At 66.9% G+C, this 46,303-nt stretch carries 41 protein-coding genes, 2 tRNA genes and 2 pseudogenes (1 of these 45 cut by a window edge); 28 read left to right on the top strand and 17 right to left on the bottom strand.

What is annotated here, in order from left to right; genetic code table 11:
- The 3 genes and pseudogenes from tuf to C6W92_RS03280 form a co-directional block, all read left to right on the top strand.
- Nucleotides 1-126 (top strand): annotated as a pseudogene (gene tuf, locus C6W92_RS03290) (elongation factor Tu); the annotation flags it as partial.
- A gap of 290 nt (nt 127-416) precedes the next feature.
- Nucleotides 417-1,277, top strand: coding sequence for a MaoC family dehydratase N-terminal domain-containing protein (locus C6W92_RS03285; RefSeq protein WP_129431631.1), 861 nt, complete (start codon nt 417-419; stop codon nt 1,275-1,277).
- On the top strand, nt 1,274-2,512 hold the full coding sequence (locus tag C6W92_RS03280) for a CoA transferase (RefSeq protein WP_129431630.1): 1,239 nt from the start codon (nt 1,274-1,276) through the stop codon (nt 2,510-2,512). Before C6W92_RS03285 ends, C6W92_RS03280 begins: the two co-directional genes overlap by 4 nt.
- Nucleotides 2,513-2,826: 314 nt before the next feature.
- Here the strand turns inward: C6W92_RS03280 and C6W92_RS03275 are convergent, their stop codons facing one another.
- The 8 genes from C6W92_RS03275 to C6W92_RS03240 all read right to left on the bottom strand — a co-directional run bounded on the left by C6W92_RS03275 (nt 2,827) and on the right by C6W92_RS03240 (nt 11,930).
- Nucleotides 2,827-3,888 carry a betaine/proline/choline family ABC transporter ATP-binding protein gene (locus C6W92_RS03275; RefSeq protein WP_129431629.1) on the bottom strand — a complete coding sequence of 354 codons (1,062 nt, stop codon included), beginning with the start codon at nt 3,886-3,888 and terminating at the stop codon, nt 2,827-2,829.
- Nucleotides 3,889-3,902: 14 nt separating this feature from the next.
- Entirely contained in the window at nt 3,903-4,943 is a 1,041-nt protein-coding gene (locus C6W92_RS03270) for an ABC transporter permease subunit (protein ID WP_129431628.1), read from the bottom strand.
- A gap of 97 nt (nt 4,944-5,040) precedes the next feature.
- The gene (locus C6W92_RS03265) at nt 5,041-6,003 is read right to left on the bottom strand and encodes an ABC transporter substrate-binding protein (protein WP_129431627.1); all 963 of its coding nucleotides are present in this window, start codon (nt 6,001-6,003) and stop codon (nt 5,041-5,043) included.
- 53 nt (nt 6,004-6,056) lie between these two features.
- The gene (locus C6W92_RS03260) at nt 6,057-6,770 is read right to left on the bottom strand and encodes a DUF3726 domain-containing protein (RefSeq protein WP_129431626.1); all 714 of its coding nucleotides are present in this window, start codon (nt 6,768-6,770) and stop codon (nt 6,057-6,059) included.
- Entirely contained in the window at nt 6,770-8,425 is a 1,656-nt protein-coding gene (locus C6W92_RS03255; protein ID WP_129431639.1) for a hypothetical protein, read from the bottom strand. Before C6W92_RS03255 ends, C6W92_RS03260 begins: the two co-directional genes overlap by 1 nt.
- A 20-nt stretch (nt 8,426-8,445) precedes the next feature.
- Nucleotides 8,446-9,453: a membrane dipeptidase gene (locus tag C6W92_RS03250; RefSeq protein WP_129431625.1), complete on the bottom strand. Its 1,008-nt coding sequence runs from the start codon at nt 9,451-9,453 to the stop codon at nt 8,446-8,448.
- The gene (locus tag C6W92_RS03245; RefSeq protein ID WP_129431624.1) at nt 9,450-10,901 is read right to left on the bottom strand and encodes an aldehyde dehydrogenase family protein; all 1,452 of its coding nucleotides are present in this window, start codon (nt 10,899-10,901) and stop codon (nt 9,450-9,452) included. The genes C6W92_RS03250 and C6W92_RS03245 overlap by 4 nt, the downstream gene beginning before the upstream one ends.
- A 27-nt stretch (nt 10,902-10,928) precedes the next feature.
- Nucleotides 10,929-11,930, bottom strand: coding sequence for an Ldh family oxidoreductase (locus tag C6W92_RS03240; protein WP_129431623.1), 1,002 nt, complete (start codon nt 11,928-11,930; stop codon nt 10,929-10,931).
- Nucleotides 11,931-12,030: 100 nt separating this feature from the next.
- Here C6W92_RS03240 and C6W92_RS03235 point away from each other — a divergent pair, with 100 nt between their 5' ends.
- The 12 genes from C6W92_RS03235 to rpoC all read left to right on the top strand — a co-directional run bounded on the left by C6W92_RS03235 (nt 12,031) and on the right by rpoC (nt 26,792).
- Nucleotides 12,031-12,945, top strand: a complete 915-nt coding sequence (locus tag C6W92_RS03235) for a LysR family transcriptional regulator (protein ID WP_129431622.1) — start codon at nt 12,031-12,033, stop codon at nt 12,943-12,945.
- Nucleotides 12,946-12,960: 15 nt separating this feature from the next.
- Nucleotides 12,961-13,036: transfer RNA gene (locus C6W92_RS03230), tRNA-Trp, on the top strand.
- 100 nt (nt 13,037-13,136) lie between these two features.
- Nucleotides 13,137-13,844, top strand: coding sequence for an FkbM family methyltransferase (locus C6W92_RS03225; protein WP_129431621.1), 708 nt, complete (start codon nt 13,137-13,139; stop codon nt 13,842-13,844).
- 138 nt (nt 13,845-13,982) lie between these two features.
- Nucleotides 13,983-14,603 (top strand): hypothetical protein, encoded by a 621-nt coding sequence (locus C6W92_RS03220; RefSeq protein WP_129431620.1) that lies wholly within the window; start codon nt 13,983-13,985, stop codon nt 14,601-14,603.
- 76 nt (nt 14,604-14,679) lie between these two features.
- Complete coding sequence (secE, locus tag C6W92_RS03215) at nt 14,680-14,877, top strand: preprotein translocase subunit SecE (protein ID WP_129431638.1); 198 nt, start codon at nt 14,680-14,682, stop codon at nt 14,875-14,877.
- 204 nt (nt 14,878-15,081) lie between these two features.
- The gene (gene nusG, locus C6W92_RS03210; RefSeq protein WP_104017438.1) at nt 15,082-15,615 is read left to right on the top strand and encodes a transcription termination/antitermination protein NusG; all 534 of its coding nucleotides are present in this window, start codon (nt 15,082-15,084) and stop codon (nt 15,613-15,615) included.
- Nucleotides 15,616-15,723: 108 nt separating this feature from the next.
- Nucleotides 15,724-16,149, top strand: coding sequence for a 50S ribosomal protein L11 (gene rplK, locus C6W92_RS03205; protein ID WP_129431619.1), 426 nt, complete (start codon nt 15,724-15,726; stop codon nt 16,147-16,149).
- The gene (gene rplA / locus C6W92_RS03200) at nt 16,149-16,847 is read left to right on the top strand and encodes a 50S ribosomal protein L1 (protein ID WP_129431618.1); all 699 of its coding nucleotides are present in this window, start codon (nt 16,149-16,151) and stop codon (nt 16,845-16,847) included. The genes rplK and rplA overlap by 1 nt, the downstream gene beginning before the upstream one ends.
- Before the next feature lie 255 nt (nt 16,848-17,102).
- Nucleotides 17,103-17,621 carry a 50S ribosomal protein L10 gene (rplJ, locus tag C6W92_RS03195; protein ID WP_129431617.1) on the top strand — a complete coding sequence of 173 codons (519 nt, stop codon included), beginning with the start codon at nt 17,103-17,105 and terminating at the stop codon, nt 17,619-17,621.
- Between the two features lie 72 nt (nt 17,622-17,693).
- Nucleotides 17,694-18,074, top strand: a complete 381-nt coding sequence (rplL, locus tag C6W92_RS03190) for a 50S ribosomal protein L7/L12 (protein WP_104017442.1) — start codon at nt 17,694-17,696, stop codon at nt 18,072-18,074.
- Between the two features lie 235 nt (nt 18,075-18,309).
- A complete protein-coding gene (rpoB, locus tag C6W92_RS03185; protein ID WP_129431616.1) occupies nt 18,310-22,446 on the top strand; it encodes a DNA-directed RNA polymerase subunit beta in 4,137 nt (1,378 codons plus the stop codon).
- A 98-nt stretch (nt 22,447-22,544) separates the two neighbouring features.
- Nucleotides 22,545-26,792 (top strand): DNA-directed RNA polymerase subunit beta', encoded by a 4,248-nt coding sequence (gene rpoC, locus C6W92_RS03180; RefSeq protein ID WP_129431615.1) that lies wholly within the window; start codon nt 22,545-22,547, stop codon nt 26,790-26,792.
- Between the two features lie 98 nt (nt 26,793-26,890).
- Here rpoC and C6W92_RS03175 read toward each other — a convergent pair whose 3' ends face one another.
- The 5 genes from C6W92_RS03175 to cobU all read right to left on the bottom strand — a co-directional run bounded on the left by C6W92_RS03175 (nt 26,891) and on the right by cobU (nt 32,065).
- Nucleotides 26,891-28,924: an ABC transporter ATP-binding protein gene (locus C6W92_RS03175; RefSeq protein ID WP_129431614.1), complete on the bottom strand. Its 2,034-nt coding sequence runs from the start codon at nt 28,922-28,924 to the stop codon at nt 26,891-26,893.
- A 1-nt stretch (nt 28,925) separates the two neighbouring features.
- Nucleotides 28,926-29,801, bottom strand: coding sequence for an ABC transporter permease (locus tag C6W92_RS03170; RefSeq protein WP_104017446.1), 876 nt, complete (start codon nt 29,799-29,801; stop codon nt 28,926-28,928).
- Nucleotides 29,798-30,757 (bottom strand): ABC transporter permease, encoded by a 960-nt coding sequence (locus tag C6W92_RS03165; RefSeq protein WP_104017447.1) that lies wholly within the window; start codon nt 30,755-30,757, stop codon nt 29,798-29,800. The genes C6W92_RS03170 and C6W92_RS03165 overlap by 4 nt, the downstream gene beginning before the upstream one ends.
- Before the next feature lie 217 nt (nt 30,758-30,974).
- Nucleotides 30,975-31,547: a histidine phosphatase family protein gene (locus tag C6W92_RS03160; protein WP_129431613.1), complete on the bottom strand. Its 573-nt coding sequence runs from the start codon at nt 31,545-31,547 to the stop codon at nt 30,975-30,977.
- Nucleotides 31,544-32,065, bottom strand: a complete 522-nt coding sequence (cobU, locus tag C6W92_RS03155; protein ID WP_129431612.1) for a bifunctional adenosylcobinamide kinase/adenosylcobinamide-phosphate guanylyltransferase — start codon at nt 32,063-32,065, stop codon at nt 31,544-31,546. The genes C6W92_RS03160 and cobU overlap by 4 nt, the downstream gene beginning before the upstream one ends.
- Nucleotides 32,066-32,173: 108 nt before the next feature.
- On the opposite strand from cobU, the gene C6W92_RS03150 reads away from it, so the two are divergent.
- From C6W92_RS03150 to C6W92_RS03125, 6 genes are all read left to right on the top strand, one after another.
- Complete coding sequence (locus C6W92_RS03150) at nt 32,174-33,052, top strand: RNA polymerase factor sigma-32 (RefSeq protein WP_129431611.1); 879 nt, start codon at nt 32,174-32,176, stop codon at nt 33,050-33,052.
- Nucleotides 33,049-33,819 carry a ChaN family lipoprotein gene (locus tag C6W92_RS03145; protein WP_129431610.1) on the top strand — a complete coding sequence of 257 codons (771 nt, stop codon included), beginning with the start codon at nt 33,049-33,051 and terminating at the stop codon, nt 33,817-33,819. Before C6W92_RS03150 ends, C6W92_RS03145 begins: the two co-directional genes overlap by 4 nt.
- A gap of 68 nt (nt 33,820-33,887) precedes the next feature.
- Nucleotides 33,888-35,081, top strand: coding sequence for a bifunctional phosphopantothenoylcysteine decarboxylase/phosphopantothenate--cysteine ligase CoaBC (coaBC, locus tag C6W92_RS03140; protein ID WP_129431609.1), 1,194 nt, complete (start codon nt 33,888-33,890; stop codon nt 35,079-35,081).
- Nucleotides 35,082-35,118: 37 nt separating this feature from the next.
- Nucleotides 35,119-35,574, top strand: a complete 456-nt coding sequence (dut, locus tag C6W92_RS03135; protein WP_129431608.1) for a dUTP diphosphatase — start codon at nt 35,119-35,121, stop codon at nt 35,572-35,574.
- Nucleotides 35,574-36,650: a HesA/MoeB/ThiF family protein gene (locus C6W92_RS03130; protein WP_129431607.1), complete on the top strand. Its 1,077-nt coding sequence runs from the start codon at nt 35,574-35,576 to the stop codon at nt 36,648-36,650. Before dut ends, C6W92_RS03130 begins: the two co-directional genes overlap by 1 nt.
- Entirely contained in the window at nt 36,628-38,640 is a 2,013-nt protein-coding gene (locus C6W92_RS03125; protein WP_129431606.1) for a M3 family metallopeptidase, read from the top strand. Before C6W92_RS03130 ends, C6W92_RS03125 begins: the two co-directional genes overlap by 23 nt.
- A 153-nt stretch (nt 38,641-38,793) precedes the next feature.
- Here the strand turns inward: C6W92_RS03125 and C6W92_RS03120 are convergent, their stop codons facing one another.
- Nucleotides 38,794-39,246, bottom strand: coding sequence for an Lrp/AsnC family transcriptional regulator (locus tag C6W92_RS03120; RefSeq protein ID WP_129431605.1), 453 nt, complete (start codon nt 39,244-39,246; stop codon nt 38,794-38,796).
- 73 nt (nt 39,247-39,319) lie between these two features.
- Between C6W92_RS03120 and C6W92_RS03115 the strand changes: the two genes are divergently transcribed.
- On the top strand, nt 39,320-39,925 hold the full coding sequence (locus tag C6W92_RS03115) for a LysE family translocator (RefSeq protein WP_129431604.1): 606 nt from the start codon (nt 39,320-39,322) through the stop codon (nt 39,923-39,925).
- 197 nt (nt 39,926-40,122) lie between these two features.
- Nucleotides 40,123-41,085 (top strand): acetyl-CoA carboxylase carboxyltransferase subunit alpha, encoded by a 963-nt coding sequence (locus C6W92_RS03110; protein WP_129431637.1) that lies wholly within the window; start codon nt 40,123-40,125, stop codon nt 41,083-41,085.
- A 6-nt stretch (nt 41,086-41,091) separates the two neighbouring features.
- Here C6W92_RS03110 and C6W92_RS03105 read toward each other — a convergent pair whose 3' ends face one another.
- From C6W92_RS03105 to C6W92_RS03095, 3 genes are read right to left on the bottom strand one after another with little or no spacing between them, the layout of a single operon-like run.
- Complete coding sequence (locus tag C6W92_RS03105; protein ID WP_129431603.1) at nt 41,092-42,258, bottom strand: cation:proton antiporter; 1,167 nt, start codon at nt 42,256-42,258, stop codon at nt 41,092-41,094.
- Between the two features lie 3 nt (nt 42,259-42,261).
- The gene (locus C6W92_RS03100) at nt 42,262-42,909 is read right to left on the bottom strand and encodes a GntR family transcriptional regulator (RefSeq protein ID WP_104017460.1); all 648 of its coding nucleotides are present in this window, start codon (nt 42,907-42,909) and stop codon (nt 42,262-42,264) included.
- Between the two features lie 30 nt (nt 42,910-42,939).
- Nucleotides 42,940-43,632, bottom strand: a complete 693-nt coding sequence (locus tag C6W92_RS03095; RefSeq protein WP_129431602.1) for a SprT family zinc-dependent metalloprotease — start codon at nt 43,630-43,632, stop codon at nt 42,940-42,942.
- A gap of 114 nt (nt 43,633-43,746) precedes the next feature.
- On the opposite strand from C6W92_RS03095, the gene C6W92_RS03090 reads away from it, so the two are divergent.
- The 5 genes and pseudogenes from C6W92_RS03090 to C6W92_RS03070 form a co-directional block, all read left to right on the top strand.
- On the top strand, nt 43,747-44,070 hold the full coding sequence (locus tag C6W92_RS03090; protein WP_104017462.1) for a TIGR02300 family protein: 324 nt from the start codon (nt 43,747-43,749) through the stop codon (nt 44,068-44,070).
- An 83-nt stretch (nt 44,071-44,153) separates the two neighbouring features.
- Nucleotides 44,154-44,229 (top strand) — tRNA-Ala (locus C6W92_RS03085).
- Nucleotides 44,230-44,406: 177 nt separating this feature from the next.
- Nucleotides 44,407-44,541: pseudogene (locus C6W92_RS03080) on the top strand (transposase); the annotation flags it as partial.
- 256 nt (nt 44,542-44,797) lie between these two features.
- The gene (locus C6W92_RS03075; protein ID WP_129431601.1) at nt 44,798-45,010 is read left to right on the top strand and encodes a DUF2905 domain-containing protein; all 213 of its coding nucleotides are present in this window, start codon (nt 44,798-44,800) and stop codon (nt 45,008-45,010) included.
- 64 nt (nt 45,011-45,074) lie between these two features.
- A protein-coding gene (locus tag C6W92_RS03070; protein ID WP_129431600.1) for a lipoprotein-releasing ABC transporter permease subunit crosses the window boundary here: on the top strand, nt 45,075-46,303 show its 5' portion. It continues 61 nt past the right edge of the window; the window shows 1,229 of its 1,290 coding nt (coding positions 1-1,229); the start codon lies at nt 45,075-45,077; its stop codon lies beyond the right edge, outside the window.

Below are 46,303 nucleotides of genomic sequence, written 5' to 3'. Positions count from 1 at the left end.
GGTGACAACCTGAAATTCGCTGTCGAGCTGATCGCCCCCATCGCCATGGAAGACGGCCTGCGCTTCGCCATCCGCGAAGGCGGCCGCACCGTCGGCGCCGGCGTCGTCAGCAAGATCATCGAGTAATTCGCCAAGCCTGGCGAAAGGATTGAAAAGGGCGCCCCCGGGGCGCCCTTTTTGCGTGGCTGGGGCAACATGCCGCGCCCGCTGGCACGCGCGGCAGGCGCGGGCCGCCCGCCGTTATTGGGGCTGTTCTGGCCCGCGTCGGGCCGGGATTGGCCAATGATTTCAACGCCTGTGTGGGATTTCTGCGTGTGCGAAGCCGCTGCTGCATACCGCGGTATCCAGTTAACCATTTGAAATATTGACTTTTTTCCGGGATCGGGCGGGCTTTGCGCCCGGGAGGATCGTCACAGATGAGCGCAGGCGAACATGCTGTCTTTCAAGGGCGCACCGAGAAGAAGTCGGGCAGCATCACGCCGGTGCAGGCCGCGCAGTTGCACGCGACGCTGGGGGATGCCGACCGCCCCGCGCCGGGGCCGGGAGAAGACATGCCGCCGCTGTGGCATTGGTGCGCGTTCGTGCCGACCGTGCCGTTGGAGGAGCTGGGGCGCGACGGTCATCCGAAGCTGGGCGGCTTCCTGCCTGCCGTCCCCCTGCAACGGCGCATGTGGGCAAGTGCCGACCTGCGATTCCTGCGGCCCTTGCATGTCGGCGAGACGATGACCCGGCACACGGTCATTCGCAGCGTCGAGGAGAAGGCTGGCGCTGCGGGTCCGATGGTGCTGGTTACCGTGGCGCACGAGGTGCATGGCAACGATGGACTCGCGATCGAGGAGGAGCAGACCATCGTCTATCTCGACATCCCCGACCGCTATAGTCCGCCGCGCAAGCGCCCGATGCCCGATGCCCCGCTCCTGCACGAGACGCGTGGGCTGAGCGAGGTGCTGCTATTTCGCTATTCGGCGGTGACCTTCAACGCGCATCGCATTCATATCGATCTGCCCTATGCGCAAGAGGTGGAGCGCTATCCCGGTCTCGTGGTGCACGGGCCGTTGCAGGCCACATGGCTGATCCAGGCGGCGAAACGGGTGCGCGGCACCTGGCCTGCCGGTTTTTCGTTTCGCGGGGTGCATCCGATGCTGCTGGTGCGCGGCGAAAGTCCGCGGGTGGATATCATGGCCGAGCCGCGTGAGGCGGGCGGGCTCGCGCTCTATGCCGGGCAGGACGGCCATCAATGCACGCAGGCCACGGCGCGCTGGGAGGAGACGGCATGAGCGGGGTACTGAACGCAATGCGCGTGGTCGAGGGATCGGCCTTTGTCGCGGTGCCGCTGGCGGGTATGACGCTGGCGCAGATGGGGGCCGAGGTGATCCGCTTCGACCGGATCGGCGGCGGTCTCGATGCCGGGCGGTGGCCGCTGGCGCCAAGCGGGCAGAGCCTGTTCTGGGCCGGGCTCAACAAGGGCAAGAAGTCCATCGCCGTGGACATGCAGCGGCCCGAGGGGCGCGAGCTTGTGACAAGGATCATCACGGCGCCGGGCGGGGATGCGGGGATGTTCCTGACCAACCTGCGGGTGCGCGGATGGATGGATTACGAGACGCTGTCGCAGTACCGTGCCGACCTCGTCATGGTGACGCTGATGGGCGATCGGCGCGGGCGGCCGCAGGTGGATTACACGGTCAATCCGTCGCTCGGCGTGCCGGACATGACCGGCCCGGTCGGCTGGACCGACCCGGTGGCCCACGCGATGCCCGCCTGGGATGTGGCGGCGGGGCATCTGGTGGTGTCGTCGCTTCTGGCGGCAGAGCGCGAGCGGCTGCGGCGCGGGCGCGGGCAAGAGGTGGAACTGTCGCTCAAGGACGTGGCGGCGGCAACCATCGGGCATCTCGGGCTGATCGGCGACGCGGCTGTGAACGGGTGTGACCGACCCAAGGCGGGTAACGCGCTCTACGGGGCTTACGGGCAGGATTTTGTCTGCGGTTGCGGGCGGCGGGTGATGGTGATCGGGCTGACGTCGCGGCAGTGGCGCGGGCTGGTCAAGGCCACGGGCAGCGAGGCGGCGATGGCGGCACTGGCCGAGCGGACGGGGCGCGACCTGTCTGACGAGGGCGCACGGTGGGAGACGCGCGCCGAGATCACCGCGATCCTTCGCCCGTGGTTCGCCGCGCGAAGGGTGGACGATTTTGCCGACGATTTCGATGCGGCTGGGCTGACTTGGTCGGTGTTCCGCACGGTGCGCGAGGCGCTCGACGAGGATGCGGACCTCGGGCCGGAGAACCCGATGTTCTCGGTGCTCGATCAGCCGGGTTTGGGGCGGTTCCCGGTGCCGAGGCACCCGGCGGCGTTTTCCGCGCACGCGCGCGCCGCGCCTGCGCCTGCGCCCGCGCTCGGGGCCGATACCGAGGCGGTGCTGGGCGACGTGGTGGGGATGTGCGAGACCGAGATCGCGCAACTCTTCGACAATGGCGTGGTGCAGAGCCCGCGTTACTCGGCGGCGGCGGCGGGGTGAGGGCAGGGGTTGGCCTGGAACTGCCATACGCATCGTGCACCCGCGCAGGACAAGGCGCGTTTACGCGCCGCCGCGCAGCGCCCGACCGCCCCGTCGCACCGGAGGTGCGCCGATATCGGCGGCACGCCTCTGGCGTGACGGGCGGGCGCTTCTGCAACGGTGCAAATAGCGGTGATTTCCGAAGTATATTGCACCATAAATCGCACAGCACGAGCCAAACTGCGCCCACCCGGCGGTCGGGCGCAGCGCAGCTCATCGTGAAATGCCCAACGACGGTTCCAGGCTATTCTCGCCCGTCGCCCGTACACCCCCCGTCACACCGCTCGGGCGCGCATGCCGTCATCGGCGGCGCTGGTGGGGACAAGCGCGCGCACGAGGTCCTGCATGTCGAGAACGCCGACCTGCCGACCCTCGCGCATGACCCGGTAGCTGAGGCCGGTATCCCCGCCCGAGACCGCGATCACCGATTCCAGGGTGTCGTCGGGGTCCACCTCTCCGGCGAACGGCCCCTCGTCCGTCGCGTCCTTGGTCATGACCGAGCGCACGCGCAGCACGCGCGCGCGGTTGATGTCGCTGATGAAGTCCACGATGTAGGGGTCGTTGGGGTGTAGCAGTATCTCCTGCGGTTCGCCCTGCTGGACCACGCGGCCATCCTTGAGGATGACGAGGTGATCGGCGAGTTTCAGCGCCTCGTCGAGATCGTGGCTGATGAATACCACGGTTTTTTGCAACTCTGCCTGCAACTCGAGCAGGAGATCCTGCATGTCGGTGCGGATAAGCGGGTCGAGCGCCGAGAACGCCTCGTCCATCAGCATGATGGGCGAGTCGGAGGCCAGCGCACGGGCGATACCAACGCGCTGTTGCATCCCCCCCGAGAGCTGGTGCGGATACTGCCCGCCCTGGCCGCCAAGGCCCACGCGATCGAGCCACTTGAGCGCGTCGTCCTGGTAGTCGGCCCGGCTCTCGCCGCGCACGGCGCGGGCCATGCCGGTGTTTTCCAGCACGGTGCGGTGCGGCAGGAGTGCGAAATGCTGGAACACCATCGACATCTGCTGACGCCGCAGCCGTCGCATGTTGCGCTCGTCATAGGCGAGCACGTCCTCGCCATCCAGGAGGATCTGGCCCGCGGTCGGCTCGATCAGCCTGTTGAGGTGGCGGATGAGGGTCGATTTGCCCGAGCCCGACAGCCCCATGATGACGGTGATCTCGCCGTCCTGCATGTCGACATTGATGTCCTGAAGGCCCAGAACGTGGCCGTGCTTTTCCCACAGCTCCGGCTTGCCCACGCCCGCGTGGACATGCTCGAGCGCGCGCGCCGGATCGGGGCCGAAGATCTTGTAGAGATTGCGGATCGAGAGCTTGACGTGTTTTTCCATCGGTGCGGCCCCGTTCATGAGTTTCTCTGCACGGCACTTGCGGCATTGACGCGGGCCAGCGCCGCCTTGGTCACCCGGTCAAGGATCACTGCCAGAAGCACGATGCCCAGACCGGCGATGAGGCCCACCCCCAGCTCAAGGTTGCGGATGCCGCGCAGGACCAGCACACCGAGCCCCGGTGCCGATACGAGCGAGGCGATGACCACCATGGCGAGGCTCATCATGATGGTCTGGTTTACCCCTGCCATGATGTTGGGCAGCGCGAGCGGGATCTGCACCCCGTAAAGCTTTTGCCGTTTGGTCATGCCAAAGGCGTCGGCGGCCTCGATCACTTCCTTGTCCACAAGCCGGATGCCGAGATCGGTCAGGCGGATGACCGGCACGATGGCGTAGAGGATGATCGCGATGCCGTAGAGCTTGGGTTCGGTGACCGAGAAGAGGAAGATCAGGGGAATGAGATAGACGAAGGGCGGCAGCGTCTGGAGCATGTCCAGAACCGGGATCGTCAGGCGCTGCATCGTGTCGCTGCGCGACATGGCGATGCCTATGGGCACGCCGAATAGCACGCAAAGGAAGGCGCAGACGAATATGATCGCCAGCGTCTGCATGGCGAAATTGTAGTGGTCGATGAACGCGAGGAAGAGGATCGAGAAGGCCACGAAACCGACGAGTTTCAGCGATTTCGAGGCGAAATAGACGACCGCGAGCAAGAGCGGGATCATGATGAACCACGGTGTGTTCTGGAACGTGTAGAGTGCGCCCTCCAGGAACCAGCTCAGTGGTTGGGTGATCGGGTCGAGCACGACCTTGAGCGAATCCTTGATGTCGAGAAAGCCGGTCTCGACGCCCTTGGTCACGTCGCGGGTGCGGGCGATGGCCGGGCAGGCCTTGTTGAGCGCGTCGAGAGAGGGGAAGGGTAGTTTCCAGATGGAGGTACCCGCGCCCCCGCCCCCCTGCGCCAGCAGTTCGGCCATGCTCATCGGGGCGTCGGAGGCGTCCTTGTCGCACCATTCCCGCAGGCCAAGCCCGTCGAAGATGAAATCATATGTCGCCATTGTCCGGCTCTCCCTGCGCAGGCCCTTGGCGGGCCTTGTCCTGTTTGTTGGGCGGGCGGGGCCGCGCGCGTGGCACGGCCCCGCCCGGGGGTATCGATCACTTGATGATGCCGCTCAGCTTCTCGCCGGCCTCGTCGTTCACCCAGCCCATCCAGGTGTCCTTGTTCTGGGTCAGGTAGTAGACGGCGGCCTCTTCGGCGGAGGCGCTGTTATCCGCCTGCCATGCCAGCAGGTTGCTCAGCTCCTGGGTGCCGAAGGAGATGTTGCTGACCAGGTCGAAGATCTCGGGGTTGCGCTCGGCGAAATCCGAGGTGACGACGGTCAGAACCGGTGCCGCCGGGTAGGCCGACTTGCCCGGATTGTCGCAATCCTGCGTCTGGTTGCAGGCGTGCACTTCGGGGATATGCGGCCCCATGTCCACGGCCACCATGTTGTAGCGGCCCAGCACGGCGGTCGGACCCCAGTAATAGCCGAACCACGGTTCCTTGTTCTCGTAGGCCGAGGCCATCGCGGCGGGCAGCGTGTCGCCAGAGCCGTGGTTGAACACCTCGATGCCGTGGCCCTCGAAGTCGAACGCCTTGACGAGGTTGTCATTGGCGATCCGGCAGCCCCAGCCGTCGGGGCAGTTGTGGAAACGCCCACCGACCAGTTCGGGGTTGGCCAGAATGCCTTCGATGGTGGCGAGTTCCGGGTGCTCCTCCACGAGGTAGTCGGGCACCCACCAGTTCTCGCTGCCGCCTTCGGAGAAGACATCGGCGGCCTTGAGCACCTTGCCCTCTTCGTTGAGCTTGAAGTAGGCTGGGGCCGAGTTGACCCACAGTTCGGGCACCACGTCGGGCTCGTTGTTCTCGGCCAGCGAGGTGATGGCGGTGGTGGTGGCCGAGGGCACGAGCGTCACGTCGCAGCCATAGCCCTGGACCATCAGGAACTCGGTGATCTTGGTGATGATCGAGCCGGAGGCCCAGTTCATTTCCGCCACGGAGACCTCGCCGCATTCGGCATGGGCCGCGACCGGCGCGGTCAGCGCGCCAAAGGCCAGTGCAAGTGTCAGTTTTCTCATGGTCTTACTCCCTGTTGAGTGGGTTGGTTGATGGTCGATCGTCGGAATGCGGGTCAATCATTGTCATCCCCCGCGGCACCTGCCCCGGCACGCGATTGCGGCGAGGGCGGAACGGTGATGCGCAGCGCCAGGGCGTCGAGCGCCTGCCAGTCCCCGAGGGCGACGGCCGTGACGGTCGCGGCCTCGTGGCGCGTGGCGCCCGGCGTGGCCGGATCATGTTTGGGCGCGATGGTGATGACTGTCGCCTCGCGGTGGTCTCGCTCCGGCATGGCGAAAGCCGACATGCGGCCCGCTGCGTCGAGCAGTACCTCGACATCAGCCCAACCGATCGAGAGCCCGAGGTCAAGCCGCCCGGCCGCCTGCGCCACGAAGGGCAGGGTGACGAGCGGGTGCGCCACACGCTCCACGATCAGGGCCCCGTCCCCCGGTCCCTCGGGCAACCCGGCGAAATCGGCGAGGGCTGCGCCGGTGCGCAGGGGGCAGTGGGCGTGCGCCCGCGCGGCCCAGCGATCGGGGGACGGGGCCGGGCGGGCCAGCGTGGCCGCGTCTGCGAGCCATCCGAGGATGATCTTCGGCCCGGCAAGCCCTGCGCGCGACAGCCACGCGGCGGCCCATCCGGCCTCCTCTGCCTCGCCCCAGCCGAGCCCCGCGCCGCGCGCCGCCTTGAAGCACAGCGCGTTGATCTCCGACAGCGACAGGCGCACCGTCGCGGCCTGATGCCCGTCCGGGGCGGAGGCGCTGCGCGTGGGATCGTTGGGCGGCAGCATCACGGTGCGTCCTCCCGGTGCAGATCGCCGGGGTAGGGCGCGTCCTGGAACAGGCTGATGCGCACCCAGCGGTCCGAGCGCGGATCGAACCGCGTCGCGCCGAAGAACGCCAGCTTGCAGCGCAGAAGGTCAATGGGCAGCATGTCCGCCGCGATCAGGTTGTCGCGGATCTCGGCGAAGGGGTGGCGCGCGGCGATCTGTGCGCGGCGCGTGATGAGGCGGTGTTCGGGGTGGACGAGCAGCAGGCGTGCGACGGGCGTGTCATCGGCCTCGTCGCGCAGGGCGTGCCAGAGCGCGGCGGCCTGCCGCCCGGTGTCGAGCGGCAACTCGCGGTTTGCGCCATCCTCGGTGCGCCGTTCGCCAAGGCGCGGTTCCAGCTTTTCCTCAGAGATGTACCAGAAGCGGGCGCAGTGCGCTGGATCGCTGTAATCGGTGTGGATAGCCCAGTCGTAATGCTCTTGCAGGATGGCGCGCAGATCGGAGACGGGCATGGTGCCGTCGATGCCGAAATGCGCCTCCTCGTCGGCCTGCATACACCCGCCCAGCCCGTCGATCAGGTCGCCATGCGGCTCCAGCATCGCCGCGAGCAGCGCCTCCTGTGCCTCCATCGGCAGGTGCGCTTGCGCCCAGCGCCAGAGCGTGTCCCAGGGGTGGGCGGCGGCAGTGTCCCATTCGGTTGCGACGAATGTCTCCAGCCGCGCCAAGCCGCCCTGCAGATCGCCGAGCTTGGTTTGCTGAATGGGGTGCGCGCTCTGCCAGTCGGTGGCGTTTTGCACCGCCGCCGCGAGCGCCGTGTGAAAGCCGGCAAGTGTCGCCGCGTCCGCAGTCTCTTGCGCGCGCACGCGGGCCAGCGCCTCCTCGCGGGCCATCATCCAGTTATTGAGCAGCACCGGGTGCCGCACGAGGAAGGGGGCCATGCCGAGGCCGGTGGAATTGCCCACCCCCAGCCCCCGGCGCAGGTCGGGGCGCAGGCGCACTGCGCGGTCGCCGCCGCGGGCGCGGGCCAGGTGCTCGACCAGGTCGATGGTAAAGGCGCGGGTCAGCCAGACCGACAGCATCTCGGCCTGGAACGGGGCCGAGAGCGCGGGGCGCCCGGCGATCATCGCGCGGTCGGCAGCGCCGAACTTGCCCGAGCCGTAGACGGCGGTGGTGCGCATCAGATAGCCGGTCTCGCGCAGCATCCGCTCGTCGGGCTGCTGGCCCGTGGCCAGCCGCTCGACCACATGGTTGAAGAGCCGAACCGACCGGTTCGCGCGGCTGAGCGACAGCTCGCGGGGCGTGACGCGCCCGGCCTCCTGCAGCGGCACGTTGGCCGCGAGCCGGTCGAGATCAGCCGCATCCGGTGTGCCGTCGAACAGCGCGAAGGTCGCGTCCCAAGCGGTGGCGATCACACGGTCGGAGCGTTGGTCGGCGGGCAGGTCGTGGCCAAAGGCCACGAGGCTGAGGCTGCCGCCCGGAGTGCGCATCCGGTAGACGGCGCGACCCACGCCGCGCGCGTCCATGTCCCATACGGGGCGGTCGAACATCCAGCCCTCGGCCTCGATCCGGCGCAGCAATTGGCGCAGGAACGACAGCCGCGTGGGGTGGCTGCATCCCATCCGGTCGAGGCGCATGACCTGCGCGGGGGAGCGCCGGAACGCCGCCGCCTGCGGCATGGGGTTGCGGCGCTCGCAACTCACTGCGCGGCCTCCCTGTGGCGGGGGGCGAGGCTGCCGAAGCTCTCGGCGAAGAAGCGTGCCCAGTTGCCGCCCATGATGCCCGTCACCTCCGTCTCGCTCATGCCGGTGGCGCGCAGCCCTTGGGCGATTTGCCCGAAATCGCGATTGTCGCGGAACCAGGCAGGCATCGGCGGAAAGCCGGGATTGTCGGCGCTGCCCTCGCCGAAGTCGCGGCGTTTCGTCCAGCGGCCCGCGCGCATCCAGTCCACCACGCTGTCGGGTTGATCCTGGCACAGGTCCGACCCGATGCCGACGCGGTCGGTGCCCATCCGCTCGGCGGTGCGCGCGACCATCTCGCAAAACTCCGCGAGCGTGCAGTCGCCGCCGCCCTTGAGGTGATGGGGGTAGAGCGAAAAGCCTAGCATCCCGCCGCTTTGCGCCAGCGCGTCGAGCACGCGGTCGGGTTTGTTGCGCAGGGCGGGATGCCAGCTTGCGGGGTTGGCGTGGGTGATGGCGATGGGGCGGGTGGAGTGCTCGATGGCCTCAATCGTGGAGCGGTCGCCGGAATGGCTCATGTCCACGACAAGCCCGACGCGGTTCATCTCGGTCACCACCTCGCGGCCCATGCGGGTGAGGCCGGTATCCTCGGCCTCGTAGCATCCCGTCGCCAGAAGCGACTGGTTGTTATAGGTCAGTTGCATGAAGCGCAGGCCCAGCCGGTGCAGCACCTCGACAAGGCCGATATCGTCCTCCATGCAGGAGGGATTCTGCGAGCCGAAGAAAATCGCGGTGCGATTGGTCGCTTGGGCCAGCGCGATGTCATCGGCGGTGAAGCCCTGGAAGATCAGGTCGGGGTAGCGCTCGAACCAGCGGTTCCACGCCTCGATGTTGAGCACCGTTTCGCGGAAATTCTCGTGGTACGTGATGGTGACATGCACCGCATCGACATTGCCCGCGCGCATCTGGCGAAAGATTGTCTCTGACCAGTTGGCATATTGCAGGGCGTCGATGCGGGGCGGTGTCATGCGGGCACCCCCGAATGGATGTAGGACGTCTTGACCGTGGTGTAGAATTCCTCGGCGTAGCGGCCCTGTTCGCGGGGGCCATAGCTCGACGCGCCGCGCCCGCCGAAGGGGACGTGGTAATCGGTGCCGGCGGTCGGCAGGTTGACCATCACGCAGCCCGCGCGCGCGTTGCGGCGGAAATGCGTGGCGCGGGCGAGCGAGCGGGTCATGATCCCCGCGGTCAGGCCGAATTCGGTGTCGTTGGCCATTTGCAGGGCCTCGTCATAGCTGCCTGCCTTGAGGATGCAGGTGACGGGCGCGAACATTTCCTCGCGGTTGATACGCATGGCGTTGTCGGTGCCCGCGAACACGGCGGGGGCCATGTAATAGCCGTCGGTCGGGCGCTCCAGCCGCGTACCGCCGCAGAGAAGCTCTGCGCCCTCGGATTGGCCCAGCTTGATGTAATCGAGATTGCCGCTGAGTTGCCCCTCGCTGACGACCGGGCCGATCTGCGTGCCCTCCTCGAGCGCGTGACCGACCTTGAGCGCCTGCGTGGCGGCGGTGAGTTTCTCGACGAAGGCGTCATGGATGCCGTCCTGCACGATCAGCCGCGATGCGGCGGTGCATTTCTGCCCGGTGCCGCCAAAGGCCGCGTTCGCCGCATGCGCCACCGCCAGATCGAGATCGCAATCATCGCAGATCACCATCGGGTTCTTGGAGCCCATTTCCATCTGGATTTTCGTCATGTTGACCATCGCCGCCGCGGCGATACCGCGCCCCACCGGGACCGATCCGGTAAAGCTGATGGCGTCGACGCCTCGGCTCTCGACCAAGCGCTGCCCCACCTCGCGCCCCGGCCCCATCACGAGGTTGAACAGCCCCCCGGGCAGGTCCTGCCGCGCGATGATCTCTGTCAGTGCCACGGCGCTGGCGGGTGTCTGGTTGGCGGGTTTCCAGATCACGGCGTTGCCGAAGGCCAAGGCGGGTGCGATCTTCCACGCGGGGGTGGCGATGGGGAAATTCCACGGGCTGATGATCGCCACCACGCCCACCGGCTCGCGGCGCACGTCGATCTCGATATCCGGGCGCACGCTATCGGCGGTGTCGCCCAGTTGGCGGAGCGCCTCGGCGGCGAAATAGGTGAAGAACTGCCCGGCGCGATAGGTCTCGCCCTTGCCCTCGGCCAGCGGCTTGCCCTCTTCGCGGGCGATCATGGCCCCGATTTCCCCGGCGCGGGCCATCAGCTCGGTGCCGATGGCCATGAGCACGTCGTGGCGTTTCTGCGGGCCGGTGGCGCCCCATTGGGCCTGTGCCTTGCGGGCCGCAGCAAGTGCGGCGTCGAGCTGCGCCGCGTCGGCCTGCGCGTAGTGGCCGATCATGTCCGAAAGGTCGGACGGGTTGCGATTCTCGACGGTGCCTGCGCCGTCCTGCCAGTCGCCTGCGATGAAATTGCGGGTCTCGTTGGTCATGCTCGTCCTTTTGGTTGTCGCGGGGCCTCAGGCCGCCGCGATCCGGTCCAGTAGCTCTTGGGGTACGGCGACGCCCTCGGTCTCGATGCGGGCGCGGTTGGCGGCGCGGCGGGCGCCGGGCAGGCGGGCGCCATCTTGTTCGGCGATGCTTTGGGCCAGCCGCGCCATGGCGGGGCCGAAGGCGTCGCCGGAGAATGCCGCCGGGTCCACCGCGATGAAGAATTGCCCGGTGCCGGGCGGCCCGCCCTTGGGGCCGGAGAAGGGGCTGGCGTCGAGGCCGAGATTGCCGCCGGAGAGGGCGGCGGCGAAGATCTCGACCATCAGCCCCGCGCCGAAGCCTTTTTGCCCGCCCGCGGGGCGCATCGATCCCGCGAGCGCGGCCTCGGCGTCCTCGGTCGGGTTGCCGCTCGAGTCGAGCGCCCAGCCCGGCTCGATCGGCTCGCCCTGGCGCGCGCGCAGCACGATCTCGGATTTCGCGATGGCGCTGGCGGACTGGTCGATGACCAGCCGTGCGCCGCCCGCATCGTCGGGCACGGCGAGCGCGAAGGGGTTGGTGCCGATCACCGGGCGGTGGCCGCCGGTGGGGGCCATCGAGGCGGGGGCGTTAGTGAAACAGAGGCCCACCAGCCCGTCCCCGGCCAGCCGCTCGGCATGGTGGCCCAGCACGCCGCAATTGTAGGAGCGGTGCACGGACATCGCCGCGATGCCCTGATCGCGGGCGGCAGCGGTGCAGGCGGGCCAGCCCGCGTCGATGGCGGCATGGGCAAAGCCGTGCGCGGCATCGACCCGCACCGCGCCGGGGCGGGGCTGTGTGAGCTGTGGCTCGGCGTCGCCCAGAACCTTGCCGCAGCGCAGATGCTCGGCATAGACGGGTACGTACATGAGGCCGTGGCTGCGGATGCCGTCGCGTTCGGCGAGCCGGGTGGAGCGCGCGACCGGGGCCGCCTGCGCGGGTGAGGCTCCGGCGCGCAGAAGTGCGTCGCGCGCCAGGGTTTCGATGGTGTCGAGATCCAGATGCTGTGCCGTCACGCGGGCCCCCCTTTGCAACGACCCGAGAGTGTGGAGGAGGAGAGATAAGGTCAATCGAATTTAACTTGAATGAACTTCAGTTAATCTGAAATATGGGCGTATGATCGGCATCACCTCCCTGCGCGTTTTCGTGCATGTCGCGGATTGCGGCAATATCCGCGACGCGGCGGCGCGGCTTTATCGCACGCCCTCGGCGGTCTCGATGACGCTCAAGAGCCTTGAGCAGGACCTCGGCGCGCCGCTGTTCGAGAGCGACCGCAAGAATCGGCTGACCGCGCTGGGCGCGGAGGTGCGGGGGATCGCGGCCGAGATGCTGCGCGAGCACGACCGCGCGCTGGAGCGGATCGAGGCGGTGGCAACGGGACGGCAGGGGCGGCTGCAACTGGCGTCGGTGCCCTCGGTTGCCGCCGAACTGCTGCCGGGGCTTCTGGCGGAGTTTCTCGATGCGCGGCCCGGCGTGACGATCGAACTGGTCGATACCGACAGCCGCAGCGTGCACGCGATGGTCGCGGATGGCACGGTCGAGCTGGGCATCGCGGGTGTGGCGGCCCCCGCTGCGGGGCTGAGCTTTGCGCCGCTGTTTCGCGATCCGTTCCGGCTGGTTTGCCGGCGGGGTCACAAGCTGGCGGCGCGGGCGCACCCGTTGGGCTGGACCGAGCTTGCGGGGGAGCGGATCATCGGCAACAACGCCGCGGCGGCGATCGTGGCGGACGAGTACCGGGCGCTGGTCGCCGCTTCGACGCTGCGGGCGCGCAACGTCATTTCGCTCTTGGCGCTGGTGCGGGCGGGGGCGGGGGTGACGCTCTTGCCGCAGCTGGCCACGGTGTCGCTGACGCCGGACCTGGTGGCGCTGCCGCTGGCGGATTCGGCGGCCGAGCGCGAGGTGGGCGTGGTGCTGCGGGAGGGGCGCAGCCCGAGCCCGGTCTGCCGCGCCTTTCTCGGCGGTCTGACCGAGGCCTGCCGCGCCCCGATTTCCGCCGCGCGCCCGCTTGACGGAGCGGACGAAAGACAATAACACCGCCGCCACGATAGGGGTATAGCTCAGCTGGTAGAGCGACGGTCTCCAAAACCGTAGGTCGCGGGTTCGAACCCTGCTGCCCCTGCCATTTCCTCCCGCTCTCGCATTTCGCCGCGCTACGGCTGCGCTGGCTTGTGCGCGCGGGGCCGATTGGCTAAACGGCCCGTATTCTCATCCCGGGGCCGCCCATGAAACAACTGTTGAAGCGCGCCATTCCCCATTCTTTGCGGCGGCGTGTCCACGAGGGCAAGCGCACCCACATGCGCGCGGCGATGAAGCGGATCGCGGGGCGCGGCGGGCTCGACATCGGGACGGTGATCGACGTGGGGGCCTCTGACGGGCGCTGGTCGGCGCAGGCGATGGAGTATTTGCCTCCCTGCGATTACGTGCTGGTCGAAGCCAACCCGCACCATCGTCCGGCGCTGGAGTCGTTCTGCGCCACCCATCCGCGCACCCGTTTTGTTATGGCGGCGGCAAGCGACCGGGCGGGCATGGTGCGCTTCAACGCCGACGACCCGTTCGGCGGCAAGGCCGAACCCGGCGAGGGGCAGGCGGCGCTCGAGGTCGAGGCGGTGCGGCTTGACGACGTGGTGAGCGCGGGTGACGGGCCGTTTGCGATCAAGCTCGACACGCATGGCTACGAGGTGCCGATCCTCGAGGGGGCCGAGCGGTGCCTGAAAGAGGCCGCGCTGGTCATCATCGAGACCTACGGCTTTCGCATCGCGCCCGAGGCGCTGCTGTTTCACGAGATGGTCGCCCTGATGCGCGAGCGCGGCTTCGGTGTGGCCGACATGTCTGATCCGCTGTGGCGGCCCGGCGACCGGATGTTCTGGCAGGTGGACCTGTATTTCCTGCCGCTGACGCGCCCGGAATTCGCGCGCGCGACCTATGCCTGAGACCGCCGCGGACCGGCCCACGATCATGGAGAATACGTCTAAACTGTGGTGAAAATGCGAATCTCCACAGTTTTGACCCGAGTTTGCCACGTTTGTGCCACATTTGCGCCCCATCCACGCCACCAATCGGCATGGGCCTTGCGCTATATGCCGATCCGCGTGGGGGCGTGGAACGGGATGAAGAGTGCTGCCGTCATGACATATCGCATGGAATCGGGGACCGCCCCTGCCGACCATTTCGCTGCCGGTCTCGAGGAATACGAGGGCCGGACGCCCGAGGACGCGGCGACCACGGAGATCGCCGTGCGCAACGCCATGCACACCATCGAAAAGCTGATGCGCGAGGACCGCAAGCGCCGCGTGCGTGCGGGGCTGCCCGAACTCGTGCTGCCCGACGAGATCGCGGCGGAGCAGCAGGCGCACGGGCACGGGAGGCGCGGAACGGGCGGCGCGCGCGGTGCGTTGGCGCGGCTGTGGTCGTGGCGGCCTGGCGCGGTGCACGCGGCGTGGGGCACGGCCTTTGTGGTGGTGCTCGCGTGGCCGAAGGGGGTGCTCGTCGCGCTGTTCGCGGCGTTCGTGATCGGCCTGGCCTGCGTGGCGCTGTTCGGCCCCGAGATCCTCGAACGAACGCGGAAACGCGCGGCGCGGCTCTTTGCGCGGCGCGACGATGGACGTGGCGCGCGCGGGGACACCGATGAAGAAGAGATGCCCGAGGCGCGTCCCGATCCGTTCGACCGGCTGCACGACCTGCGCGGCTGAGGCGGTGCTCTGCCCTTGAACTCGGCGCGTGGCCCGCGTATGTCCCGCCATGACGATTTCAGGAAAGACCGTGCAGATGGCTCAAACCAACCCGCTCCAGTTCATTCAGCAGGTCCGCTCGGAAGTGGCCAAGGTGGTCTGGCCCACCCGGCGCGAGGTGCTTCTGACCACTGTGATGGTGTTCATCATGGCGACGCTGACGGCGATTTTCTTCGCGCTGGTCGATCTGGCGATCCGCGGCGGGTTGCAGGGCATTCTGGGGATATTCGGGTGAGCGATCGTCGCGAGGGGCGTGTCGGCGGCGAGAAAGGCCTTGAAATCAGCACGAAACGGGGATAGTTCGCCCCACACTCCGGATGTTGGCGCGCGGCGATTCGTGTTGCGCGCCGCTTTTCATTGTGGGGATGGCGGCTGCAGCCGCTTGAAAGTTCAAGGAAACACGGCGCGAAGCCGGTGAATACAAGGGCATGGATCGGCGATGGCAAAGCGGTGGTACTCGGTGAGCGTTCTCTCGAATTTCGAGAAGAAGATCGCCGAGCAGATCAGGCAATCGGTCGCCGATACCGGTCTCGAGGACGAGATCGACGAGGTTCTGGTACCCACAGAGGAAGTGATCGAGATCCGCCGCGGCAAGAAGGTCACCGCCGAGCGGCGATTCATGCCCGGCTACGTGCTGGTGCACATGGAGATGTCGGACCGGGGCTATCACCTGATCAACTCGATCAACCGGGTTACGGGCTTTCTGGGGCCGCAAGGGCGCCCGATGCCGATGCGCGATGCCGAGGTGAACGCGATCCTCAACCGCGTTCAGGAAGGCGAGGAGAGCCCGCGCACGCTGATCCATTTCGAGATCGGCGAGAGGGTCAAGGTCAACGACGGCCCGTTCGAGGATTTCGACGGGATGGTCGAGGCCGTGGACGACGACAACCAGCGTCTGAAGGTGTCGGTGTCGATCTTTGGCCGGGAGACGCCGGTCGAACTGGAATTCACGCAGGTCACCAAGCAGACCTGACGATGTGAGCCGTGGGAGGCGAGGCGGCCGCGGCCGCCGGACCGGACCACACAACGCAAGAGCCGGAGGGGCGCGCCCCGACGGTGTTGGAAGCGAAGGAGAGGCCATATGGCCAAGAAACTGATCGGGAAGCTCAAGCTGCAGGTGAAAGCCGGGCAAGCCAATCCCAGCCCGCCCGTCGGCCCGGCACTGGGCCAGCGCGGCATCAATATCATGGAATTCTGCAAGGCGTTCAACGCGCGTACCGCGGAAATGGAGCCCGGCGCACCATGCCCGACGGTGATTTCCTATTACCAGGACAAGTCGTTCGACATGGAGATCAAGACGCCGCCGGCGTCGCATTATCTCAAGCAGGCGGCGAAGCTGAAATCCGGCGGCAAGACCCCGGGCCGTGCCACCGCGGGCACCGTGAGCACCAAGCAGGTGCGCGAGATCGCCGAAGCCAAGATGCAGGATCTCAACGCAAATTCTGTCGAGGCGGCCATGCAGATCATTCTGGGCAGCGCGCGCTCCATGGGCATCGAGGTGAAGTGATGGCAAAGCTTGGAAAACGGACCCGCGCGCTGCGCGAAGCTGCCGCTGGCAAGGACAATCTCAGCGTCGAGGACGCGGTCGCTCTCATCAAGGGCAACGCCACCGCGAAATTCGACGAAACGGTTGAAATCTCGCTGAACCTGGGCGTCGACCCGCGCCACGCGGACCAGATGGTTCGCGGCGTTGTGGGCTTGCCCAACGGCACCGGCAAGACGGTGCGCGTGGCGGTCTTTGCCCGTGGGGCCAAGGCCGAGGAAGCACAGGCCGCGGGCGCCGACATCGTGGGTGCCGAGGACCTGATGGAAACCATCCAGGGTGGCACGATCGAGTTTGACCGCTGCATCGCCACGCCTGACATGATGCCCGTCGTGGGCCGTCTGGGCAAGGTGCTGGGCCCGCGCAACCTGATGCCGAACCCCAAGGTCGGCACGGTGACGATGGACGTGGCGCAGGCCGTCAAGGACGCCAAGGGCGGACAGGTGCAGTTCAAGGCCGAGAAGGCCGGTGTGGTGCACGCGGGCGTCGGCAAGGCGTCGTTCGACGCCGAGAAGCTGGCCGAGAACGTGCGCGCCTTTGTCTCTGCCGTGCAGAAGGCCAAGCCGGCGGGGGCCAAGGGCACCTACGTGAAGAAGATCTCGCTGTCGTCCACGATGGGCGCGGGCGTGTCGATCGACATCAACAGCGCCGCTGTTGAGTAAGAATTCGCGCCCGGATCGGTGATCCGGGCCGAATGGCGGGGCCGTATCCCGGCCCTGTCCTGTCCGAGACGGAGGGTTCATCGCAGCCGCGGTGAATAAATCCTTCCCGAGATGGGGAACGAGATGAGATTTCCGGCGGCGGCATTCGCTCTCGGGTGATCTTGGCCTCGGGACCCTGACATTGGACCCGAACGCCGCCCCACGGAGGGTGGCACAACTGAGCCGGGGGGAAACCCCCAGATTTGGAGTGAAACTGTGGATAGAGCCCAGAAAGAGAAAGTGGTCGATGAACTCGGCCAGATCTTCGAAAGCTCTGGCGTCGTGGTGGTTGCCCACTACACGGGTCTGACAGTTGCCGAGATGCAGGATCTTCGTGCCCGTGCCCGTGCGGCCGAGGCATCGGTCCGCGTCGCCAAGAACAGGCTCGCCAAGATCGCCCTTGAGGGCAAGCCGTGCGCAAGCATTGCTGACTACCTCTCGGGCATGACCGTGCTGACCTTTTCCGAGGACCCCGTGGCAGCAGCCAAGGTGGCCGAGGATTTCGCCAAGGATAACAAGAAATTCGAGATCCTTGGCGGGGCAATGGGCAGCACGGCTCTGGACCGTGCCGGTGTCGAGGCCACGTCGAAACTGCCGTCGCGCGATGAGCTCATCGCGACGATTGCAGGCATGATCGGCGCACCTGCCTCGAACATCGCGGGGGCCATTGGCGCACCTGCCTCGAACATCGCGAGCATCCTCTCGACGATCGAGGAACGGGCCGAAGCGGCCTGAGGCAAACTGTCAAACGCGTGTGGGGCGGTGCCCCGACGTTGGAACACATCTAGATACGGAAAGAGCTGAACAATGGCTGATCTGAAAAAACTCGCGGAAGAGATCGTCGGTCTGACGCTTCTCGAAGCACAAGAACTGAAAACCATCCTCAAGGACGAGTACGGCATCGAGCCCGCCGCCGGCGGCGCGGTCATGATGGCCGGCCCCGCAGGCGACGCCGGTGGCGAAGCCGCCGAGGAGCAGACCGAATTCGACGTGATCCTGAAATCGGCCGGTGCGTCGAAGATCAACGTCATCAAGGAGGTCCGCGCGATCACGGGCCTTGGTCTCAAGGAAGCCAAGGACCTCGTCGAGGCCGGTGGAAAGGCCGTCAAGGAGCAGGTCTCCAAGGACGAAGCCGAAGAGATCAAGGGCAAGCTGGAAGCAGCCGGCGCCGAGGTCGAACTCAAGTGATCGCCGCACAACGTGTGGCATGACCATAGGCTGGGCCCGGAAAATCCGGGCCCGGCCGAACCTGTCTCAGAGAGGCCCTGGCCGTGCCGGGGGTTCTTTCAGGCGAGGTTCGTGCGATCGGGAGGCCTCTGGTGGGACAGAGGCCGGGAATGGATCGCCCCGCCCTCTCGGAAGACCGCGGCGCTGTAGCCCGACAGCGTAGGCGGCCGGTGAGAAACGAAAGGTGAGATCAATCATGGCTCAGACCTACCTCGGCCAGAAGCGTTTGCGCAGGTATTACGGCAAGATTCGTGAAGTTCTGGAGATGCCGAACCTCATCGAGGTTCAGAAATCCTCGTATGACCTGTTCCTTAATTCCGGCGACCAGCCGGAGCCGCAGGACGGCGAGGGGATCAAGGGCGTCTTTCAATCGGCCTTTCCGATCAAGGATTTCAACGAGACCAGCGTGCTCGAATTCGTCAGCTACGAGCTGGAGAAGCCGAAATACGACGTCGAGGAGTGCATGCAGCGCGACATGACCTATGCCGCGCCGCTCAAGGTCAAGCTGCGGCTGATCGTGTTCGATGTGGACGAGGATACCGGCGCGAAATCCGTCAAGGATATCAAGGAGCAGGACGTGTTCATGGGCGACATGCCGCTCATGACGCATAACGGCACCTTTATCGTCAACGGCACCGAGCGCGTGGTCGTCAGCCAGATGCACCGTAGCCCTGGCGTGTTCTTCGACCATGACAAGGGCAAGACGCACAGCTCGGGCAAGCTGTTGTTCACCTGCCGCATCATCCCCTATCGCGGCTCGTGGCTCGATTTCGAGTTCGACGCCAAGGACATCGTGTATGCCCGCATCGACCGGCGCCGCAAGCTGCCGGTGACGACGCTGCTCTATGCGCTCGGTCTCGATCAGGAAGGCATCATGAATGCCTATTACGACACCGTCGACTACAAGCTGAAGAAGAAGAAGGGCTGGGTCACCAAGTTCTTCCCCGAGCGGGTGCGCGGCACGCGCCCGACCTATGACCTGGTGGACGCCAAGACCGGCGAGGTCATCTGCGAAGCGGGCAAGAAGGTCACGCCGCGCGCCGTCAAGCAGCTCATCGACGAGGGCAAGGTTGCCAACCTGCTGGTGCCCTTCGACCAGATCGTGGGCAAGTTCGTTGCGCGCGACATCATCGACGAGGAAACCGGCGCGATCCATGTCGAGGCGGGCGATGAGCTGACGCTGGAGTACGACAAGGACGGCACCGTGACCGGCGGCACGCTTCAGGCGCTGCTCGACGCCGGGATCACCGATATCCCGGTGCTCGACATCGACGGGATCAACGTGGGCCCCTACATCCGCAACACGATGGCGGTGGACAAGAACATGAGCCGCGAGAGCGCGCTGATGGACATCTATCGCGTGATGCGCCCCGGCGAGCCGCCCACCGAGGAGGCCTCGACGGCACTCTTTGACACGCTGTTCGCGGATTCCGACCGCTACGATCTTTCGGCGGTGGGCCGCGTCAAGATGAACATGCGCCTCAACCTCGACAAGCCCGACACGCAGCGCACGCTGGACCGCGACGATATCGTGGCCTGTGTCAAGGCGCTGGTGGAGCTGCGCGACGGCAAGGGTGACGTCGATGATATCGACCACCTCGGCAACCGCCGGGTGCGTTCGGTGGGCGAGCTGATGGAGAACCAGTATCGCGTGGGTCTTCTGCGGATGGAGCGCGCGATCAAGGAGCGGATGAGCTCGGTCGAGATCGACACCGTGATGCCGCAGGATCTCATCAACGCCAAGCCCGCGGCGGCGGCTGTGCGTGAATTTTTCGGCTCTTCGCAGCTGTCGCAGTTCATGGACCAGACCAACCCGCTGTCGGAGGTCACCCACAAGCGGCGCCTCTCGGCGCTCGGGCCGGGGGGTCTGACGCGCGAGCGGGCGGGGTTCGAGGTGCGCGACGTGCACCCGACCCATTACGGCCGCATGTGCCCCATCGAGACGCCGGAAGGGCCGAATATCGGCCTCATCAACAGCCTCGCCACATTCGCGCGGGTCAACAAGTACGGCTTTATCGAGACCCCGTATCGCCGCGTCGAGAACGGGCAGGTCACCGACGAGGTGGTCTACATGTCCGCCACCGAGGAGATGCGCCACACCGTGGCGCAGGCCAACGCGACGCTCGATGAGGATGGCAGGTTCGTCAACGAGATGGTCAACACGCGGCGGTCGGGCGAATACATGCTCGCCCCCGTGGAGCACGTGGACCTGATCGACGTGAGCCCCAAGCAGCTCGTCTCCGTGGCTGCCTCGCTGATCCCGTTCCTGGAAAACGACGACGCCAACCGCGCGCTCATGGGCTCGAACATGCAGCGGCAATCGGTGCCGACCCTGCGCTCGGAGGCGCCGCTCGTGGGGACCGGCATCGAGGGCAAGGTGGCCGAGGATTCCGGCGCAGCCATCATGGCGCGGCGCGCGGGCGTGATCGACCAGGTGGATGCGCAACGCATCGTGGTGCGCGCCACCGAGGATCTCGAGATCGGCGATCCCGGTGTCGATATCTACCGGCTGCGCAAGTTCCAGCGCTCGAACCAGAACAGCTGCATCAACCAGCGTCCGCTGGTCAAGGTGGGTGACACGGTCGAAAAGAACGAGGTCATCGCCGACGGCCCCTGCACCGACATGGGTGAGCTGGCGCTGGGCAAGAACGTGATCGTCGCGTTCATGCCTTGGAACGGCTACAACTACGAAGACTCGATCCTGATCTCGGAACGGATCGTGCGCGACGACGTGTTCACCTCTGTCCATATCGAGGAATTCGAGGTTGCCGCCCGCGACACCAAGCTGGGACCGGAAGAGATCACCCGCGACATTCCCAACGTGGGCGAGGAGGCGCTGCGCAACCTCGACGAGGCGGGGATCGTCTATATCGGGGCCGACGTGCAGCCCGGCGACATCCTGGTGGGCAAGATCACCCCCAAGGGCGAAAGCCCGATGACGCCCGAGGAAAAACTGCTGCGCGCGATCTTTGGCGAGAAGGCGAGCGACGTGCGCGACACCTCGCTGCGCGTCAAGCCGGGCGATTTCGGCACCGTGGTCGAGGTGCGCGTGTTCAACCGCCACGGCGTGGAAAAGGACGAGCGTGCGCTGCAGATCGAGCGCGAGGAGGTCGAGCGTCTGGCGCGTGACCGCGATGACGAGATGGCGATCCTCGAGCGCAACATCTACGCGCGTCTTCAGCAGCTTATCCTCGGCAAGGTGGCGGTCAAGGGGCCCAAGGGCGTCAAGGCCAATTCCGAGATCACCGAGGAATTGCTCAGCACGCTGACCCGCGGCCAGTGGTGGCAGCTCGCGCTCAAGGACGAGGCGGATGCACAGGTGGTCGAGGCGCTGCACGAGCAGTTCGAGGTGCAGAAGCGCACGCTTGAGGCCCGCTTCGAGGACAAGGTCGAGAAGGTGCGCCGCGGCGATGACCTGCCGCCGGGCGTGATGAAGATGGTCAAGGTCTTCATCGCCATCAAGCGCAAGCTGCAACCCGGCGACAAGATGGCCGGGCGCCACGGCAACAAGGGCGTGATCTCCAAGGTGATCCCGATGGAGGACATGCCGTTCCTCGCCGATGGTACGCCGGTCGATGTCTGCCTCAACCCGCTGGGCGTGCCCAGCCGGATGAACGTGGGCCAGATCCTCGAGACGCATATGGGCTGGGCCGCGCGCGGCCTTGGGCTGCAGATCGACGAGGCGCTCAAGGACTATCGCCGCAGCGGCGATCTGACCCCGGTGCGCGAGGCGATGCGTATCGCCTATGGCGATGAGGTCTACGAGGAGGGCATCGCCGGCATGGACGAGGGTGCTCTTGTCGAGGCGGCGAGCAACGTGACTGGCGGTGTGCCGATCGCGACGCCGGTCTTTGACGGCGCCAAGGAGCCCGATGTCAACGACGCGCTCAAGCGTGCGGGCTTTGACGAGAGCGGCCAGTCGCAGCTCTTTGACGGGCGCACGGGCGAGCAGTTCTCGCGACCGGTGACCGTGGGCGTCAAGTACCTGCTCAAGCTGCACCACCTGGTGGACGACAAGATCCATGCGCGCTCGACCGGGCCGTACAGCCTGGTGACCCAGCAACCGCTGGGCGGCAAGGCGCAGTTCGGCGGCCAGCGCTTCGGCGAGATGGAGGTCTGGGCGCTGGAAGCCTATGGCGCCGCCTACACGCTGCAGGAGATGCTCACCGTCAAGTCCGACGACGTGGCGGGCCGCACCAAGGTCTACGAGAGCATCGTGAAAGGCGAGGACAATTTCGAGGCCGGCGTGCCGGAATCGTTCAACGTGCTCGTGAAAGAGGTGCGGGGTCTCGGCCTCAACATGGAACTCCTGGATGCGGAGGAGGATGAGTAAGCGCCGCGCGCCGGACCCTTTGAAAGGGTCCGGCGCGTTTTCTTTGCAAGAAGACGGCGCTGTTCCTCTCTCTACCGCCAGCCTCTAAGGATTTTAAAATGAACCAGGAACTCACGAATAACCCGTTCAACCCCGCGGCCCCGGCCAAGGTGTTCGACGAAATCAAGGTCAGCCTTGCCAGCCCCGAGCGTATCCTCAGCTGGTCCTATGGCGAGATCAAGAAGCCCGAGACCATCAACTACCGGACGTTCAAGCCCGAGCGTGACGGCCTGTTCTGTGCGCGCATCTTTGGCCCGATCAAGGATTACGAATGCCTGTGCGGCAAGTACAAGCGCATGAAGTACCGCGGCGTCGTGTGCGAGAAATGTGGTGTCGAGGTGACGCTGCAAAAGGTCCGGCGCGAGCGCATGGGCCATATCGAACTGGCCGCGCCCTGCGCGCATATCTGGTTCCTGAAATCGCTGCCGTCGCGCATCGGTCTGATGCTCGACATGACGCTGCGCGATCTGGAACGGGTGCTGTATTTCGAGAACTACGTGGTGATCGAGCCCGGCCTGACCGATCTGACCTATGGCCAGATGCTGTCGGAAGAAGAATTCATGGACGCGCAGGACGCCTATGGCATGGACGCCTTCACCGCCAATATCGGCGCCGAGGCGATCCGCGAGATGCTGGCCAATATCGACCTCGAGAACGAGGCCGAGACGCTGCGCGCCGATCTCAAGGAAGCGACCGGAGAGCTCAAGCCCAAGAAGATCATCAAGCGGCTCAAGGTGGTGGAATCCTTCCTCGAATCCGGCAACCGCCCGGAATGGATGATCATGACGGTGCTGCCGGTCATCCCGCCGGAACTGCGCCCGCTTGTGCCGCTGGACGGTGGCCGTTTTGCCACTTCGGACCTCAACGATCTCTATCGCCGGGTCATCAACCGCAACAACCGCCTCAAGCGGCTGATCGAGCTGCGCGCGCCCGACATCATCGTGCGCAACGAAAAGCGGATGCTGCAGGAGGCGGTGGACGCGCTGTTTGACAACGGCCGCCGCGGTCGGGTCATCACTGGCGCCAACAAGCGCCCGCTCAAGTCGCTGTCGGACATGCTCAAGGGCAAGCAGGGCCGTTTCCGCCAGAACCTGCTGGGCAAGCGGGTCGATTTCTCGGGTCGCTCGGTGATCGTGACCGGCCCGGAGCTCAAGCTGCATCAGTGCGGCCTGCCCAAGAAGATGGCGCTGGAGCTGTTCAAGCCGTTCATCTACTCGCGGCTGGAGGCAAAGGGCCTCAGCAGCACGGTGAAACAGGCCAAGAAGCTCGTGGAAAAAGAGCGCCCCGAGGTGTGGGACATCCTCGACGAGGTGATCCGCGAACACCCGGTGATGCTCAACCGCGCACCGACGCTGCACCGGCTGGGCATCCAGGCGTTCGAGCCGATGCTCATCGAGGGCAAGGCGATCCAGCTTCACCCGCTGGTCTGTGCCGCGTTCAACGCCGATTTCGACGGCGACCAGATGGCCGTGCACGTGCCGCTGAGCCTCGAAGCCCAGCTCGAGGCGCGGGTGTTGATGATGTCCACCAACAACGTGCTCAGCCCCGCCAACGGCGCACCGATCATCGTGCCGTCGCAGGACATGATCCTCGGGCTTTACTACGTGACGCTCGAGCGCGAGGGGATGAAGGGCGAGGGCATGGTGTTCTCGTCGCTCGATGAGGTGCAGCATGCGCTCGACGCGGGCGAGGTGCACCTGCACGCGCGCGTGACCGTCCGTGCCCCGCAGATCGACGAGGAGGGCAACGAGACCTTTGCCCGCGTCGAGACCACCCCGGGCCGTGCCAAGCTCGGCGCGCTGCTGCCGCCCAACGCCAAGGCGCCGTTCAGCCTGGTGAACCGGCTGTTGCGCAAGAAGGAGGTGCAGCAGATCATCGATACCGTCTACCGCTATTGCGGGCAGAAGGAATCGGTCATCTTCTGCGACCAGATCATGACCATGGGTTTCCGCGAGGCGTTCAAGGCCGGGATTTCCTTTGGCAAGGACGACATGGTGATCCCCGAGCAGAAATGGCCAATCGTCGAGGAGACCCGCACGCTCGTGAAGGGATTCGAGCAGCAGTACATGGACGGTCTCATCACGCAGGGCGAGAAGTACAACAAGGTCGTCGATGCCTGGTCGAAGTGCAACGACAAGGTGACCGAGGCGATGATGAACGCCATTTCCGCCGAGAAGCGCGACGAAGACGGCGGCGTGATGGAACCCAACAGCGTCTATATGATGGCCCACTCCGGTGCCCGTGGTTCGGTCACGCAGATGAAGCAGCTGGGGGGCATGCGCGGCCTGATGGCCAAGCCCTCGGGCGACATCATCGAGACGCCGATCATCTCGAACTTCAAGGAAGGCCTGACCGTTCTCGAATACTTCAACTCGACCCACGGCGCGCGTAAGGGCCTGTCCGATACCGCGCTCAAGACGGCGAACTCGGGCTACCTGACCCGTCGTCTGGTGGACGTGTCGCAGGACTGCATCGTGCGCCAGCACGATTGCGGAACCGAACGCGCGATCACCGTGGAGGCAGCGGTCAATGACGGCGAGGTAATCGCCTCGCTCGCCGAGCGCAGCCTCGGTCGTGTCGCCGCCGATGACATCGTCGATCCGATATCGGGCCGGGTTCTGGTCTCTGCCGGTCAGCTCATCGACGAGCGCATGGCCGACATACTCGACGAAACGGCGGTGCAGACCGTGCGCCTGCGCTCGCCGCTGACCTGCGAGGTCGATGACGGTGTCTGCGCCATGTGCTACGGGCGCGATCTGGCACGCGGCACGCTGGTGAATATCGGCGAGGCCGTGGGCATCATCGCCGCGCAGTCGATCGGCGAGCCGGGCACGCAGCTTACCATGCGGACCTTCCACATCGGCGGTGTCGCGCAGGGCGGGCAGCAATCGTTCCAGGAATCGAGCCAGGAGGGCGTGATCGCGTTCGAGAACGCGCAAACGCTGGTCAATTCGCGTGGCGAGACACTGGTGATGGGCCGCAACATGAAGCTGCGCATCATGTCCGATGCCGGCGTGGAGCTTGCCGGGCACAAGCTGGGCTATGGCACCAAGCTGTTCGTCGAGGAAGGCGAGCGCATCACTCGTGGCCAGAAGCTGTTTGAGTGGGACCCCTACACCCTGCCGATCCTCGCCGAGAAGCCCGGCAAGGCCAAGTTCGTCGATCTCGTCACCGGCGTCGCCGTGCGCGATGTCACCGACGAGGCCACCGGCATGACCCAGAAGATCGTGACCGACTGGCGTGCGGCACCGCGCGGCAACGAGCTCAAACCCGAAATCTTCATCATCGGAGCGGATGGCGAGCCGGTGCGCAACGACGTGGGCAACCCGGTGATCTACCCGATGTCCGTCGATGCGATCCTGTCGGTCGAGGACGGCGAGACCGTCGAGGCGGGCGACGTGGTGGCGCGCATCCCGCGCGAGGGCGGCAAGACCAAGGACATCACCGGCGGTCTGCCGCGGGTGGCGGAACTGTTCGAGGCGCGCCGGCCCAAGGATCACGCCATCATCGCCGAGATCGACGGTTATGTGCGCTTTGGCAAGGACTACAAGAACAAGCGCCGCATCAGTATCCAGCCCTCCAACGACAGCCGCGAGCCGGTGGAATACATGGTGCCCAAGGGCAAGCACATCCCGGTGCAGGAGGGGGATTATGTCCAGAAAGGCGACTATATCATGGACGGCAACCCGGCGCCGCATGATATCCTGGCGATCCTGGGCGTCGAGGCGCTGGCCAACTACATGATCGACGAGGTGCAGGAGGTCTATCGTCTGCAGGGCGTCAAGATCAACGACAAGCACATCGAGGTCATCGTGCGCCAGATGCTCCAGAAATGGGAGATCGACGAGTCGGGCGACACGACGCTGCTCAAGGGCGAGCATCTCGACAAGGTCGAGTTCGAAGAGGCCAATGCCAAGGCCGAGGCCCGTGGCGGACGTCCTGCCACCGGCGCGCCGATCCTGTTGGGCATCACCAAGGCGTCGTTGCAGACGCGCTCGTTCATCTCGGCGGCGTCGTTCCAGGAGACGACGCGCGTGCTGACCGAGGCTTCGGTGCAGGGCAAGCGTGACCGGCTCGTGGGGCTCAAGGAGAACGTGATCGTCGGGCGCCTGATCCCGGCGGGCACGGGCCGGGCCACGGCAGAGGTGCGCCGCGTCGCCCAGAGCCGCGACAACGTCGTGATCGAGGCCCGCCGCGAGGAGGCCGAAGCCGCCGCCGCGTTGGCCGCGCCGGTCGTGGATGACGATGTGAGCGCCGACGACGTGTTCGACAACTTCGTGGAAACGCCGGAGGGCCGCGAGGACTGATCACCTCGGTCAGACGAGACAGGAAAGCCCGGCCATCTGGCCGGGCTTTTCGCGTTTCGGGCCCTGCTTTCATTCAATGAAAGCGGATCGAGATCCTTTCAGGATTTCGCCTGCGCCGCATCATGCGCGTGCAGTTCGTCGAGCGGGATATGGCAATGGATGACGTGGCCGTCCGCCGTCTGCCGTGCGGGCGGCGTGTCGGTCTCGCAGATGGCGCCGCGTTTCACCGGGCAGCGCCGCTGGAACGGGCAGCCCCGTGCGGGCGGCGCAAGCTCGACTGCGTCCTCGGCCAGAAGCCGCGGTGCGTGGTCGGGATCGGGGGCGAGCACCGCGCCGAGCAGGACATCGGTATAGGGGTGGTGGGGCGGGGCAAAGACCGCCTCGGTCGGCCCCGCCTCGCAGATCCGCCCCTGGTAGAGCACCGCCACCCGGTCCGATAGCGCGCGCACAACCGTCAGGTCGTGGCTGACGAAGATGAAACCGGTGCCGTGGCGCGCCTTGAGATCGCCCAGCAATTCGAGCACGGCGGCCTGCACCGAGACGTCGAGCGCCGAGGTGATCTCGTCGCACAGCACGGCCTCGGGCCCGGCGGCAAAGGCGCGCGCCACCGCCACGCGCTGTTTCTCGCCCCCCGAGAGCTGCCCCGGCAGGCGGTCGAGGTAGTGCGCGCCGAGGCGCACGGTCTCGAGCAATTCGGCGGCGCGGTCGTGGCAGGGCTGTCCGCGCAACCCGAAATAGAGGCGCAGGGGCTGGGCGAGGATGTCGCCCACGGATTGCCGCGGGTTGAGGCTCTCGTCGGGGTTCTGGAATATCATCTGGATGCGGCGCAGGGTTTCGGGGCGGCGGCGTTCTGCCGAGGTGGCCAGATCGGTTCCGTCCTCCAGCGCGATCCGCCCGCTGGCGGGCGGCAGTAGCCCGGCGATCGCGCGCAGGATGGTGGATTTTCCGCTACCCGATTCGCCCACGAGGCCGAGCGTCTCGCCGTGCCGGAGCGTGAGGTCTATGCCTTCGACCGTGGCCGGGGGGCGGGGGATACCACGGAGCCGTGCCAGAAGGCCGGGGTTGTCATAGCGCACCGAGAGCGCGCGTGTGGAGAGAAGCGGCGGGCCGTCGGTTGCTGCGCCGGGCGCGGTGCTTTCCGATGGGGTGGGCGGGGCCACCTTTTCGGGATAGAGGCAGCGCGCGCGCTGGCCGTCGCGTGTCTCGGCCATCGGCGGGGGCGCGGCGCGGCAGTCATCGGTCGCGAGGGCGCAGCGCGGGGCAAAGGCACAGCCCGTTCGCGGTATGTCGGGCGTGGGCGGTCGCCCATCGAGTGCGCGGGGCAGGGTGCGCGCGCCGAGCCGGGGGATCGCCGCCAGCAGCGCCGCCGCGTAGGGATGCGAGGGTGCGGTCAGCACCGACCTCGCCGGACCCGCGAGCACCGTTTCGCCCGCGTAGAGCACATGCACCCGGTCGCAAACCTGCGCGATCACACCGAGATCGTGGCTGACATAGACCATCGCCATGTCGCGCTCGCGCGCCAGCCCGCGCAGCAGCGCGAGGATATGGGCCTGCGTGGTCACGTCGAGCCCGGTGGTGGGCTCGTCGAGCAGCAGGGCCTCGGGCTCGCCCGCCAGTGCCATCGCGATGGCCACGCGCTGTTGCTGCCCGCCCGAGAGCTCGTGCGGGTAGCGGGTGAGGATCGTGTCGGGATCGGGCAGACGCACCTGCGCAAGCAGGTCGCGCGCGCGTGTGCGGTGGGTGGCCGGATCGTGGTCGCAATGGAGGCGCAGCGCCTCGGCGATCTGCGTGCCGATGCGCTGCGTGGGTGTCAGCGCCTGCCCGGAGTTCTGCGGGATCAGGCCCAGCTTGCCGCCGCGGATGCGCGCGAGGGCAGGGGGCGCGAGGGCGAACATGTCCTGCCCGTCGAACCGCGCCGCGCCACCCAGCCGCGCCAGCCCGTGGCGCAGGTAGCCCATCGCCGCCAGTGCCAGCGTGCTCTTGCCCGAGCCGCTCTCGCCCACGATGCCCACGCTCTCGCCCCGGCAGACCGCCAGATCGACCTCGTGCAGCACCGGCAGCATTGCCCCTGACCGCCCGCGAAAGCCCACGCTGAGCCCGGAAATGTCGATGAGGGGGGGCTGTGCGCTCATCTCAGATCACTGCCTTGCGGCTGCGGTCCAGCCCCAGCGTCTTGGCCAGCGCGTCGGCGGTGAGGTTGATGCCGATGATGAGCGTCGAAAGTGCGACCACCGGCGCGATCACGCCCAGCGGCGCCAGCGACATGTAGACCCGTGCATCCGACACCATCAGCCCCCAATCGGGGCGCGGCGGGGCCACGCCAAAACCGAGGAACGACAGCGCCGAGAAGCCCAGGAGCATCCACGACCAGCGCATCGCGCCCTCCACCAGCAGCGTGTCCGTGACGTTGGGCAGGATCTCGCGGCGCACGATATCGAACGGGCGATGCCCGCGCGCCCGCGCCGCCGAGACAAAATCGCGCGCCACCACCTCGTGCGCGGCGGCGCGCGCCACCCGGATCACCGGGATGCCGAAGAAGAAGGCAAGCGTGGGCAGGAGCACCTCGCCGCCGGTGCCGAAGACGGTGATGAGCACCAGCAGCGGCAGGATGCCGGGCAGGGCGAGGAATGCGTCCACCACCCGCATCGCCACCTCGTCCGGCCAGCCGCCGCGCAGCCCGAGCCACACGCCGGTGAGCCCGCCCCAGATCATCGCCACCGGCGTGGCGATGCCGGTGATGACCAGTGCCTCGCGCCCGCCCAGCATGACGCGGGTCAGCACGTCGCGCCCGAGGTGATCGGTGCCCAGCCAATGCGCCGCCGAGGGCCCTGTAAGAGTACCGGTGGCGTCCATCGACTTGTAATCGTAGGGCACGATCCACGGGCTCGCGAGCGCCAGCGCAAGGTGAAGTGTCACCAGCGTCAGCCCGATCGCCCCCGAGGGTCGCGCCATCATGTCGCGCAGCACGCCGCGCGCGCGCCCGGCGGTAGAGAGCGCCGCGCCGCTCATCGCTGCCTCGCGCGGTGGCTGCGCAGGCGCGGGTTGAGCGCCAGGCTGAGGATGTCGGCCACGAGGTTCACGCCGACATAGGTCGCCGCGACGATCATCGTGATCGCCTGCACGACCGGCAGGTCGCGGTCGGAAATGGCATCGACCAGCAGGCGACCGAGGCCGGGATAGTTGAACACCACCTCCACCACCACCACGCCCCCCAGGAGCCACGCCACGGTGAGCGCGATCACGTTGATCGCGGGCAGCAGCGCGTTGGGCAGCGCGTGTCGGAACACGATTCGCCAGTAGGGCACGCCCTTGAGCGTGGCCATCTGCACGTAGTCCGAGGCCATCGCCTCGATCACGGAGGCGCGGATCATCCGCATCACGTGGGCGATCATCAGCATGGTCAGCACCGTCGAGGCGAGGATGAACTCGGGAAAGAACTCCAGCGGCGGCGCGTCGGCGGGGGTGAGCACGATGGCGGGCACCCATCCCAGCCAGATGGCGAATACGAGGATCAGCACCGTCGCGGCGACGAATTCAGGGATCGTCATGGCGAGGATCACGCCGGTGGAAAACAAGAGATCCGGCCAGCGGTCGCGGGTGAGCCCCGCCACCACCCCCAGCGTGATCGCCAGCGGGATGCCGACAGCCAGCGCACCCGCTGCCAACAGCAGCGAGTTGCGCACCCGGTAGCCGACCATCTGGGCGATGCTTTCCTGTCCGCCCGCCGACATGCCGAAATCGCCCTGCACGACACCCGCCGCCCACTCGGCATAGCGGGCGAGGGCGGGGGTATCGAGCCCCATCGCCTTGCGGCAGGCAGCGAGCGCCTCGCCATGGGCGTCACGTTCGAGGATGGCGGTGCAGGCATCGCCTGGCAGCGCCTCGACCCCGAGAAAGATGATGACGGACACCAGCCACACGGTCACCAGACCGAGCGCGAAACGCCGTGCGATCAGCCCGTACATGCCGTCGTGTCTCCCCAAGCCGGCCTTTGAACGGGCCGTTTGCGTCTTAAGCCTAGACCAGCCCCGTGGTTCGCGTCGATAGGGGACTGTCCTGCGACCATACTTTGCGATCAAACGCGCGTGTGGCAACGGAAAATATTCTCTTGTTGTTGAGAATCAGGTGCGTTTGGCTTGATGAGGGTGCAAATTTTGCGCGTATTCACTGCGTGGCGCCGTTTCACGGGCAGTGGTTCACGCTCCCGACCCGCCAGCCCTGCCCGTGCCACTGCAGGTCTGTCACCGACAGCGGGTCGATGCGGTGGCCGAACGCCTCGTAGGCCGTGATCCCGAGCGCCGCCTGCACCTGTGTCAGGATGGTGCCCATATGCGCCACGGCGACGATATCGCGCCCGGGATGCGCCGCGCGCAGGCGCGCGACCGCACCCCCGACACGGGCGGATACCTCGTGCCAGCTTTCGCCGCCGGGCGGGCGCACATCGCCCGGCGCGTCCCAGAAGGCGCGCAGGCGGGGCTGGTCGGGGATGGTGTCGAAGGGCTGCAATTCCCAGTCGCCGAAGTGGATCTCGCGCAGGTCCGGGTCGTCGTTGAGCCGCGGGCGCGGACCCGCGATGGCGTCGGCGGTGGCCCGCGCGCGGGCGAGATCGGAGGAGATCACCAGCGCGTCCCCCGGCAGGTGTGCCGAGAGCCGTGCGAGCCGGGTGGTATCGCCCAGATCGGCGGGCAGGTCGGACCAGCCGACCATGCCGGTCGCATGGGTGGGCCCATGCCGGACCCAGAAGACGCGGCTCATGGCAGGTGTCCCTTGAGCACCTGCGGCAGGCCAGCGATGACGTTGACCACCAGCCCCGCGCGCGCTGCGAGCTGTTGGTTGAGTGCGCCCTGCGCGTTCTGAAACCGCCGCGCCAGCGCGTTTTCGGGCACCACCGACAGGCCGACCTCGTTGGAGACCACCACCACCGGCGCCGCGCAGGCGTCGAGTGCGTCGAACAGCGCGGCCTCGGCCTCGGCCATATCGCTGTCGGCCAGCAGGTGATTGGACAGCCACATGGTCGCGCAGTCGAGCAGCACCACCTCGTTCGTCCGCGCCGCGCCGAGCGCCGGGGCGAGCTCGCGAGGCGCCTCGAGCGTGCGCCACGCGGGGCCGCGCCGCGCGCGGTGGCGGTCGAGCTTGGCGCGCATCTCGGCGTCATGCGCCTCGGCCGTGGCGAGATAGAGCCTCGCACCGCCCGCTGCGGCGACAAGCCCCTCTGCGAAAACGGATTTTCCAGAGGCCGCGCCGCCGAGAACGAGGCTGAGCCGAGATAACATGAGTCACAAACTCTCCATATTGTGATCCGATCACCTCTTGTCTGCGTAGCACTGAGTGAATTGCTCGGAAAGAGCGCATCCGCACCAGACGCATGACAGGGGGATCACATGCCGCTCGATGCACCGCAGACAAGTTCCATGTCCCGCACCGCGATGAAGGCGGAGATGCTGGACGCAGAAACCGAACTCGCGCTTGCCTATGCGTGGCGCGACCATCGCGACGAGCAGGCGCTGCATCGGCTCATCAACGCCTATATGCGGCTGGCGATCTCGATGGCATCGAAATTCCGCCGCTACGGGGCGCCGATGAACGACCTGATCCAGGAGGCAGGGCTGGGCCTGATGAAGGCTGCCGACAAGTTCGACCCCGACCGCGGCGTGCGGTTCTCGACCTATGCCGTGTGGTGGATCAAGGCCAGCATCCAGGATTACGTGATGCGCAACTGGTCGATGGTGCGCACCGGTTCCACCTCCAGCCAGAAATCGCTGTTCTTCAACATGCGCCGCGTGCAGGCGCGGCTGGAGCGCGAGGCGATGGCCAATGGCGAGGAATTGGACGGCTACCAGCTGCGCGAGATGATCGCGCACGAGGTGGGCGTGCCGCTTCGGGACGTGGAGATGATGGAAGGGCGGTTGTCGGGCTCCGACTTCTCGCTCAACGCCACGCAATCCACCGAGGAGGACGGGCGCGAGTGGATCGACACGATCGAGGACGAGGGCGCGCGCGGCGATGTGGGTGTCGAGCACGATCTCGACATGGGCGCGCTGCGTGGCTGGCTCGCCGAGGCGATGACCCACCTGAGCGAGCGCGAAAGTTTCATCGTGCGCGAGCGCAAGCTGCGCGAGGCGCCCCGCACGCTCGAAAGCCTGGGCGAGGAGCTCAACCTCAGCAAGGAGCGGGTGCGACAGATCGAGGCGGCGGCGTTCCAGAAAATGCGCCGCTATCTTGAAAGACACGCCGGCGAGGTGCAGAACCTGCTCGCATGAGCCTGCGCCTTGCCCTCGCGTTTGTCCTGAGCCTGGTTGCCCTACCGGTGGCGGCGCAGGACGTTGTGGTCCTCGGCGAGGTGCATGACAACCCCGCCCACCACGCCGAACAGGCGCGTCGCGTGGCCGCGCTCGCGCCCCGCGCGCTCGTCTTCGAGATGCTGACGCCGGAGCAGGCGGCGCGCGTGACGCCCGCGTTGATCGCCGACGCGGATGCGATGGAAGAGGCGCTTGACTGGGCCGAGAGCGGGTGGCCGGATTTCTCCATGTATCACCCGATCTTTGCCGCCGCCCCCGAGGCCACCGTTTACGGCGCGCAGGTGCCGCGCGAAGCGGCGCGGGACGTGTTCGAGGTCGGCGCGGCAGAGGCGTTTGGGCCAGGGGCCGCGGCCTATGGTCTGACCAAGCCGCTGTCTGATGCGGAGCAGGCGGAGCGCGAGGCGATGCAGAAGGAAGCCCATTGCAACGCCCTGCCCGAGGAGGCGCTGCCTGGCATGGTGGCGGTGCAGCGGCTGCGCGACGCGGTGCTGGCGCGCGCCGTGGTCCGGGCGATGGAAGAGACCGGTGGACCGGTGGCGGTCATCACCGGCAACGGCCATGCGCGGCGCGACCACGGCATGCCCGCCTATCTTGCCCGCGTCGCTCCCGATCTGACGGTATACGTGCTGGGCCAGACCGAGGACGGCGCGCCGCTTGCGAGCGGATTTGACGAGGTGATCTCGGCCCCGGCGGCGGAGCGCCCCGATCCCTGCGCCGCCTTCCGTTGAGCCGCGCGACCTTGCACCGCCCCGCGCCGCGCCATACTGTCGGCCCCGAATTGGCGGGAGACACGGCCATGCTGGCCTCACGGCGCATTCTTCTGATCGTCGGCGGCGGGATCGCCGCCTACAAGGCGCTCGATCTCATCCGGCGGCTGCGCGAGCGCGGGGCCGAGGTGGTGCCGGTCCTGACGCGGGGCGGGGCGGAATTCGTCACGCCGCTGTCGGTTTCGGCGCTGGCCGGGCGCAAGGTGTTCTCTGATCTGTTCGACCTGACCGACGAGGCCGAGATGGGGCATATCGAGCTCAGCCGGTCCGCCGACCTGATCGTGGTGGCCCCCGCCACGGCCGACCTGATGGCGAAGATGGCGCACGGCCATGCCGATGATTTGGCCTCGACGCTGCTGCTGGCCACCGACACGCCCGTGCTGCTGGCGCCCGCGATGAACGTTCGCATGTGGCAGCATCCCGCGACGCAGCGCAATATCGCGACGCTCAAGGCCGACGGGATCGGGTTTGTCGGCCCGGACGTGGGCGACATGGCGTGTGGAGAGCACGGGCCGGGCCGCATGGCCGAGGTGCCGCAGATCGTGGACGCGATCGGGGCGGCGCTGGCCGATGGGCCGCTCGCGGGCCGCCGCGTGCTGGTGACCTCGGGGCCGACGCACGAGCCCATCGACCCGGTGCGCTATATCGCCAACCGATCCTCCGGCGCGCAAGGTGCTGCGATTGCGCGGGAATTGGCCGCGCTCGGGGCCGAGGTGGTGTTTGTCACGGGCCCCGCCACCGTGCCGCCGCCCGGTGGGGTGGACGTGATTCGGGTGGAGACCGCACAGGAGATGCTGGCGGCGGTGGAGGGCGCGCTGCCCGCCGATGCCGCGATCTTTGCGGCCGCGGTGGCCGACTGGCGCGTGGTGGGGGCAAGCACCCGCAAGATCAAGAAGGGGGCAGGGGGTACCCCGGCGCTGGAGTTTGCCGAGAATCCCGACATCCTCGCGACGGTGAGCGCGATGGCGGATGGGCGCCCGCGTCTCGTCGTGGGCTTTGCCGCCGAGACCTGCGACGTGATCGGCCACGCCACCGCCAAGCGTGCGCGCAAGGGCTGTGACTGGATCGTTGCCAACGATGTGAGCCACGCTACCGGGATCATGGGCGGAACCGAGAATGCCGTTACGCTCATCACCGGGGACGGCGAGGAAGAGTGGCCGCGCATGGGCAAGCGCGAGGTGGCACGCAAGCTGGCCGAGCGGGTCGCGCGGGCACTGGCCTGAGGAACCTGGATATTTCTGGCAAGATGAAGAGGGACGCATGCTGACCGTCGCGTTTCAATGGGAGGAGGGGGCGGACCGCGCGCTGGGCCTGCCCGCCTATGAGACGGCGGGGGCGGCGGGGGCCGATCTGCGCGCGAATTTCCCCGACCGCGGTGCGGTGACACTGGCACCGGGCGCGCGGGCGCTGGTGCCCACGGGGCTGCGGTTGGCGGTGCCCGCGGGATACGAGGTGCAGTTGCGGCCGCGCTCGGGGCTGGCGCTGAAACACGGGATCACACTGCCCAACAGCCCCGGCACGATCGACAGCGATTATCGCGGGCCGCTGGGGGTGATCGTGATGAATGCCGGGACCGAGCCGTTCGAGATCACCCACGGTGCGCGGATCGCGCAGATGGTGGTGGCCCCGGTGGCGCGCGCGCGATTCGAGATGGTGGAGCGCCTTGACGACACCGCGCGCGGCGCGGGCGGCTTTGGCTCGACGGGCGTGGGCTGATGCTTCTGGTTCTGGTCATGGCCGCCGCCCTGTGGGGGATCGGCGCGGCGATGGGCACACCCCGGCGGCTACGTTGGTGGATGATCGCGGGGCTGTGGGCCGCCGTAACACTGGCGCATCTGGTCTTGGCCGAAGGTCATCCCATTCGGGCCGCGACCGGCGAGAGCGCGGCGCTGTGGCTGATGATCGGCGGCGCGGCGGCGTTGGTGCTGGTCTATCGGCTGGGGCTGAGGGCCTTGCGCGCACGGGCCGGGGCGCGCGCGGCCAAGGCGGCGGAGACGGGCCCCGCGCCGCTCTTCTCCGAGGCCGAACTCGACCGCTATGCCCGCCACATCGTGCTGCGCGAACTGGGTGGGCCGGGGCAGAAGGCGCTCAAGCAGGCGCGCGTTCTGGTGATCGGCGCGGGGGGGCTTGGATCGCCCGCGCTCTTGTACCTGGCCGCCGCCGGGGTTGGCACGATCGGCGTGATCGACGATGACGAAGTGGACAATTCCAATCTGCAACGACAGGTTATCCACCGGGATGCCGATATCGGTTTACCAAAAGTGCAATCGGCCATGCGGGCGATGCAGGAGCAGAACCCCAATGTCGTGGTGCGCCCCTACCAGCGGCGGCTGAGCCCCGAGATCGCCGCCGATCTCTTTGCCGATTACGATCTGATCCTCGACGGCACCGACAATTTTGACACCCGCTACCTCGCAAATGCCACTGCAACTTTGCATGAAAAGCCGTTGATTTCCGGGGCCCTGTCCCAATGGGAGGGGCAATTGAGCGTGTTTGATCCCGCCCATGGTACGCCCTGCTACGAGTGCATCTTTCCCGAGGCGCCGGCGCCGGGGCTTGCGCCCTCCTGCGCCGAGGCGGGCGTGCTCGGGCCGCTGCCCGGTGTGGTGGGGGCAATGATGGCCGTCGAGGCGGTGAAGATCATCACCGGCGCGGGCGCGCCGCTCAGGGGCGAGATGCTGATCTACGACGCGCTCTATGGCGAAAGCCGCAAGATCGCGCTCAATCGCCGCGCCGATTGCCCGGTCTGTGGCAACCAAGGAGACGAAGATGACCAACCCGCTGCTGGCTGAGTGGGCCACGCCCTTTGCCCTCGCGCCGTTCGACGAGATCGCGGACGCGGATTTCGCGCCTGCCTTCGAGGCTGCGCTGACCGAGGCGCGGGCCGAGGTCGCGGCGATCGCCGGCAATCCAGAGCCACCCAGTTTTTCCAACACGATTCAAGCGCTGGAATTTTCCGGCCGTACGCTTGACCGGGTGCTGTCGGTATTTTTTACGGTGGCCGGAGCCGACAGCTATCCGGCGCGGCAGGGCCTGCAGCGGGAGTTCGCGCCGAGGCTGGCGGCATGGTCTTCGGAGCTATACGGTAACAAGGCGCTTTTTGAGCGGATCGAGGCGCTGTGGCAGGCGCGCGATACGCTCGGGCTCGCCCCAGAGGAGGCGCGGCTGTTGTTGCTGACGCGCAGGGCCTTCGTGCGGGCCGGGGCGGCGCTCACCGGCGAGGCGGAGGCGCGGATGCGCGATATCATGGCGCGGCTCGCCGAATTGGGCACGGCGTTCACGCAGAACCTGCTCGCCGACGAGGCGAGCTGGCGAATGGAGCTGGGCGGGGGCGATCTTGACGGGCTACCGGATTTCGTCGTCGCGAATGCGCGGGCGGCGGGGCGTGAGGCGGGGCTCTCGGGACCGGTGATTACCCTGTCACGCTCTCTCATCGTGCCGTTCCTGCAATTCTCGAACCGCCGTGACCTGCGCCGCCGGGCGTTTGATGCCTGGGCCGCGCGTGGCGCCGGGGGCGGCGACACCGACAACCGCGCGATCGCCGCCGAAATCCTCGCCCTGCGCCGCGAACGCGCGGCGCTCTTGGGCTACGACAGCTTCGCTTCCTACAAGCTCGAGACGCAGATGGCCGGGACACCGGAGGCCGTTCGCGACCTGCTGATGGCGGTGTGGGAGCCCGCGCGCGCGCAGGCCGCCCGCGATGCAGATGTGCTCACCGCGATGATGCGCGAAGACGGGATCAACGGTGATCTGGAACCGTGGGACTGGCGCTACTACGCCGAGAAGCGGCGGCAGGCCGAGCACGATCTCGATGAGGCGGCGGTCAAGCCGTACCTGTCGCTCGACGCGATGATTGCGGCGGCGTTCGACTGCGCGCACCGGCTTTTCGGTCTCGAATTCCGCCCGTTCGACGTGGCGCTCTACCACCCCGATTGCCGGGCGTGGGAGGTGACGCGGCAAGGCCGCCACGTCGCCGTCTTTATCGGCGATTATTTCGCCCGTGCGTCCAAGCGGTCGGGGGCGTGGTGTTCGGCCATGCGCGGGCAGGCGAAACGGCCGCAAGTGCAAGGGCCGGTGGTCATCAACGTGTGCAATTTCGCCAAGGGCGATCCGGCGCTTCTGTCCTACGATGACGCGCGGACGCTGTTTCACGAGTTCGGCCACGCGCTGCACCAGATGCTGTCGGACGTTACCTATGAGAGCCTGTCGGGCACCAACGTTGCGCGCGATTTCGTGGAATTGCCCAGCCAGCTTTTCGAGCATTGGCTGGAGGTGCCCGAGGTGCTCGACACCCACGCCCACCATGTCGAGACCGGTGCGCCGATGCCGCGTGAGTTGCGCGACAAGGTGTTGGCGGCGGCCAATTTCGACATGGGGTTCCAGACCGTGGAATACGTGGCCTCGGCGCTGGTGGACCTCGCTTTTCACGAGGGCGCGCCGCCCGAGGACGTGATGGCGCGGCAGGCGGAGGTGCTGGCCGGGATCGGCATGCCGCGCGCCATTGCCATGCGCCACGCGACCCCGCATTTCGCGCATGTGTTCAGCGGTGACGGCTATTCCAGCGGCTATTACAGCTACATGTGGTCAGAGGTGATGGATGCCGACGCCTTTGCCGCGTTCGAGGAGGCGGGCGGCGCGTTCGATGCCGGGCAGGCGCAGGCGCTGGAACGTCATATCCTGTCGCGGGGCGGCTCGGAGGAGGCGGGCGCGCTCTACGAGGCGTTTCGCGGGCGGATGCCCGGGGTGGCGGCGCTTCTGCGGGGGCGGGGCCTCGCGGCGTGAAAAATCCGGCGAGGCGAATCACTCTCTGTTGACTGATTCGCAGGGTTTGCCCTATATCTGGGGGCGAGAGGTCGCGATGCGACCCACCGGGTAACGACGGCAGGTATGGACGAGGGGCCGATTCAACGGCCCCCGTTCATTTTGGACAGGGCGTCACGCGCGACCGTCCTTTGGCGAGCCCATCACGACATAGGATGTGATTGCATTGACCTGCGGCAGTGTGCCGAGCACCTCGGTGTGAAAGCTCTTGTAGGCGGGCAGGTCGGCCACCTCAACGCGCAACAGGTATTCCACCGCGCCAGTGATATTGTGGCATTCCACCACCTCCGGCGCGCGGTCCATCGCCCGCTCGAACGCCTCCTGGCTGGCCTTGGTGTGGCTGCTCAGGCCCACGGTGACATAGGCGCTGAACCCCACCCCGAGCGCGGCCCGATCAAGCACCGCGCGATAGCCCGCGATCACGCCGCGCCGTTCGAGTTCCTGCACCCGGCGCAGGCAGGCCGAGGGAGAGAGACCTACCCGGTCGGCCAGTTCGAGGTTGCTGACCCGCCCGTCGCGAGTCAGTTCGTGCAATATACGTTCATTTATCTGATCCATGAAAAGCATAGATTGCACATACCAATAAAAATCACAACAAAACGCAATTCAAATGCGCCAATGATCGCATAAGGTTGTTCGCATGACACTTGATCTTCTTGCCGCGCTCGCCACCTTTGCCCTCGTCACGGTCATCACGCCGGGGCCCAACAACCTGATGCTTATGGCGTCGGGGACGAATTTCGGCTTCGTGCGGACCATTCCGCACATGCTGGGGATTGGTCTGGGCTTTCCGCTCATGGTGGCCTGCGTGGGGTTGGGGGTGATGCAGGTCTTCGATCTCTGGCCGCTCAGCTACACGCTGCTCAAGACCGTGTCGGTGGCCTATCTGCTGTATCTCGCGTGGAAGATCGCCAACGCGGCACCACCCGCATCGGCGGACGGGCCGGCGGAGGGCAGGCCGCTCACCTTTCTGCAATCGGCGGCGTTCCAATGGGTCAACCCAAAGGCGTGGAGCATGGCGCTTTCGGCGATCACGCTCTACGCCACGGGCCGCGACCTGATGGCGGTGCTGTGGGTGGCAGGGGTCTACGTGGCCGTGTCGGCGATCAGCACGACAAGCTGGACGGTTCTGGGTCAGCAAGTGCGCCGGTTGCTGAAGAACCCGGCACGACTCAGGGTTTTCAACTGGGTGATGGCAGTGCTCTTGGTGGCAACCCTTGTGCCGGTGCTGTGGCCGGTGGGCTGAGAGGGGAGGCCTTGGCCTTTTGCTGCCGTTTGGCAGGGCCGCGCATTGGGACCAAGCTGTAAGGGTCCGCTTCACGCCAGGAGCCGCCGATACTGCCGGCGCAGGCCCGCTATGAGCCGTCGCCCGCGCGGTTGCGATTGCAAATCCCGGCCAAGCCCGCCATATACCCGGGCGGCAGACCGGAGGGCTTGAGCGCGATGACCCATTACCTCGACTTCGAAAAACCCCTCGCCGAGATCGAGGGCAAGGCCGAAGAACTGCGCGCGCTCGCGCGCTCCAACGAGGAGATGGATGTCGAGGAAGAGGCCGGCGCGCTCGACCGCAAGGCGGCGGACATGCTGCGCGACCTCTACAAGTCGCTGACGCCGTGGCGCAAATGCCAGGTGGCGCGCCACCCCGAACGCCCGCATTGCCGCGACTATATTGCCGCGCTCTTTACCGAGTACACGCCGCTGGCCGGGGATCGCGCCTTTGGCGAGGATGCCGCCGTCATGGGCGGGTTGGCGCGGCTGGGGGATCGCCCGGTCATGGTGATCGGCCACGAAAAGGGGCACGACACCCAGAGCCGCCTCGCCCGCAATTTCGGCATGGCCCGCCCCGAGGGTTATCGCAAGGCGGTGCGCCTGATGGAGATGGCCGACCGATTTGGCCTGCCGGTAGTCACGCTGGTGGACACGCCCGGCGCCTATCCCGGCAAGGGCGCCGAGGAGCGCGGGCAGTCCGAAGCCATCGCCCGTGCCACCGAGACCTGCCTGCAGATCGGCGTGCCGCTCGTCTCGGTCATCATCGGCGAGGGCGGATCGGGCGGCGCGGTGGCCTTTGCCAGCGCCAACCGCGTGGCGATGCTGGAACATTCGGTTTATTCGGTCATCAGCCCCGAGGGTTGTGCCTCGATCCTGTGGAAGGATGCCGAGAAGATGCGCGAGGCCGCAGAGGCGCTGCGCCTCACGGCGCAGAACCTCGCCAAGCTGGGCGTCGTGGATCGCATCATCCCCGAGCCGCTCGGCGGCGCGCATCGCGACCGAGAGGCCGCCATCGCGGCGGTCGGCACAGCGATCTCTGCGATGATCGACGGGTTGGCGGCCAAGGATCGCGCCGCGCTCATCCGCGACCGGCGCGAGAAATTTCTCAAGCTGGGGTCCAAGGGCCTCGCGGCCTGAGCCGGTTCAGCCGTCGCCTGTGCCCACCCGCCGCGCGGCGAGCAGCGTCGCCAGCGGGCCGATCACCTCGAAGATCACGGTGGTCGCCACGGTCAGCCCGAGGATCAGATCGGCGTGATCGGGAAATTCCCGCGCGGCGATGAGCGCCATGCCCACCGCCACGCCCGCCTGCGGCAGCAGCGCCACGCCATACCACGGGCGATGTGCCGCCGGTGTTCCCGCCAGCGTTCCGCCGATCCATCCGCCCGCCAGCCGCCCGCCGATGCGCAGCACGACATAGGCCGCCCCGATCAGCCCGAACGTGGCGATGCGCGCCGGGTCGAGCGAGGCCCCCGCCAGCACGAAGAACAGGATCATGAACGGCCACTGCACATGTTCGATCTCGTGAAAGGCGCGCTCGTGATGATGCGCGCGGTTGGCGATCACGGCCCCCGCCGCCATCCCAGCCAGCAGGAACGACACGTCTGCCACCAGCGCCAGCCCGGCGGTCAGAAACACCACCCCCAGCGCTTCGGTCAGTTGCGGCTCGCCCGGGGCGAGCCGCCCGGTGAGATGCGCCGCGGGCAACCCGACCAGCAGCCCGAGCCCCAGCGCGCCGCCGATTTCCCACAGCGCGCGCCCGAGATGGGCTATGTCCGCGCCGCCCGCGATGCCGCCGGCCACCACCACGGCGAGCGCAAAGGCCAGCACCCCCCAGGCGTCGTCGACGGCGACGATCCCGCGCAGGAGGTTGGGAAACGCGCCGCGCGCGCCAGATTGACGCAGCGCGTCCTGCGTCGCCGCCGGATCGGTCGCCGTCGCGATCGCCCCGAGCAAGAGCGCCACCGGCGCGGGCACGCCCATGAGCCACAGCCCCGTGGCCACCAGTGCCACCGTGGCCAGCACCACCATGATCGAGATCGACAGGATCGCGCGCCCGTGCCGACGTAGTGTTTCGCCGGTTAGCGCGTTGCCCAGCAGGAAGGCCACCATCGTCAGCGCCGTCACCGACAGGATGTCATAGAACGCGCTCAAATCCGCCGGGATGACATCTAGCCCGGCCCCACCCGCCGCGATTCCGCATATCAGCAGCAGCGTCACCCGCGGCAGCCACGTGCGCTCTCCGATTGCGTCTGCGGCGAGACCAACGAGAAACAGCACACCGAGCGCAATGAGGACGGGGCCGAACTCCATGCCTCAGCCCACCAGCATCCGCAGCCCCTGCGTCACGTCCGAGCGCACGGCGAGGCGCAGCCCCGGCTCGTCGCCCGCCTTTAGCGCGGCGATGATGAGGCGGTGGAAATGGGGCGGCTCCTTTTGCCGCAGCCGGCCATAGAGCGCGCGCATCGTGGGGCCGAGTTGCAGCCACACCGTCTCGGCCATGGCCAGCATCGCGGGGGCCTGCGCGCGCAGGTAGAGGGTGCGGTGAAATTCGAGGTTGCGCCGGATATACCCGACCGCGTCGCGCCGGGCGATATCCTCGGTGATGCGCGCATTGATCGTCTGAAGCCGGTCGATGAGCGCGATATGCGCGCGCGGCAGGGCGCGGCTCGCCAGCTCGACCTCCAGCAACGAGCGCAGCGCCGCCAGCTCCTCGATCCGATCGTTGCCCAACTCGGGCGTCGAGACGCGGCCCGAACTCGACAGCGTGAGCGCGCCCTCGGCAGCGAGCCGCCGCAGCGCCTCGCGCGCGGGGGTCATCGACACGCCGAACTCGGCGGCGATGCCGCGCAGGGTGAGCGCTTGCCCCGGTGCGATCTCGCCATGCATGATGCGCGTGCGCAGTCCGCGATAGATGCGGTCATGGGCCGCCGGGGCCGGATCGGGACGGGGCGAGATCAGCATCATCTCATGTGATCACAAATCGCGCGCCAGTCAATCAAAACGATACCGATGCAGCCCCGCCCCTTCGCGCCGCAGCCACGCGCGCGGGGTCTCGTACTCGGGCCGCAGCCGCGCCACCACCGCCCAGAAGGCGGGCGAGTGGTTCATCTCGGCCAGATGCGCCACCTCGTGCGCGGCCACGTAGTCGAGCACATCGGACGGCGCGAGAATCAACCGCCAGGAATAGCTTAGCCCGCCCCGCGCCGAGCACGACCCCCAGCGCGAGCGCGTGTCCCGCAGCGTCAGCCGACTGTAGCCCAGCCCAAGCCGCGCCGCGTAAATATCCGATGCCGCCGCAAGCCGGTCGCGCGCCCGCGCCTTGAGCCACGCGCGCAGGCGGGCGGGCATCGTCCCTTCGGGGCCGGGGACATGCACGACCTCGTCCCCGTCGAGCCGCACCTGCCGTCCGGGGCCCGGTACGATCCGCCGCATCGTGCCCTCGATGGGCAATGTCACGCCGGGCCCGACGGCCACGCGACCGGGATGCGCGGCCAGCGCCCGGCGCAGCCAATCCTCGCGACTCCGTGCAAAGCCAAGCGCCTCGGTCTCGCTCACCCCGCGCGGCAACGTCAGCGTCACTTCGCCGTCGAGCCCCGAGACCCTGAGCGACAACCGCCGCGCCCGCGCACTGCGTCGCAGGGTGACCGCAACAGGGGGGTTGCCGGGGATGAGATGCTGGCCCATATAGCCTCCGATGAGCGCGTCGCCGCACCCGCTTCAAAGCCTTTGACAGTTGCCGAAGGTTATGGCAGGTGCGCCGGATCGCGTGCAAGATCGACAGTTGAAAGAGGATCACCCATGCCCAAGGAAGAATGGGGCGTCAAGCGTGTCTGCCCGACCACCGGCAAGCGTTTCTACGACCTGAACAAGGATCCGATCGTCAGCCCCTATACGGGCGAGGTGGTCGAGATCGTGTCGGGCAAGTCGCGCGCCATGACGCCCGATGCCGAGGACGCGGCCACCAAGAAGCTGAAGACGAAGGCCAAGGATGACGAGAGCGGTGACGTGATCGAGGACGACGCGGTGGATGTCGAGCTTGACGACGACCTGCTCGAGGATGACGACGAGGACACGGTATCGCTCGACGATATCGCGGACGTGGAATCCGACGAAGATATGTAATGCCGCGAGGGCGGGATTTTCTTCTTGATCCCGCTCGCCGCTTTGTCTAACAGCGGCGCACGGTCTGGAAGGGTCGGAAAATCGGGGCCTTAGCTCAGCTGGGAGAGCGCTTGCATGGCATGCAAGAGGTCAGGGGTTCGATCCCCCTAGGCTCCACCAATCACCACCAAAACCTTTTTATGTCAGTAAGTTGGTGATTTTCCGTGGTAAATTTCGGGAACTGTTACGCTGAGGCGTTACAGTGAAGACCCTCGAAAACATGCCCGGACATACCCGTCTGTATCGCCGTGGCGCTGTCTATTACCACCGCGCCGTCATGGCCGACAACCTGCCTGACACAAACGCCATAACCGTATCGAGATCATGTTCGGTCGGCCGAACGATGGGTGGCGTGTCGCGACCCGGTATGATCGTTTCCCAAAGGCCTTCCTCTCGGCAATAGCGCTCGCCGCAATCGTCATCTATTGGCTACGGGTGCTGACCCTGGCTCATGTCGGTATAGTGCGTTTCGAAGACGGCGCGATTTGGGAAGCCGACAGCAATTCCGATGCTAAACATCTTGAAGATTTTGAGTTCGAAGTCGAGTTGACGGCGACGGAACAAGGTAAGAACCACGCAGGGTGGGTTGCCCTCACCCGAACGCCTTCATTGCCGCCACGGTTGCCGGGACCCGCATACCCTGCCTCGCCCCCTACACACCCGTGCCCCGTGCCCCTATCTCTCCGTCATGGCGCGCACTTTCATCCTTGCGGGCATCGTGCTCATTGTTATCGGCCTTCTCTGGGGGCCGCTGTCGCGGCTGGGGCTGGGGCGGCTGCCGGGCGACATCGTGGTCGAGCGCGAGAATTTCACCCTCTACATCCCCGTCACCAGCGCGATCCTCGTCTCGGTCGTGCTGTCGGTGGTGGTGGCGTTCATCCGCAGCTTCCTGGGGCGCTGAGGGCGCCCTTGACGCCCCCCTTTGAAAACCGCACTGTCCGCGCGATTTCCCGCAAGGAGCCGACATGGCCGCGACGCCCCCCCCTTTCGCTGCTTTCGAATGGCTGATCGCGTGGCGCTACCTGCGCGCGCGACGGGCAGAGGGCGGGGTCAGCGTGATGACCTGGATCAGTCTCCTGGGCATCACGCTGGCGGTGTTTGCGCTCATCGCCACGCTGTCGGTGCGCTCGGGCTTTCGCGCCGAGTTCGTCGACACCATCCTCGGGGCCAACGCCCATGCCACGGTCTATGTGGCGGGCGAGGCGGACGCGGTCACGGGCCGGGTCGACCGGACCATCGCCGATTACGAGGTGATGGCCGAGCGCCTGCGCGCGGTGCCCGGCGTCACCCGCGCGGCCCCGCTCGTCAAGGGGCAGGTGATGGCCACGGCAGAGGGGCGCAACGCGGGTGTCGAGGTGTTCGGCATCGCGCCAGAGCACCTCGCCACCATCCCGCGCGTGGCCGACCCCGAGACCGCGCAGGGCGACCTCTCGCGCTTCCCCGAGGGCATCGCCATCGGCTCTGGCGTGGCGCGCGAGTTGGGCCTGGGCGTGGGCGACCGCATCCGCATCATTTCGCCCGACGGGGTCAAGACGCCGCTGGGCACATCGCCGCGGATCAACGCCTACGATGTGGTCTATATCTTTACCGCCGGGCGCTACGATATCGACCGGGTGCGCGTCTACCTGCCGTTCGCCGAGGCGCAGCGGTTCTTCAACCGTGACGGACGGGCCGACGAGATCGAGGTTATGGTGTCCAACCCCGAACGCATCGAGACGCTGACGCCCACGCTGTTGCGCGCTGCGGGCGAGCGCGCGCTGGTCTGGACGTGGCGCGATTCCAGCGGCGCGTTCCTTCGGGCGCTGGAGGTGGAGGATAATGTGATGTTCGTCATCCTGTCGATCCTCGTGCTGATCGCGGCGCTCAACATTACCTCGGGTCTCGTCATGCTGGTCAAGAACAAGGGTCGCGATATCGGCATCCTGCGCACAATGGGGCTTAGCGAGGGATCGGTTCTGAGAATATTCTTTATCTGCGGCGCGCTGACGGGCCTTCTAGGCACTCTGTTCGGTGTCATCCTGGGCTGTCTCTTCGCCATCTATATCGACCCGATCTTCAGCTTCGTAAACGTTATGATGGGCGGGCAGGTCTGGGACCCGTCCATCAGGGGCATCTATCACCTGCCCGCGCGGCTGGAGGCGGGAGACGTGCTGACGGCGGTGGCGCTGTCGCTGGGGCTGAGCTTTGTCGTGAC

It is taken from the genome of Roseovarius sp. A46 (assembly GCF_004126395.1).
Taxonomy (GTDB): domain Bacteria; phylum Pseudomonadota; class Alphaproteobacteria; order Rhodobacterales; family Rhodobacteraceae; genus Roseovarius; species Roseovarius nitratireducens.
This window is presented reverse-complemented; position numbering and strand designations above follow the sequence as displayed.

Excerpts from the sequence above, each read along its gene's own strand:
- C6W92_RS03125 (WP_129431606.1), top strand. The coding sequence starts at position 36,628 with ATGACCAACCCGCTGCTGGCTGAGTGGGCCACGCCCTTTGCCCTCGCG.
- C6W92_RS03245 (WP_129431624.1), bottom strand. The coding sequence starts at position 10,901 with ATGACCAACGAGACCCGCAATTTCATCGCAGGCGACTGGCAGGACGGC.
- rplL (WP_104017442.1), top strand. The coding sequence starts at position 17,694 with ATGGCTGATCTGAAAAAACTCGCGGAAGAGATCGTCGGTCTGACGCTT.
- C6W92_RS03280 (WP_129431630.1), top strand. The coding sequence starts at position 1,274 with ATGAGCGGGGTACTGAACGCAATGCGCGTGGTCGAGGGATCGGCCTTT.
- C6W92_RS03265 (WP_129431627.1), bottom strand. The coding sequence starts at position 6,003 with ATGAGAAAACTGACACTTGCACTGGCCTTTGGCGCGCTGACCGCGCCG.
- dut (WP_129431608.1), top strand. The coding sequence starts at position 35,119 with ATGCTGACCGTCGCGTTTCAATGGGAGGAGGGGGCGGACCGCGCGCTG.
- secE (WP_129431638.1), top strand. The coding sequence starts at position 14,680 with ATGGCTCAAACCAACCCGCTCCAGTTCATTCAGCAGGTCCGCTCGGAA.
- C6W92_RS03275 (WP_129431629.1), bottom strand. The coding sequence starts at position 3,888 with ATGGAAAAACACGTCAAGCTCTCGATCCGCAATCTCTACAAGATCTTC.
- C6W92_RS03115 (WP_129431604.1), top strand. The coding sequence starts at position 39,320 with ATGACACTTGATCTTCTTGCCGCGCTCGCCACCTTTGCCCTCGTCACG.
- C6W92_RS03225 (WP_129431621.1), top strand. The coding sequence starts at position 13,137 with ATGAAACAACTGTTGAAGCGCGCCATTCCCCATTCTTTGCGGCGGCGT.
- C6W92_RS03260 (WP_129431626.1), bottom strand. The coding sequence starts at position 6,770 with ATGCTGCCGCCCAACGATCCCACGCGCAGCGCCTCCGCCCCGGACGGG.
- rpoC (WP_129431615.1), top strand. The coding sequence starts at position 22,545 with ATGAACCAGGAACTCACGAATAACCCGTTCAACCCCGCGGCCCCGGCC.
- C6W92_RS03150 (WP_129431611.1), top strand. The coding sequence starts at position 32,174 with ATGCCGCTCGATGCACCGCAGACAAGTTCCATGTCCCGCACCGCGATG.
- rpoB (WP_129431616.1), top strand. The coding sequence starts at position 18,310 with ATGGCTCAGACCTACCTCGGCCAGAAGCGTTTGCGCAGGTATTACGGC.
- C6W92_RS03175 (WP_129431614.1), bottom strand. The coding sequence starts at position 28,924 with ATGAGCGCACAGCCCCCCCTCATCGACATTTCCGGGCTCAGCGTGGGC.
- cobU (WP_129431612.1), bottom strand. The coding sequence starts at position 32,065 with ATGTTATCTCGGCTCAGCCTCGTTCTCGGCGGCGCGGCCTCTGGAAAA.
- coaBC (WP_129431609.1), top strand. The coding sequence starts at position 33,888 with ATGCTGGCCTCACGGCGCATTCTTCTGATCGTCGGCGGCGGGATCGCC.
- C6W92_RS03095 (WP_129431602.1), bottom strand. The coding sequence starts at position 43,632 with ATGGGCCAGCATCTCATCCCCGGCAACCCCCCTGTTGCGGTCACCCTG.
- rplK (WP_129431619.1), top strand. The coding sequence starts at position 15,724 with ATGGCCAAGAAACTGATCGGGAAGCTCAAGCTGCAGGTGAAAGCCGGG.
- C6W92_RS03160 (WP_129431613.1), bottom strand. The coding sequence starts at position 31,547 with ATGAGCCGCGTCTTCTGGGTCCGGCATGGGCCCACCCATGCGACCGGC.
- C6W92_RS03235 (WP_129431622.1), top strand. The coding sequence starts at position 12,031 with ATGATCGGCATCACCTCCCTGCGCGTTTTCGTGCATGTCGCGGATTGC.
- C6W92_RS03105 (WP_129431603.1), bottom strand. The coding sequence starts at position 42,258 with ATGGAGTTCGGCCCCGTCCTCATTGCGCTCGGTGTGCTGTTTCTCGTT.
- C6W92_RS03100 (WP_104017460.1), bottom strand. The coding sequence starts at position 42,909 with ATGCTGATCTCGCCCCGTCCCGATCCGGCCCCGGCGGCCCATGACCGC.
- C6W92_RS03165 (WP_104017447.1), bottom strand. The coding sequence starts at position 30,757 with ATGTACGGGCTGATCGCACGGCGTTTCGCGCTCGGTCTGGTGACCGTG.
- C6W92_RS03250 (WP_129431625.1), bottom strand. The coding sequence starts at position 9,453 with ATGACACCGCCCCGCATCGACGCCCTGCAATATGCCAACTGGTCAGAG.
- C6W92_RS03110 (WP_129431637.1), top strand. The coding sequence starts at position 40,123 with ATGACCCATTACCTCGACTTCGAAAAACCCCTCGCCGAGATCGAGGGC.
- C6W92_RS03090 (WP_104017462.1), top strand. The coding sequence starts at position 43,747 with ATGCCCAAGGAAGAATGGGGCGTCAAGCGTGTCTGCCCGACCACCGGC.
- C6W92_RS03285 (WP_129431631.1), top strand. The coding sequence starts at position 417 with ATGAGCGCAGGCGAACATGCTGTCTTTCAAGGGCGCACCGAGAAGAAG.
- C6W92_RS03075 (WP_129431601.1), top strand. The coding sequence starts at position 44,798 with ATGGCGCGCACTTTCATCCTTGCGGGCATCGTGCTCATTGTTATCGGC.
- C6W92_RS03270 (WP_129431628.1), bottom strand. The coding sequence starts at position 4,943 with ATGGCGACATATGATTTCATCTTCGACGGGCTTGGCCTGCGGGAATGG.
- nusG (WP_104017438.1), top strand. The coding sequence starts at position 15,082 with ATGGCAAAGCGGTGGTACTCGGTGAGCGTTCTCTCGAATTTCGAGAAG.
- C6W92_RS03255 (WP_129431639.1), bottom strand. The coding sequence starts at position 8,425 with ATGCCGCAGGCGGCGGCGTTCCGGCGCTCCCCCGCGCAGGTCATGCGC.
- rplA (WP_129431618.1), top strand. The coding sequence starts at position 16,149 with ATGGCAAAGCTTGGAAAACGGACCCGCGCGCTGCGCGAAGCTGCCGCT.
- C6W92_RS03145 (WP_129431610.1), top strand. The coding sequence starts at position 33,049 with ATGAGCCTGCGCCTTGCCCTCGCGTTTGTCCTGAGCCTGGTTGCCCTA.
- C6W92_RS03170 (WP_104017446.1), bottom strand. The coding sequence starts at position 29,801 with ATGAGCGGCGCGGCGCTCTCTACCGCCGGGCGCGCGCGCGGCGTGCTG.
- C6W92_RS03130 (WP_129431607.1), top strand. The coding sequence starts at position 35,574 with ATGCTTCTGGTTCTGGTCATGGCCGCCGCCCTGTGGGGGATCGGCGCG.
- C6W92_RS03120 (WP_129431605.1), bottom strand. The coding sequence starts at position 39,246 with ATGCTTTTCATGGATCAGATAAATGAACGTATATTGCACGAACTGACT.